Genomic DNA, 50,542 nt, shown 5'->3' on the forward strand with positions numbered 1-50,542 from the left:
ATCATTATGAAACTGATGCCACCCGCTAATTAAATTGGCCCACTTGCACAGCGCTTGATAATTTAAAATAGAAAATCAGCTCATAGTGTATAAATTCTGGCTTATTATTCTGCAGCAGCAAAAAATCAAATATTGTCATCGGGATGAAGAATTAATTATTTATATCAGAAGTTTTTTTTGCTAGCATTCCTGAAACGCATTCGCCCCCTTATCACTATTGTCAGATAACGTTCTGACGGTTGTGTAAAAACATTGTGCCTCATTCTTCTGTAGTTGGAGTTAATATGAAAAAATTTTATAGCTGTCTTCCTGTCTTTTTACTGATTGGCTGTGCCCAGGTGCCCCTCCCTTCCTCCGTGAGCAAACCGGTACAGCAACCTGGCGCTCAGAAAGAGCAACTGGCCAACGCAAATAGTATTGATGAGTGTCAGTCTCTTCCGTATGTGCCGTCAGACCTTGCGAAGAATAAATCATTATCAAACCAGAACGCTGATAATTCCGCATCAAAAAATAGCGCAATCAGCTCAAGCATTTTTTGCGAAAAATATAAACAAACCAAAGAACAGGCGCTCACCTTCTTCCAGGAACATCCACAATACATGCGTTCGAAAGAAGATGAAGAGCAACTCATGACCGAATTTAAAAAAGTTTTACTTGAACCCGGAAGTAAGAATTTAAGCATATATCAGACGTTACTTACTGCCCATGAAAGACTGCAAGCCTTATAAGGCCATATCACAGTTGGCTGAACTCATCATGATATAATTAAGACCATATTTTGCATTGCCACTTAATATCAATATAATTATTATAGCTATGGTCACTTTTACGGTTGGCCATTTGTCTCTTACGTTGCATTTATCAATCTGCTTTTTGATACAGCAGCACCTCGCTGCTGCTTTTTTTATTTGCGATAAAGAACTGCCTCCCAGACTCGGGAAAATAGCCGAAACTTATACTGACAAACTATCGTCTCGTATATCGCGGTAAACTGACATCCCCCTCTTGCCCCACATGTTGGCATTCTTACGATACCCTATCCACTTTTCGCGGATAACGTTCTTTTGATCTTACCCAGCAATAGTGGACACGCAACTAAGTGAGTAAACGCTCAAGCAAGAGGTGACTCACATGACAAAACCAGCATCAACCACCAAAAGCTACGCAAGTAGCACACGCCTGAATTTCGTCAGGAACCCCTGAAACTGGCGGAACGCATTGGGGTGGCCGCTGCCACCAGCGAGCTTAACCTGTATAAATCACAGATCTACAGCTGGCGAAACTCAGCTCTCTTCTTCTGAACGTGAGCAGGAGATGTCCGCCGCTTAGGGTTGTGTCCATACTACGCGGGTAGGATCAATCAACCAGTTACGGCAAAAAAGAGAATCATGAATATATTTAGCAAACTCCCTGATGATACGTAATCAGTGAGATTAAAATAATGCAATCGCGATAAACCGAAGTTAATCCCCTGTTTAAAGACAGTGAACGACCTTCTTGTCATGTCTGGATTATACCAGCCTCACTTGTACGCCTTGAAAGCGTACAGATATGTATTATAATTGTACATATTGTTCATAAACAGGAGGATAAAAACCATGCCTCAGATAGCTATAGAATCTAACGAAAGGCTGTCGTTGCGTGTATCGACGGATGCCAAAAAGTTGATAGTCCGCGCTGCGGCAATCCAGCAAACCAACCTGACGGATTTTGTGGTCAGTAACGTACTACCTGTCGCACAGAAGATTGTTGATGCCGCCGAACGGGTATATCTGACGGAACGTGATACTCAAATGATCATGGAAATTTTAGATAACCCGCCAGCGCCGAATGAAAAGCTTCTTGCCGCTGCTTTCGCCCTGCCGGACATGAAGAAATGATGTTTACAGACTGGCATGAGGCCGCGATAGGGAAAACCCACAATCGAATGAATTTTGATTGTGGGGATGCCGATCTGAACCAATTCCTGCAACGCCATGCACGACAAAATCATGAGAAAGGGACAACGAAAACCTATGTTGCGCTTGATAATTCGGATGTTACACGTATCCACGGCTTTTACTCAGTCAGTCCTGCATCACTGATATATGCACAGGTTCCCGGCGCAATCAGCAAAGGATTAGGGAGATACGATGTGCCAGTGTTTCGTCTGGGTCGTTTAGCCGTAGACAAATCTATGCAGGGGCAAGGGCTGGGAGCACAACTTTTGTTATCTGCCGGAAAGCGTTGCATACAGGCGGCTTTGCAGGTCGGTGGCGTAGCCCTGCTTATTGATGCCAAAAATAAACAGGTCTGCGACTGGTACAAAGGATTTGGCGCAGTACCATTAAACGATCAACCCCTTTCCTTGTTGCTGTCGTTTAAAACGCTTTATGCTGCTTTATCTGCATCTGGTAGGTTATGACAACATGAGGCTTTATTGAATAATTCAGAATCGGCCAACGATAAGGATACAGGACTCCCACCGGAGCACTCGTTATACGAGCCTGACGCTGGTCGGCATTGCCAACATTGCCAACAACGTCATCCGGTTCAGCGCTTTGGCCATCGCTTCACCCACCTGCGCGTCATAGTTCCGCAGGCTCAGATGACCGCCCAGCAAGGTTTTGATACGGAACATGACCGTTTCCGCTACTGAACGACGGTGATAGCCCACTTTCTTTTTCCAGACCTCATTGCTGCCGCTCAGATGTTGATTTTAAACTTTTGCTTTGCCATGGGGACCCGATGCTGAAACGACAGTAACGATCAGATCCGCCAATCTCTTGTAAGTTCGATTTATTCAACAAAGCCCCTTCGGGATAGAGCTTCCGCTGAGTGGGAAAGTATGCCTTTGCAATTAATCAGTAAAGTGTTGCGCGAGAAATAGTGCATCTTTCAAGCACATCGTCTACTTTAATTAACCGATTCATAAAATATATATTATCCGTTCATTTCTAGCTTGTAGGTTATTTTAATAACTGCGTATTTTAAACAATAAAAATTAATATCACCCTACTTCTTTGTTATAATACCAGCCTCCAAAATTGTGCTATAGGAACATCATGGAATTAATTCGTTATGCTGACATCAACAGCGATCTCTATCGCCACATTTGGGTCGTTGGTGATATTCATGGATGTTACTCCTTATTGTTAACCAGACTGGCTCAATTACATTTCTCTCCTGATACCGATCTCTTGATCTCCACTGGAGATAACATTGATCGAGGAAAAGAAAACCTTGAAACACTGAGACTGTTAAATACCTCATGGTTTATTTCTGTAGTGGGTAATCATGAAGCTATGGCGCTTGACGCTTTTGAAACACAGGATGGCAATTTCTGGTATGTAAACGGTGGTTACTGGTACGACTCGGTCACCGAAAAAGACAGGCAAGAAGCCACTGAACTATTACTAACTTTTAAGCAGCGTCCTCACATCATAGAGGTTGAAACGTCCTCAAAGAAGTACGTGATTGCCCATGCCGATTATCCAGATGACAGCTACGATTATGGGAAGCAAGTTGATATTGATAGCGTTCTATGGTCACGCGATCGTCTGCTTGGTTCGTTACAGGGGAATATCCATCCAATACGCGGTGCGGATACTTTTATCTTCGGCCATATGATTGTTGACTACACAACAACATTCGCCAATCAAATCTACATTGACACCGGTTCTTTCTGTTCAGGCAATCTGTCTTTTTTTAAAATAAAGTAATCTGGAAATAGAATTATATAATATTAACCCTCCCTGCATTATGGGCAATGACATAGCCTTCAATAAGTACCATTGCCCATTCGTAATAGCGTCTAAATTTCGCGTTTTTCTGCCCATTTCAGCATTAAGATCGCAGGCCAAAAAAACGAAGCCGTAATCAGACGCAGGTAGTTACCCGATCGCCTGAGACGAGTAAAGATCGCACATCTCAAGATACCTATCGGAAGAAAGCGCAATAACCGTGGTGGCGAAATGGATCGGCTTGCCTTCATGCAACACAATCTTGATTACAGTCTCGAGTTTGGAAGCATCCGTTTCCCTCTTAATTTTGTTGGGATTTCTCTTTGTTGCGAGCATGGTCTGAACTAATTGCCTGGCTACTTGCCTTGTTTCGTCAATATTTGGAAAATCGAACACATTTCCAACTTTTACTTTCAAGACAGAACTTGGCTTCCTACCCTCACTGACATTACGATCTGACGAGGCTACTCTTCGCTGGATTACGTAGATTTTTTTCGTCAAACTGGCTTTTACCCCGAAACCAGCAGGAGCTTCTCTGTGGTCATCGAAAACAATGTAGAGTTTTTGAGCTGGGTTAGCTTCGAAAACGATTTTTCCAGAGCGACTGAGTGCAGGCTTAACATTGATACTTAACTTGTTGATAATGAAAGGCTGGCTGAGAGTTGTTTTCAAAGTATCACCCCTGTTGTAGTCCAGGAATGATGAGAATGTAACCTGTCACATTTTAGGCTACAGGTGAGCTACAAATTTATGGGTTTATGTGAGTTTATAAGGGTTTTACCCGTGGCCACATGAGCACTTGAAAGAATAAAAAAACGAGTAAAATCAATATGAATGAGTCATTTGATAAGGACTTCTCCAACCACACCCCGATGATGCAGCAGTATCTCAAGCTGAAAGCCCAGCATCCGGAGATCCTGCTCTTTTATCGTATGGGAGACTTTTACGAGCTGTTTTATGACGACGCAAAGCGTGCGTCGCAGTTGCTCGATATTTCGCTGACCAAACGCGGCGCATCGGCTGGCGAACCTATCCCTATGGCGGGTATCCCGCACCACGCCGTAGAAAACTACCTCGCGAAACTGGTCAATCAGGGCGAATCCGTCGCTATTTGCGAACAGATTGGCGATCCGGCCACCAGCAAAGGTCCCGTTGAACGTAAGGTCGTGCGTATCGTTACGCCTGGCACTATCAGTGATGAAGCCCTGCTACAGGAGCGTCAGGATAACCTGCTGGCGGCTATCTGGCAGGATGGTAAAGGCTACGGTTACGCCACGCTGGATATCAGCTCCGGGCGCTTTCGTCTGAGCGAACCCGCCGACCGTGAAACGATGGCCGCAGAGCTGCAGCGCACCAATCCCGCCGAACTATTGTATGCCGAAGATTTTGCTGAAATGGCGTTAATAGAAGGACGTCGGGGTCTACGCCGTCGCCCGTTGTGGGAGTTTGAGATTGATACCGCCCGCCAGCAGTTAAATCTGCAATTCGGTACGCGGGATCTGGTTGGTTTCGGCGTCGAAAATGCCTCGCGTGGATTATGTGCGGCAGGCTGCCTGTTACAGTACGTAAAAGATACCCAGCGCACCTCCCTGCCGCATATTCGTTCCATTACGATGGAACGCCAGCAGGACAGCATCATTATGGATGCCGCGACCCGCCGCAATCTGGAAATTACCCAGAACCTGGCCGGCGGTGTCGAAAATACCCTCGCCGCGGTGCTTGACTGTACCGTGACGCCAATGGGTAGCCGAATGCTTAAACGCTGGCTGCATATGCCGGTACGAAATACCGACATATTGCGTGAACGCCAGCAGACCATCGGCGCCTTGCAGGACACCGTCAGCGAACTGCAACCGGTGCTGCGTCAGGTCGGCGATCTGGAGCGCATCCTTGCGCGTCTGGCGCTGCGCACCGCGCGTCCGCGCGATCTCGCCCGAATGCGTCACGCCTTCCAGCAACTGCCGGAATTGCACGCTCAGCTTGAAACCGTTGACAGCGCGCCGGTACAGGCGTTGCGTAAAAAAATGGGCGATTTCGCCGAGCTGCGCGACCTCCTGGAACGCGCCATTATTGACGCGCCGCCGGTACTGGTCCGCGACGGCGGCGTTATTGCACCCGGCTACCATGAAGAGCTGGACGAATGGCGCGCGCTGGCGGACGGCGCCACCGATTATCTCGATCGTCTGGAAATTCGCGAACGCGAGCGTACCGGGCTGGATACGCTGAAAGTCGGCTATAACGCGGTACATGGTTATTACATTCAGATTAGCCGTGGTCAAAGCCATCTGGCGCCCATCAATTATGTGCGTCGCCAGACGCTGAAAAATGCCGAACGCTACATTATTCCTGAGCTTAAAGAGTACGAAGATAAAGTTCTGACCTCGAAAGGCAAAGCGCTGGCGCTGGAAAAACAGCTATATGACGAATTGTTTGATCTGCTGTTGCCACATCTGGCCGATTTACAGCAGAGCGCCAACGCGCTGGCGGAACTGGATGTGCTGATTAACCTGGCCGAACGCGCCTGGACGCTGAATTACACCTGCCCAACATTTACCGATAAACCCGGTATCCGTATTACCGAAGGTCGCCACCCGGTGGTTGAACAGGTACTGAATGAGCCGTTTATCGCTAACCCGCTCAATCTGTCGCCGCAGCGCCGGATGTTGATCATTACCGGCCCCAATATGGGCGGTAAAAGTACCTATATGCGGCAAACGGCATTGATCGCCCTGCTGGCCTATATCGGCAGTTACGTTCCGGCGCAAAACGTGGAAATCGGCCCCATCGACCGTATTTTTACCCGCGTCGGCGCAGCGGACGACCTGGCCTCCGGGCGTTCGACCTTTATGGTGGAGATGACCGAAACCGCGAACATTCTGCATAATGCCACGGAAAACAGTCTGGTATTGATGGATGAAATCGGGCGCGGTACCTCCACGTATGACGGGCTGTCGTTGGCCTGGGCCTGCGCGGAGAATCTCGCGAATAAGATTAAAGCGTTAACGCTGTTCGCTACCCACTACTTCGAGCTGACCCAATTACCGGAGAAAATGGAAGGCGTGGCAAACGTCCACCTGGATGCGCTGGAACACGGCGATACTATCGCGTTTATGCACAGCGTGCAGGACGGCGCGGCAAGTAAGAGCTATGGCCTGGCGGTCGCGGCGCTTGCGGGCGTCCCTAAAGAAGTCATCAAACGCGCGCGCCAAAAACTCCGCGAGCTGGAAAGCATCTCGCCCAATGCGGCGGCAACGCAGGTGGACGGCACGCAAATGTCGTTGCTTGCCGCCCCGGAGGAGACATCGCCTGCCGTTGAAGCGCTGGAGAATCTCGATCCGGACTCCCTGACGCCACGCCAGGCGCTGGAGTGGATCTATCGGCTGAAAAGTCTGGTGTAAACGTGTCAGACCCGATAGCGCCGCGCTATCGGGTCTGCGCGCAGGAACAGGCTTTTCAGGCTGTGACTGTTGTTTCGTGTAAATGACGCCAGACTATCCGTCCTCTTTCGCTTTTTAAAATGACCGTCGACCAGCGTACCGTCTCAGCCTGGCCCGGCAGTTGCTGGCGCTCACGATAACGCAGCGCGGCGCCTTCCGGCCACTCCGCCACAAGGTCAATGTGCTCAACCACGATAACCAGCCCCGGGCGACACCCGCGCTGCGCCTGGAAAAAAGCGCCGAGCGCCGGATAATCCAGACAAACACCGCCTGGCGTTATCATCGTAAAATCAACAGCAAAACGCGCTATCAACGCCTCCAGGCTACCCACCCCCTTACTAAGCCAGTTCTCAATCGCCGCATGGGCGTGAATAATTTCTTCTTTATATGGATTCATGATCTTTCCTTTTTCAGGCACAGAAGCGCCTGTCTATTGTTTAGACAGACAGCGTAAATAAGGGGCAGCAGGGTGATACCGGCGGCGGCAATAAAGGTCCAGCGATAAGCAACCTCAAGCGACATAACGCGCTGGAGCGCATTTAATAGCAGCGTCAACAGCGTCGCGCCAAGGAAAAAGCTGATCTGACGATTAAGATTCCATAGCGCGCTGGCGTCAGGCATGTCCCGGCGAGCAATAGTCAGGAAAGCGCCACTCTGCGCGGTACTGCTGCACAAACTGCCGCCAGCGCCCATTAAGGCGAATATCATCATCAGTACACGGTGCGATGTCGCAGGCGTAACGTTAGTTAAAAGCAGTATCCCTGCGGCCTGAAGAAGACAGCCGACGATAATCAGCGGACGCGGCCCAAGCCGATTGAAGTAACGTCCGGTAAGCATAATGGCGACAAATGAAGCGATCGACCAGGGGATCATCAGCGACCCCGCCGCCGCAGGCGATAGCTGCGCGACGTTCTGTAGATAAAACATCCCGACCACGCTGATACCAATGAACATACCCGGCACACACAGATAGACGATCATGGCAAAACGCAGCAGCCTGTCCGTCAACAACGGCAGATGGAGCAATCTTGCTGACGCCATTGTCGTCGACGCGGCGTTCAGCCAACAATAAGCGAGCAATAAAGTGAGAACGGCCACCGGCAGCGTGGCAAAGAATATCCAGCGCCAGCCGCACGTTTCCACCAGCAGCCCACCAATCGCAGGCGAACATGCCGGCGCCAGTAGCGCCACCATCATGACAACCGATGACACGCCAGCGCGTTCATGCGGTTCAAACTGTTGCCAGGTTAACGCCTGACCAACCGGGATCAATAAGCCACCGCCCGCCCCCTGCACAATACGCCAGAAAACAAGGCTGTGTAAGGAATCGGCAAAACCTGCGGCAGCGGCGGCAACGCTAAACAGAATGAGCGAAAATATGATCAGCCGTCGTGCGCCGAGATAACGCGAAAGAAACGCGCTAAACGGAACGATCAGCGTTAATCCTGCGATATAACCGTTACTCACCCATGCCAGCGCCGATATGGACGTATGCAGATCCACGGACATCGCAGGAAAAGCCACGCTGGCAATAAACAGATTAATCAGATCAAGAAAGAAGCCGAGCAGGTAAACCACTGCCACTTTACTGCGGTACGTCATTATGCATCCTCCGTCAGAGGCGCTAATGTAGCCGTCCGGAGAAAGCCAGATAAGTCCGCGCTTCAACGATATACTGTCAAAATAATTTTGACAGTAAAGGAGCTCGCCATGCTCAATTTGCAGCGTATGTCGCTGTTTATCGCCGTGGTAGATAGCGGCAGCTTCACGGCGGCGGCGGCCGCATCGGGCCAAACAAAAGCGGTAGTGAGCTTTAATATTCGGCAGCTTGAAAAAGAGCTTGGCGTAACGTTACTGCTACGTTCCACCCGACGATTGACGCTCACAGACGCCGGCGTCCTCTTTTACCAAAAAGGCGTGAATTTACTCAACGCAGCGAAAAATTTGCAGGATGAAGTGCGTGCCAGCCATAGTGGGCTGGGCGGCGAGTTACGTATTACCACTACGCCCGAGTTTGGCGAACAGGTGATCATTCCGGTACTGGCGCAGTTTAGTCAGCGCCATCCCGATCTCCGTATTCGGCATATGTCCTCATCACATCATGCCGATTTAATTGCCGAGCGCTTTGATGTGGCGATTCGGCTTGGCTCGCTGGCCGACTCCCACTATCGCGCCGCGCTGATATCCCGCTTTACCATTCTGCCGGTCGCCGCGCCGCAGTGGCTCGCCCGCCACCCCGTGTCGTCACTGGAGTCGTTGGCCCAGGCGGAATGGATTATTCATGAGCGATTACCTACGCCGCTACGGTGGACAGTAACGAATAATCATGGCCAACACTCACGCCTGGAGATAAGCAAAGCCGGCAAAATTTCTGTCGACAGCGCGCGCTCGCTGATGGCCTTCGCTCTCGCGGGAAGCGGCGTCGCATTACTGCCGCAATGGTTAGTCAACACCGCACTGGAGGATGGAACGTTAATTCACCTGTTACCCGACTATCATTTTCCCCGTCAGGGCATTTATGCCGTTTATCCGGACGCCCGCCATGTATCGACAAAAGTACGCGCATTTATTGATTTTTTACGTTCGCAATGGGATTGCGGGGAGCACGCCCCATCATTGTAGCCAGCCCGGGAGCATTGCGCTCCCGGACGGATAATACCGTCTTAATCCTTAACTACCAGCTTGTCTTTGATCCCCTGCGCCTGCCAACGCACCCACAGCATAATTGCCGCCAGAACGACAATCGGCAGTAACGGATCGAGCCAACTGCCGCCGGAACCGAACAGCAGGTTAATCAGCGCCACGCCGGTGCCGCCAATCGCCCAGGCAATGGTCGTCGGTACAGACCAAACCACCATCTGCTGTTTGACATCAGAGACGCCCATCATGCGGTTAACCACCCAGAACAGGCTATCGTTGAAGTAGCCGAAGAACAGCGACCCCATCGTTGCGGCCTGAGCGGCAAGCAACATATTGATGCCGGGGATCTGCGCCAGGATCGGCGCGGAAATCGAGGCGGCAGTGATCATCGCCACCGTCCCCGATCCCTGAATCAGGCGTACCAGCGTCGCCACGATAAACGGGATCAGGATCGGCGAGATCGGCAGGTTGGCAACCTGCTCCGCCAGCTGTTGCCCCGCGCCGCTGTCGCGCAGGATCGCGCCCAACGCGCCGCCAGCGCCCGTGACCAGTAAGATAATCCCGGCGCTTTGCAAGCCCTCTTCCAGACGCTCTGCGGTGGTATGTTTATCCATGTGCGGCACCAGCGTATACACCGCCAGCAGAACGCTGATGGCCAACGCGATCACTGGACTTCCCACAAAGTTGATTGCCTGTACCACCGGATGCGTCGCCAGGCCGGACCATCCTTCTACAGTGGCGAGGGTGGAACAGATAGCCTTCAGGAAGATCAGCACGATCGGCACCACAATAGGCAGCAGAGAGAGCGTCAGGCTCGGTAGATCCTTTTGCTCTTTCTCTTTATTGTACTGCTCCAGCGCGGCATTGACTTCATCGGCGTTCAGCGTGCGCGGCACGAAATCAGGGTAGCGTTTATCCAGCCACTGCGCATAGAACACAATGCCGATCACACAGGGCACCGCCAGCGCCATCCCGGTCAATAACATTGCGCCGATGTCGACGTTAAAAATCCCGGCTACCCCCAGCGGGCCTGGCGTCGGAGGTACCGTATGGTGAGTGACCACCAGCCCGCCCGCCAGCGCGACGCCCAGCGTCAGTAGCGAACGTTTACCGCTTTTCGCCAGCGCTTTCGCCACCGGATAAAGAATGACAAAAGCGGAATCGACGAAAATGGGGATGCTGACAATATAACCCGTGATTGCCAGCGCCCACTCTTCACGGCGTTTCCCCAGCCATTTGATAAAGCTCCAGGCGATACGCTCCGCCGCGCCGGAAACCTCCAGCAAGCGCCCCATCATTACGCCGAGACCAATCACCAGGCCAATGCTGCCCAGCGTCGTACCGAATCCGCTGGTGATGACAGAGAGCGTTTTATCAATGCCCATTCCCCCCAACAGACCGGCGATACAGGCCGCCGCCAGCATCGCGATCAGCGCATGAACACGGGTGCGTAACACCAGCCATACCAGCACGAAAACGGCAACGATCAGGCCGATAATTGGGGTCGGTAAACTTGTCATGACCTCCCCTCCATATCATCTTGTCGAAAGCGTTCAATAATGTCATCGAAGCGTTTATCGGCGACAAAACCTAACGCCAGCGCACGCTGGTTATCGATACGTCCCGGCCAGGAGGCGACAATTTTCTCGACGCCTTCGTCGCGCTGATGCGTAACCCGATCGCGCGCCGCCTGGCCGCCCGCCTGACGCAACGTTTCCAGCATCTCGCCCACGGTTACGCTGATCCCCGGTAAGTTGATGCTGCTCGCCTCGCCAGGCGCGGGTAACGTTGCGGCCAGCGACAGGTTATGGATCACCGTCGCCGGGCTGGAAATCCACAGCCGCAAACTTTCCGACACCGGGCAGATGGTCGTCTCGCCCTGCAACGGTTCACGAATAATCGCGCTGACAAAAGAAGAAGCGGCGCGGTTTGGTTTACCCGGGCGAACACAGATCGTCGGCAAACGCAGCGCCAGCCCATCCACATAGCCTTTGCGGGTATAATCGTTGACCAACAGTTCACAGGCGGCCTTCTGCGCGCCATAAGATGAGCGCGGCGTGAGCGCGGTGGTATCGGTGACGCATTCCGGCAGCGTACCGCCATAAACGGCAAGCGAGCTGGAGAAGACAAAACGAATTTTCTGCGGTTGTCGACGACACGCCTCAAGTAACTGGCGGGTAAGATCCAGGTTAACTTTCCATCCCAGATCGAAATCGTCTTCCGCATGACTGCTGACAATCGCAGCGAGATGATAAACAACAGAGGTATTAGCGGTAATCACATTCTCCAGCACGCCCGGCTGGGTTAAGTCAGCTTCCAGGCAGCGTAAACGAGGGGAATCTGATAACCGTGCAGGCATTTTTAAATCAACAAGAAGCAGTTCGTTAAACGCCAGCGATGAGTTTAATAAGGCGCTTGCGAGTTTCTGGCCTAAAAAGCCGCCCCCGCCGGTAATGATAATCTGCATCCGGATGTCCTCTTTATTGTTGTGTAGGGTAGTTCAGGGTTAGCGCCAGGCGTTAAACCAGCCAAGCCCGTCCTGAGTGGTATTCCGTGGTTGGTATTCGCAGCCTATCCAGCCGCGATAACCTACGTCATCGAACAGCCGGAACAGCCACGGGTAGTTGATCTCGCCATCATCCGGTTCATGTCTGTCCGGTAGCGAGGCGATTTGTACATGGGCATAGCGGCCCGCGTACTCGCGAATCAGGTGACTCAAATTGCCATCCACTTTTTGCGCATGGAAAGTGTCGAGCTGGATGAACACATTCGGGCGGTCAACCTCTTCTGCGATGCCCAGCGCCTGATATTGGCTGGAAAAGAGGTAGCCGGGTTTAACGCCAGGACTCAGCGCTTCGATCAAAATACGTTTATCGTGGGCGGCAAACCGGTCGGCGGCATAACGCAAATTATCGATAAACGTGGCGCGATAACGTGCGCCATCAGCGCCATCCGGTACTACGCCCGCCATGATGTGAACCTGCTCACATTCCAGCGCCAGAGCGTATTCCAGAGCCAGATCGATATCGGCGCGCGCGTCGTGTTCGCGCCCCGGTAGCGCGGCACGTCCCCACTCGCCCGCCGCGGCATCGCCCGCCGAAGTATTAAACAGCGCCAGCGTCAGATCATGACGCGATAGCTGGGCTTTAATCTCGCTGGCGGCAAAGCCGTAGGGGAACAGAAACTCAACGGCCTGAAAACCGGCTTCGGCAGCGGCGGCAAAACGCTCGATAAACGGCACTTCGGTAAACATCATCGACAAATTGGCGGCAAAACGCGGCATCGGGTTATCTCCTTAACTGCGCAATTTCTTCGGTGGTTAAATAACGAATCGGGCGTTCGCCAAGGATAAAAATCAGCTTTGCCGTCTCTTCCAGCTCCTCGGTATTATTAGCGGCTTCCTGCAAATTCTCCCCGCACACGACCGGCCCATGATTAGCCAGTAAAAAGGCCTGATGCCGGGCCGCCAGCGCAGCCAAATCGCGGGCAATTCGGTCATCCCCCGGGCGATAGTAGGGAACCAGCGGAATATCCCCCATCCGCATCACCACATAGGGGGTAAACGGGCGAATCACATTTTGCGGGTCCAGTCCTTCGAGACAGGAAAGCGCCGTTGACCAGGTGCTGTGCAGATGAACCACGGCCTTGCAGCAAGGGTTATTGCGATACAACGCCAGATGAAAACGCACCTCTTTAGACGGTTTATCGCCGCTGATCCATTCGCCCTGCGGGTCCACTTTGGATAGCCGCTGCGGGTCGAGATTACCCAGACACGAACCGGTGGGCGTCGCCAGAATATTGCCGTCCGGCAGTAACAGCGAGAGGTTGCCTGCCGAGCCGGTAGCATAGCCGCGCTGGAAAAACGAGGCGGCTATCCTGACCATCTCTTCTCGCAAAGCGTGCTCTTCTTTTGCCAGTATCGTCATACCTGAAACTCCCTTTGAGCGCGGATGAAAAAGGATTCATCGCCAAAATTGCCTGACTTTAGCGCCAGCGAGACTGGCGCATGGAGCGCGTTGACCCACGGCACGCCGGGTGAAATGCACGGTCCGATGTGAAAACCGGTAATACCGAGGCTTTGCGTCACCACGCCCGAGGTTTCGCCGCCCGCCACAATAAACCGGGTGATACCGCCTTCCGCTAAGCGAGCGGCCAGCAGGGAAAAGAGCGCCTCTACCGCATGGCTGGCTTCGGTAGCGCCATATTGCTGCTGGATGGCGGCCAGCGCCTGCGTGGAGGCGGTGGCGCTAATCATTGGCGCCAGTTCGCTGTCCTGACTGAGCACCCACTGCGCCAGCGCTTCAGCGTAGGCCCCGCGCGTCTCGGATGACAGGCAGCGCGCCACGTCAACGTCGCGTGTGGGAGCATGTTGTCGATAGAAGGCCACCTGCTGATTCGTCATTTGCGAACAGGAACCGGAAAGCACCACCGCGCGACCGCTCAGCGGATAGCCTGCGGAACGGGCCTGAGACGCGCCGCGCTTCGCCCACTGACGCGCCAACCCCATTGCCAACCCGGAACCGCCGGTCACTAACGGGGCATCACGCAAAACCTCGCCCTGGATTTCCAGATGCCGCTCATTGAGCGCGTCAAGTACTGCGTAGCGATACCCTTCCTGCTGTAAACGCGACAGCGCCGCACGGGTCGCGGCAACGCCTTCATCAAGCGTCTGAGCCGGAATAACGCCGCAGCGTCCTTGCGCCTGCGCTTCCATCAGACGCGGCAGGTAGCTGTCGGTCATCGGATTGATAGGGTGGTGGCGCATACCGGACTCCGCCAGCAAGTTGTTCATGACAAACAGATAGCCCTGATAGACCGTGCGTCCGTTAACCGGCAGCGCGGGAGAAATCACGGTAAATGAGGTATCCAGCGCCACCATCAGCGCATCGGTGACCGGGCCGATATTGCCTTCGGCGGTACTATCGAAAGTCGAGCAATATTTGAAATAGACTTGCTGGCAGCCCTGTTTTTTCAGCCATACCAGCGCCGCCAGTGATTGTTTTATCGCCTCTTGCGCCGGGCATGAGCGGGTTTTCAGGCTGATAACCACCGCGTCGCATCCTTCCGGTTGCGTCCCGGTTGGGACATCATTGATCTGCACTGTCGGCATCCCGTTTTCGACCAGAAAACTGGCGATGTCGGTCGCGCCGGTAAAATCGTCGGCAATGACGCCAATTTTTAACATGACGGCTCCTCAGGCGTGACGCCAGGCAGAGTAATCCCCGAGAAAATTTTGATCACAGCGCTGTCATCCTCTTTGCCATAACCGGCGTTACTGGCGCTGGTGAACATATTTAACGCCGTAGAGGCCAGCGGTAAGGGGAAGCGCAGCGCTTTCGCCGTGTCGGCAACCAGCCCCAAATCTTTGACAAAAATGTCGACGGCCGAACGCGGGGTATAGTCGCCGTCAACGACATGCTGCATACGGTTTTCGAACATCCAGGAGTTTCCGGCGGCATGGGTCACGACGTCATACATCACGTCCAGAGGAATACCGGCCCGCGCGGCCAGCGCCATCGCTTCGGCCGCCGCCGCAATATGCACGCCAGCCAGCAGTTGATGAATGATTTTGACGGTTGAGCCTGCGCCCGGCGTATCGCTGATGCGATAAACGTTGCTGGCAACGGCGTCCAGCACAGGCTTCAGGCGGGTAAACGCCGCCTCGCTCCCGGAGGCCATCACCGTCATTTCGCCCTGCGCCGCTTTTACCGCGCCGCCGGAAACCGGCGCATCCAGCATGTTAAGATTCAATGCCGTCAACGCCACGGCGATCTCTTGCGCGTCGGCGCTTGAGATCGTGGACGAAACCATCACCGCGCTTCCGGGTTTCATCAGATGGGCGACGCCATCCTCACCGAATAACACCTGTCTGACCTGGGCGGCATTGACGACCAGAATGACTAACGCATCCACGACGCCGGCGAACTCCCTGGCGCTGGCGGCAGCCCCACAAGCCCCTTCAGCGAGAAGATTCGCGCACGCTTGCGGGTTAAGATCGGCCCCCCATGTGGAAAGCCCGGTGCGCAGGCATGAACGCGCAGCGCCCATTCCCATTGAGCCAAGCCCCACAATGCCGACATGAAAATCAGTTCCTGTTGTCATTATCACTCCATGTTAATTTACGTGATATTATGTTTTGTTATGTGAATATAGGCGTTTCTGTAAACAATTGCGGTGAGTTGTTTCACAAAAAATAACAAAATGTGTTATTTTTTGTGAAGGCAATCCTCATAGAACTTCACACGCTGTGACGAGAAATCGCGTAAAATCGCGACAGGACTAAAGAAAGGAGCAGACGTTGATACCTACTGAGCGTCGACAAATCATTCTTGATATGGTGGCGGAGAAAGGCATCGTCAGTATCGCTGAACTGACCGAGCGCATGCATGTATCCCACATGACTATCCGCCGTGATTTACAAAAACTGGAGCAGCAAGGCGCGGTAATCCAGGTCTCTGGCGGCGTGCAATCATCGACTCGCGTGGCGCACGAACCCTCGCATCAGATCAAAACCGAACTGGCGACGCCGCAGAAAGCGGCGATTGGCAAACTGGCCGCCAGCCTGGTACAGCCAGAAAGCTGTATCTACCTTGATGCAGGTACTACCACGCTGGCGATTGCCAGGCAGCTGGTTACGATGAATAAACTTACGGTGGTGACCAATGATTTCGTTATCGCCGATTACCTGATGGACAATAGCGATTGCACAATTATTCACACTGGCGGGGCGGTATGCCGGGAAAACCGGTCGTGCGTCGGTGAAGCCGCGGCGACGCTTTTGCGCGGGCTGATGATTGACCAGGCCTTTATTTCCGCCTCTTCCTGGAACGTGCGCGGTATTTCAACGCCGGCAGAAGATAAAGTCACGGTGAAACGGGCCGTCGCCAGCGCCAGCCGCCAAAAAATTCTGGTGTGCGACGCGACCAAATACGGCCAGGTCGCTACATGGCTGGCGTTACCGCTGGCGGAATTCAACCAAATCGTCACCGATGACGGCCTGCCGGAAAGCGCAATTCGGGCGCTGGCTAAAGTGGATATCTCACTGCTGATGGCCAAAAAATAGCGAGGCGGCGCAAGCCGCTTACGTCATCATCTTGCGTACCAGTTGCGTAAACTGTTCGCGTTCTTCAGCGCTCAGTCGCCCCAAAAACTCATCGTCAACGCGATCCCCCAGTGGTATCGCGGCGGCGAGCAACGTTTGGCCCTGAACGGTGAGATAGACAAAACGCCGACGTTTATCCAGCGGATCGTTTTCTCGCTTCACCAGCCCACGATTTTCCATCCGGCTTAACATCTCCGCCAGCGTCGCTTTAGTGCTGACCGCCGCTTCGGTCAGATCGACCTGTTCAATACCCGGATGTTCAGCAATAACGCGCATCACCGCATATTGAGGTTTGGTGAGCTCCGGTAGTTCATGCTGCCAGCGTGCGGTATGTTGCTGAAAAAGTTGGCGTAACAGATGAAACGCGGTGTTTCGTAACTCCATGAGCGCTCCGGATAAATTAACTTTTTCTATCATAACGACTTATGCACGGTTTTTTAATGACGAATGCTTTAGCTAAACGTGCGCAGGCGTCGGGAGCGATCTTGTCGCAAAGGCCGTGTGGGCGTATTTTGATCAAAATGTTCGTATACGAACGATATTTGAGGTAAGAAATGAGATTGATTGTGGGGATGACCGGTGCGACCGGCGCGCCGCTTGGCGTCGAGCTACTCCAGGCATTGCGGGCGATACCTGATGTTGAAACGCATCTGGTAATGTCAAAGTGGGCGAAAACCACTATTGAACTGGAGACGCCCTACACGCCCGCTGAGGTAGCCGCCCTGGCAGATTATTGTCATAGCCCGGCCGATCAGGCGGCGACCATTTCCTCCGGCTCATTTCGTACCGACGGCATGATTATTATCCCTTGCAGTATGAAAACACTGGCGGGGGTTCGCGCCGGCTATGCCGAGGGGCTGGTGGGACGCGCTGCCGATGTCGTGTTGAAAGAGGGTCGCAAGCTGGTGCTTGTGCCGCGGGAAATGCCGCTCAGCACGATTCATCTGGAAAACATGCTAGCGCTTTCTCGTATGGGGGTGGCGATAGTGCCGCCCATGCCCGCGTTCTACAACCTGCCGCAAACCGTTGACGATATTATCCAGCACATCGTAGCGCGCGTTCTCGACCAGTTTGGTCTGGAGCATACGCGCGCGCGTCGCTGGCAAGGACTGCGACAGGCAGCAAATTTTTCACAGGAGAATGGATAATGGCATTTGATGATTTGCGCAGTTTTTTACATGCGCTGGATCAGCAGGGACAACTGCTGAAAATCAGCGAGGAAGTGAATGCGGAGCCGGATCTCGCCGCCGCTGCCAACGCAACGGGACGCATCGGCGATGGCGCGCCCGCGCTGTGGTTTGACAATATTCGTGGTTTTACCGACGCCCGCGTGGCGATGAATACCATCGGTTCCTGGCAGAACCATGCCATCTCACTGGGTTTGCCGCCTAACACGCCGGTTAAAAAACAGATCGATGAATTTATTCGCCGCTGGGACAATTTTCCGGTAGCGCCGGAACGACGGGCGAATCCGGGCTGGGCGGAAAATACCGTCGACGGCGACGCAATCAACCTGTTTGATATCCTGCCGCTGTTTCGTCTGAACGACGGCGACGGCGGATTCTATCTGGATAAAGCCTGTGTGGTATCACGCGATCCGCTCGATCCCGATAACTTCGGCAAGCAGAATGTCGGCATCTACCGCATGGAAGTTAAAGGCAAGCGTAAGCTGGGTCTGCAACCAGTGCCGATGCATGATATCGCATTGCACCTGCACAAAGCCGAAGAGCGCGGGGAAGATCTGCCGATTGCGATCACGCTGGGTAACGATCCGATCATTACCCTGATGGGCGCAACGCCGCTGAAATACGATCAGTCAGAGTATGAAATGGCAGGCGCGCTGCGTGAAAGCCCCTATCCTATCGCCACCGCGCCGCTGACCGGTTTTGATGTACCGTGGGGATCTGAAGTCATTCTTGAAGGGGTCATCGAAAGCCGTAAACGTGAAATTGAAGGACCGTTCGGCGAATTTACCGGCCACTATTCCGGCGGTCGCAACATGACCGTGGTGCGTATCGATAAGGTCTCTTACCGCAGCAAACCCATTTTTGAATCGCTCTATTTAGGTATGCCGTGGACGGAAATCGACTACCTGATGGGGCCGGCGACCTGCGTACCACTGTATCAACAGTTGAAAGCCGAATTTCCGGAAGTGCAGGCGGTAAACGCCATGTACACCCACGGCCTGCTGGCCATCATCTCGACCAAAAAACGCTACGGCGGCTTTGCCCGTGCGGTGGGCCTGCGAGCGATGACGACGCCGCACGGTCTGGGATATGTGAAGATGGTGATCATGGTCGATGAAGATGTCGATCCATTCAATCTGCCACAGGTGATGTGGGCGTTGTCGTCGAAAGTGAATCCGGCAGGCGATCTGGTACAGCTACCGAATATGTCCGTCCTGGAGCTGGACCCAGGCTCAAGCCCGGCGGGGATTACCGACAAGCTGATCATTGACGCCACCACGCCGGTTGCGCCAGATAACCGTGGTCACTATAGCCAGCCGGTTGTTGATTTACCGGAAACTAAAGCCTGGGCTGAAAAGCTGACCGCCATGCTGGCCAACCGTAAATAAGGAGTAACCGATGATTTGTCCACGCTGTGCCGATGCACATATTGAACTCATGGCGACTTCGCCGGTAAAAGGAGTCTGGACGGTATATCAGTGTCAGCATTGTCTGTATACCTGGCGCGATACCGAACCGTTACGCCGTACCAGCCGCGAACACTATCCACAAGCGTTTCGCATGACGCAAAAAGATATTGATGACGCGCCAATGGTGCCGAGTATCCCGCCGCTGCTGGCAGAAGACAAACGGTAAAAAAAAGGCCAGTCTGTCGACTGGCTTTTTTTTGACAAGAGTACTTACTCGCGGAACAGCGCTTCGATATTCAGCCCCTGCGTCTGCAGAATTTCGCGCAGACGGCGCAGGCCTTCAACCTGAATCTGACGAACACGTTCACGCGTAAGACCGATTTCACGGCCTACATCTTCCAGTGTCGCAGCTTCATATCCCAGCAGACCGAAACGGCGCGCCAGCACTTCACGCTGTTTGGCGTTCAGTTCGAACAACCATTTGACGATGCTCTGTTTCATATCGTCATCTTGCGTGGTGTCTTCCGGACCGTTCTCTTTTTCATCGGCCAGGATGTCCAGCAACGCTTTTTCGGAATCACCGCCCAGCGGGGTGTCTACCGAGGTAATGCGCTCGTTGAGACGAAGCATACGGCTGACGTCATCAACCGGTTTATCCAGTTGCTCTGCAATTTCTTCCGCACTCGGTTCGTGGTCCAGTTTATGCGACAACTCACGTGCGGTGCGCAGGTAGACGTTCAGCTCTTTAACAATGTGAATCGGCAAGCGAATCGTACGGGTTTGGTTCATAATCGCCCGTTCGATTGTCTGGCGAATCCACCAGGTTGCGTATGTTGAGAAGCGGAACCCGCGTTCCGGGTCAAACTTCTCGACTGCACGGATAAGCCCCAGGTTGCCCTCTTCAATCAGGTCCAGCAACGCCAGTCCACGATTGCCATAACGGCGGGCAATTTTTACCACCAGACGCAGGTTACTCTCAATCATGCGACGGCGAGAAGCGACATCCCCACGCAGTGCGCGACGCGCAAAATAGACTTCTTCTTCGGCTGTTAACAGTGGTGAATACCCAATCTCACCAAGGTAAAGCTGAGTCGCGTCCAACACACGCTGTGTGGCCCCTTGCGATAACAGCTCTTCTTCAGCCAGGTCGTTATCACTGGGTTCCTCTTCACTCAAGGCTTTTTCGTCAAAAGCCTCTACTCCGTTCTCATCAAATTCCGCGTCTTCATTTAAATCATGAACTTTCAGCGTATTCTGACTCATAAGGTGGCTCCTACCCGTGATCCCTTGACGGAACTAGCAAGTCAAAGCCTGGTTCCGCCGCTTTATCGCTGCGGTAAATAACGCAGCGGGTTTACGGATTTCCCCTTGTAACGAATTTCAAAATGCAAGCGTGTAGAGCTGGTGCCGGTGCTACCCATAGTAGCGATTTTTTGCCCCGCCTTAACTTCCTGTTGTTCCCGGACCAGCATCGTATCATTATGGGCGTAGGCACTCAGGTAATCATCGTTATGTTTGATGATAATAAGATTACCGTAACCACGCAGCGCGTTACCGGCATATACGACGCGCCCATTAGCGGTTGCGACGATAGCCTGTCCCTTACTGCCTGCAATGTCGATCCCTTTATTGCCCCCTTCGGAAGCGCCAAAGTTTTCGATCACTTTGCCATCCGTCGGCCAGCGCCATGCGGAAATCGGCGCGCTGGTTGACGTACTGCTTGCATTTGGTTCGGTCGTGCTTACCGTTGGTGCCGTTACAGGCGCTGTGACAACCGTCCCAGCAGGCTTGTTATTTGGCAACATTTTGTTAGCACTTTGTTCACCTGAGCCCTCAGAATACGTAATTGTTGGTTGAGACGCAACTGCAACGGTGGAATTTTGTGCAGGCCTGGTCACAACTCCTTGCTGTGCTGCATCCGCCTGGGTGATCGCATTTCCGCCAGTAATTGGCGTACCGGATGCGTTACCAACTTGCAAAGTTTGCCCTACATTCAGGCTATACGGGGCAGAAATACTGTTTCTCTGGGCCAGATCGCGGAAATCGTTCCCGGTAATCCAGGCGATGTAAAAAAGCGTATCACCCTTTTTCACGGTGTAAGTACTGCCACCCGCATAACTACCTTTCGGAATATTCCCATACTGGCGATTGTATACAATTCGCCCATTTTCCATCTGCACGGGCTGTTCCGCGACCGGTTGAGTTTGCATGGGCTGCGTTACAGGACGCTGAACGGGTTGAATTTGCGGCGCTTGTTGCGGCGTTTGTTGCGTCGTCGTGCCCATTTTTGGCGGCGGTGTGATCAACATCCCGGAATTGGTATTTGATGACGAACCACTGTCCACAGACGTGACCGGCGCCGGAGGGTTTGACGAACTGGTACAACCTGCCAGCCATAGTGAAACCAGTGATAGTGCCGCAATGCGACTAACGGTGAATTTTGGGCTTCCCGCGCTCATTTATCCCCCAGGAAAAAATTTGGTTAACAACCAGTGACGTAAGAACCGTGCAACGCATTAAGTGAACACGGGAAAATGTGTTCACGATACGCTTAACCCACCGGGAATAACCAGGAAAACTCCAGGTATTCGTTTCGGCTTCATCAGGCGTAATAGTGGGTGTTTGCAGGGCAAACTAGGCCAGCTCTCCCTTGACTAACGGGACGAAGCGAACGGCCTCCACGGTATCGATAATAAATTCGCCGCCCCGGCGACGCACGCGTTTCAAAAACTGCTGCTCATCGCCCACGGGCAGAACAAGAATGCCGCCTTCATCCAACTGTGCCATGAGCGCGGTAGGAATTTCCGGCGGCGCGGCCGTCACAATGATAGCGTCAAACGGCGCACGCGCCTGCCAGCCTTGCCAGCCATCGCCATGACGGGTAGAAACATTATGTAAATCGAGCTGCTTCAGGCGGCGGCGCGCCTGCCATTGCAGCCCCTTAATCCGCTCAACGGAGCAAACGTGATGCACCAGATGCGCCAGAATCGCCGTCTGATAGCCGGAACCGGTGCCAATTTCCAGCACCCTGGATTGCGGCGTCAGTTCGAGCAGTTCCGTCATTCGCGCCACCATATAGGGCTGCGAAATCGTCTGACCCTGGCCTATCGGCAAAGCGATATTTTCCCAGGCCTTATGTTCAAACGCTTCATCAATAAATTTCTCGCGCGGCACTGCGGCAAGCGCATTAAGCACCAGCTCATCTCTGATGCCCTGCGCGCGCAATTGTTCAAGAAGAGCCTGTACACGTCCACTTACCATTGCGTGCCAACTCCCACGCTGTCTAACCAGTCTGAAACCACATCATGCGCGCTGTGCGCGGTTAAATCCACATGCAACGGCGTGACGGAGACGTAGCCTTCATCCACCGCCGCGAAATCGGTATCCGGCCCGGCATCGTATTTATCGCCCGGCGGGCCAATCCAGTACAATGTATTACCGCGCGGATCTTCCTGCGGGATCACTTTATCCGCTGGATGGCGGCTACCGCAGCGAGTCACGCGGATGCCTTTAACCTGCGCTAACGGTAGATCCGGGACATTCACGTTGAGAATACGCCCGGTACGCAACGGCTCCCGGCTTAACCCTCGCAAAAGCGCGCAAGTCACGGCTGCAGCCGTATCATAATGCTGATAGCCGTTAAGGGAGACCGCTAATGCCGGAAAGCCGAGATGACGACCTTCCATCGCCGCGGCGACAGTACCGGAATAGATCACATCATCGCCCAGATTCGGACCCGCGTTAATACCGGAAACGACAATATCCGGACGCGGACGCATTAAGGCATTAACGCCCAGATAGACGCAATCGGTCGGCGTCCCCATCTGTACGGCGATATCGCCATTATCAAAGGTAAAAGTACGAAGCGAAGATTCCAGCGTGAGGGAATTAGACGCGCCGCTGCGGTTACGATCCGGGGCTACGACCTGTACATCAGCAAACTCACGCAGCGCTTTCGCCAGCGTTTGTATACCGGGCGCGTGAACCCCGTCATCGTTACTCAGCAATATGCGCATAATCACCCATTGTGTTGATCAGTTCCCTTACTACGCTGGTGGCAAAACTGCCTGCGGGCAGCCAGAAACGTAACTCGACGGTCACGTCATCCCACCAGTTCCAGCTTAATTGTTGCGGATAAAGCAGCATCGCTCTGCGCGACGCCTCTACTTTTTCGCGCAGCAACAGCGATTGCAACACCGTTTCCTGGGCAATGGCATCTTGCTCAAACGCCAGCGCCGCACGCTGTGTTCCCCACTCTCCGCTGCCCGGCAACGACGCTGTAATCATCAGCTCTTTTTCGTCTACCCGGCGCTGCAATTCAGGCAGTTCTTCAGATGTCGCGACGAACCAGCTTCCACGCCCCGCTAATTGTAGCGCATCGCCGTCAACAACTTGATTAAAGTCTGGTTTCTTCAGCCGCTGGTGAACAATTTGATTAAACAACGCGCTACGTGCCGCCGACAACCAAAAACTGCGTTTATTGCGATCGCGCACCGGCGCGTTACTTTGCGCCCAGCGCAGCGCGCCCTGCAAGTTGCTGCCGCCAATGCCGAATCGCTGTGCGCCAAAATAGTTCGGCACGCCGCCATCGCGAATCGCCTGCAATCGTGTTTCGACATCGCGGCGATCGCTTATTTCACGCAACACCAGCGTAAAGGCATTGCCTTTCAGCGCGCCTAAACGCAGCTTACGCTTGTGACGCGCGTATTCCAGCACTTTACAACCTTCCAACTGAAAGGCGCTGAAATCGGGCATCTCTTTCCCCGGCACGCGCGCGCACAGCCACTGCTCGGTAACGGCGTGTTTATCTTTTTGCCCGGCAAAGCTCACTTCGCGAGCGTGAATTTTCAGGAATTTCGCCAGCGCGTCAGCGACAAAACGGGTATTGCAACCGTTTTTCAAAATACGCAGCAGAATGTGCTCACCTTCACCATCTGGCGTAAAACCTAAATCTTCAACCACCACAAAATCTTCCGGATTCGCTTTCAGCAAGCCGCTACCTTGTGGTTTTCCGTGCAGCCAGGTGAGATTGTCAAACTCTGTCATTTCGCCGCCTTCATCAGCAACGCGACCGCTTCGCAGGCAATGCCTTCTCCGCGTCCGGTAAATCCGAGCTTTTCCGTCGTCGTCGCCTTCACGTTAACGTCATCCATATGGCAGCCGAGATCTTCGGCGATAAAGACGCGCATTTGCGGAATATGCGGCAGCATTTTCGGCGCCTGCGCAATAATGGTGACATCCACATTGCCGAGGGTGTACCCCTTCGCCTGAATACGACGCCAGGCTTCACGCAGCAGTTCGCGGCTATCCGCTCCCTTAAATGCCGGATCGGTATCCGGGAAGAGCTTGCCGATATCGCCAAGCGCCGCCGCGCCCAGCAGCGCATCGGTCAGCGCATGTAACGCCACATCGCCATCGGAATGCGCCAATAGCCCTTTTTCATAAGGGATACGCACGCCGCCAATAATAATCGGCCCTTCTCCGCCAAACGCGTGTACGTCAAAACCGTGTCCAATTCGCATTATGCTTTCTCCTGGTGGATGGTTCGGGTCAGATAAAATTCCGCCAGCGCCAGATCTTCCGGACGGGTGACCTTGATGTTATCCGCGCGACCTTCTACCAGCGCCGGATGAAAACCACAATACTCCAGCGCTGACGCTTCGTCGGTGATGGTCGCGCCTTCATTCAGCGCACGCGTCAGACAATCGTGCAAGAGTTCGCGGGGGAAAAACTGCGGGGTGAGCGCGTGCCATAAATCGGCGCGCTCTACGGTATGGGCAATAGCGTTTTTCCCTGGTTCGCCGCGTTTCATGGTGTCGCGCACCGGACTGGCGAGGATACCGCCGACCCGGCTGTTTTCGCTGATGGTCAGCAACCGCGCAAGGTCATCCTGATGCAAACAGGGTCTTGCCGCGTCGTGCACCAGCACCCACTGCGCCTTTGCAACGGCCTGTAACCCGGCCAAAACGGAATCAGCGCGTTCGTTGCCGCCATCCACAACGGTGATTTGCGGATGATTCGCCAGCGGAAGTTGGGCAAAGCGATGATCGCCAGGGCTGATAGCAATAACAACACGTGTCACCCGAGGATGCGCCAGCAGCGCATGAACTGAGTGCTCCAGAATGGTTTTATTACCGATTGAGAGATACTGCTTAGGACATTCTGTTTGCATTCGGCGGCCAAATCCGGCCGCCGGCACCACGGCGCAAACGTCCAATAAAGTGGCTGCCATGTTAAATCCCTGGATGGTTTATCGATGAGTTTGCCCCGCCGTTGCCGCGCGTTTTGAGGCGTCAGGCACCAGACGATAGAAGGTTTCGCCAGGTTTCGTCATGCTAAGTTCATTGCGCGCGCGCTCCTCTATCGCTTCCTGGCCGCCATTGAGATCGTCAATTTCGGCAAAAAGCTGATCGTTACGCGCTTTAAGTTTGGCGTTTGTCGCCTGCTGCGCGACCACATCATCGTTGACGCGGCTATAGTCATGTATGCCGTTCTTACCGAACCACAGCGAGTACTGTAGCCAGACCAGTAAAGCCAGCAACAGCAGCGTTAGTTTACCCATCCTGCCCCCTGAAAAACGGCATCATCATCCCATAACGTCCTCTGTGACGCCACATTCAGGACGGGATTGCCGCGACAACGCCGGCAAATGTACCACATTTGCCGGATGTTACGTATACCCGAGTAAGGAGAACATAATCTCATTGTTGGTTACGGTTTGAATTATGACCGGAGGCGCAGTGATAACCCACCTACCCTAGTAGCCATATAAATAACACGCCGAACAGCGCACCTACCGCCAGTAGAGTAAACATAATGCTAAAAAGTATTTTGCCCTTTACCAGCAGATGCAACGCAATACCGATAATCACCGATACCGGCATTAACGCGAGGAAAAAGGGCCAGGTATAGAGGAAAAAAAACAGCGTGTTAGGGCCATAAAGCAGAAAAGGGATCCCCAACGCCAGCAGCCATGACACAAAGCCGACCACCGCCCCCGGAAATGCACTGGTGGCGTCATCGTCGACCATGAAGGCGTCTGACCTTGTGAAAGTAATGTTATGGCTATTACGCATATTAAATCCTGTAACCTTGACCATACCGGGCATACAAGCCCGGTGGTGTCTCAGGATCTGATAATATCGCGCCGTCTCAGCAGGTCTAATAATTGGGAAACCAAATTTGTTACTAATTGTTCACCATTAAGATGAACCTGGGGCGAGTCAGGCGCTTCGTAAATGGCATCGATACCGGTAAAGTTACGCAACTCGCCCACGCGCGCTTTTTTATACAACCCTTTAGGATCGCGCTGTTCACAGATAGCCAGCGGCGTATTGACATAAATCTCGATAAAACGATCGTGGCCGACGCGCTCTTTTACCCGTTGCCGCTCGGCGCGGTGCGGAGAAATAAATGCCGTCAAAACAATCAGACCGGCGTCCGCCATCAGACTGGCCACTTCGCCTACCCGCCGGATATTTTCCTGGCGATCGGCATCGCTAAAGCCTAAATCACGGCACAAACCGTGGCGCACATTATCGCCATCCAACAGGTAGGTACTGACGCCACGCTGATGTAACGCCTCTTCCAGCGCGCCGGCCACCGTTGATTTTCCCGAACCGGAGAGTCCGGTAAACCACAGCACCACGCCACGGTGACCGTGGAGCTGTTCACGGGCGGCGACAGTAACGGGATGAGAGTGCCAGACCACGTTCTCATCATGCAGCGCCATGTTTATCTCCCAGCAAATCGCGGGCGTCCCAGTGCGGAAAATGACGGCGTACCAGCGCATTCAGCTCCAGCTCAAACGCACTGTATTCCACGGGCGGCGTCGCTCCGCGTTCGTCCAGTACCCGCACCATGCCAGCGCCGACGGTGACGTTAGAAAGTCGGTCGATAAAAATCAGCCCGCCCGTCACCGGATTTTGCTGATAAATATCCAGCGCGAGCGGCTCATCGAATGTCATCTCCACCAGACCAATACCGTTTAACGGCAGGCTCTCGACGTCTCGTTGGGTCAGATTGTTGATATCAATCTGATAGCGAATAGCCTCGATACGCGCGCGGGTTTTCTTACCCGCAAGTTTAACGTCGTAGCTTTGGCCCGGCGCCAGCGGCTGTTCCGCCATCCATACCACATCGATCGCGGCGTGCCGTGCAGGTACCAGCGTCTCGTTTGCCGCCAGCAGCAGATCACCGCGGCTAATATCAATGTCGTCGTTGAGTACCAGGGTAATGGCTTCGCCCGCACAGGCTTCTTCTTTATCGCCATCAAAAGTGACGATACGCGCCACGCTGGATTCCACGCCGGACGGCAGCACTTTAATGCGCTCTCCGACTTTGACGCTACCAGACGCCAGAGTGCCGGCATACCCCCGAAAATCAAGATTCGGGCGATTGACGTATTGTACCGGAAAGCGCATCGGCTGCCGGTCTACCGCACGCTGTATGTCTACCGTTTCCAGGACTTCCAGCAGCGTCGGACCGCTGTACCAGCGCATGTTCGCGCTCTGCGCGGCGACATTATCCCCTTCCAGCGCCGAAAGCGGGACAAAGCGAATGTCCAGATCGCCCGGCAACTGTTCAGCAAAGGTCAGGTAATCTTCGCGAATACGGGCGAAGGTCTCTTCGCGGTAGTCAACGAGATCCATTTTGTTGATTGCCACCACCAGGTGTTTGATCCCCAACAGAGTGGAGATAAAGCTATGGCGACGCGTCTGATCCAGCACGCCTTTACGCGCGTCGATCAATAGGATCGCCAGATCGCAGGTGGACGCTCCGGTCGCCATATTACGGGTATATTGTTCATGGCCCGGCGTGTCGGCGATAATAAATTTTCGTTTTTCAGTGGAGAAATAGCGGTACGCGACGTCAATAGTAATGCCCTGCTCACGCTCGGCCTGCAGCCCATCTACCAGCAGCGCCAGATCGAGTTTTTCTCCCTGCGTGCCATGACGTTTACTGTCATTATGCAGAGAAGAGAGCTGATCTTCATAAATTTGCAGGGTATCGTGCAGCAAACGACCTATCAGCGTACTTTTACCGTCATCAACGCTGCCACAGGTTAAAAAACGCAGCAGGCTTTTGTGTTGTTGGGCCATCATCCAGGCTTCGACGCCGCCTTCATTGGCGATTTGTTGTGCAAGTATGGTGTTCATGGCGGCTCCTTAGAAATACCCCTGACGTTTTTTAAGCTCCATCGACCCCGCCTGATCGCGGTCAATCATCCTCCCCTGGCGCTCGCTGGTGGTAGAAACCAGCATCTCTTCGATAATTTCCGGCAGCGTTTGCGCGTGGGATTCCACCGCCCCGGTGAGCGGCCAACAGCCAAGTGTACGGAAGCGCACCATCCTTTTTTTGATGACTTCGCCAGGCTGGAGATCGATACGATCGTCATCCACCATTATCAACATGCCGTCACGTTCCAGAACCGGGCGTTCAGCAGCCAGGTACAGCGGCACGATGTCGATGTTTTCCAGCCAGATGTATTGCCAGATATCCTGCTCTGTCCAGTTGGAGAGTGGGAAGACGCGTATACTTTCGCCTTTATTAATCTGACCGTTATAGTTACGCCACAACTCTGGCCGCTGATTTTTCGGGTCCCAGCGATGGAAACGGTCACGAAAGGAGTAAATACGTTCTTTCGCGCGGGATTTTTCCTCATCGCGCCGTGCGCCGCCGAACGCGGCATCAAAACCGTACTTATTCAGCGCCTGCTTTAACCCTTCGGTTTTCATAATATCGGTGTGTTTAGCGCTACCGTGAACGAACGGATTGATGCCCATCGCCACGCCTTCCGGATTTTTATGTACCAGCAATTCGCAGCCGTATGCGTTGGCGGTACGATCGCGAAAGGCGTACATCTCACGGAATTTCCAACCGGTATCAACGTGCAATAGCGGGAACGGTAACGTACCCGGATAAAACGCCTTACGTGCCAGATGCAGCATGACGCTGGAGTCTTTACCAATGGAGTACAGCATGACCGGATTAGCGAATTCCGCTGCCACTTCACGGATAATGTGGATACTTTCCGCCTCCAGTTGCCGCAGGTGGGTGAGTCGTTTTTGATCCATAACCGTTCCTTTGCAATACCGTTTTTTGCTAAACATTTCGATTACACGACTATAGGGAGCGCAGGAGAGTGAATGAAATGACGAATTGGAATGAGTAGTTCCTCAAAGGAATAACGCGGCCCAAAAACCAATATCAAAAAATGCTTAACGTACCGGATTGCCAGCATTTAGGAGCAAATGAAATTGTATTAACACGATCGCGGTTTCATACTAGCCACGTAAAATTTTGTTCTGTATTTAAGGACTCATTATGTTTTCCGCAACGCGCCGCTTTGCCGTCATTCTGGCGCTCGGCGTAGGCTTTATCCTTCCTGCACAAGCAGCATCACCAGGGCCTGGTGAAATAGCGAATACTCAGGCGCGACATATCGCCACCTTTTTTCCCGGGAGAATGACGGGCTCCCCCGCCGAGATGTTATCTGCCGATTATTTACGCCAACAATTTACCCAGATGGGATACCAAAGCGATATTCGAACGTTTAATAGCCGATTTATTTATACCACGAAGGATAATCGCAAAAACTGGCATAACGTGACGGGCAGCACGGTCATCGCTGCCCATGAAGGGCGCGTGCCGCAACAGATCATCATTATGGCGCATCTGGATACGTACGCTCCGCAGAGCGACGCTGATGTTGATGCCAATCTGGGCGGTTTAACGTTACAGGGAATGGATGATAATGCCGCGGGATTAGGCGTTATGCTGGAACTGGCGGCGCGTCTGAAAGATATACCGACCCATTATGGGATTCGTTTTATCGCCACCAGCGGGGAAGAAGAGGGAAAGCTAGGCGCAGAAAATTTACTCAAACGAATGAGTGACGCTGAGAAGAAAAATACGCTGCTTGTCATTAATCTCGATAACCTGATTGTTGGCGACAAGCTCTATTTTAATAGCGGGAAAAATACGCCTGAAGCGGTGCGTACACTGACCCGCGATCGGGCATTAGCGATTGCGCGCCGTTATGGTATCGCCGCCAACACCAATCCGGGACGCAATCCATCCTACCCCAAAGGAACGGGTTGCTGTAACGATGCGGAGGTTTTCGATAAAGCGGGAATATCGGTGCTTTCTGTTGAGGCGACGAACTGGAATCTGGGTAAAAAAGACGGATACCAGCAACGCGTGAAAAATGCCTCCTTCCCGAACGGCAATAGCTGGCACGACGTACGGCTTGATAATCAACAGCATATTGACAAGGCGCTGCCAGGGCGGATTGAGCGCCGTAGCCGCGATGTAGTGCGGATAATGCTGCCGTTGGTAAAAGAGCTGGCGAAGGCGGAAAAAACGTCCTGATATGCTGGGGAAACGTGTTTATCCCCGCTGGCGCGGGGAACACTAGGGAACCTGGCTAAAGTGTCTGAAGGCTACCGGTTTATCCCCGCTGGCGCGGGGAACACATAATTTTCGTAAGAATTGCCAGAATATGACACGGTTTATCCCCGCTGGCGCGGGGAACACAGCGTTACGCCGAGTTCGATCAGACTGGTTTCCGGTTTATCCCCGCTGGCGCGGGGAACACTGTGTCACCAGCGCATCGTAGGCGCGGATCACCGGTTTATCCCCGCTGGCGCGGGGAACACACATAATTGCATCCCCGGAACCTGTAGTATTACGGTTTATCCCCGCTGGCGCGGGGAACACTACTGATAGACTCGCGGACTTGATCAAGCTGGCGGTTTATCCCCGCTGGCGCGGGGAACACGGCTTCCTCTAGCGTTGTAACACTACAGCCAACGGTTTATCCCCGCTGGCGCGGGGAACACACCAGGTTAACCGGACTAAAGTTATTGCTGCTCGGTTTATCCCCGCTGGCGCGGGGAACACGGCAGGCGGGACAGGATATAAAAGACAATTTCCGGTTTATCCCCGCTGGCGCGGGGAACACTTCGTAAATGTTGCCCTTCAAATCTGATACACCGGTTTATCCCCGCTGGCGCGGGGAACACACGCTGCGCGATCTGCATAGCAACGCGGAACGCGGTTTATCCCCGCTGGCGCGGGGAACACTTCTCGGCGCGGCGCAATATCCCGGCGCACGCCGGTTTATCCCCGCTGGCGCGGGGAACACCTTTTTAATTTTGTATTCAGTAGTGCGCACCCCGGTTTATCCCCGCTGGCGCGGGGAACACGCGGTTTTCCATCTTCTTGACTTCTACAACGGCGGTTTATCCCCGCTGGCGCGGGGAACACCTGTCGTACCGGTAGGCCTCGTTGCGCCAGCGCGGTTTATCCCCGCTGGCGCGGGGAACACGGACGGCTTCACTGTTGGCACTGACATTTCTCCGGTTTATCCCCGCTGGCGCGGGGAACACGGAAATGCGGGTTTCGTGTCGTCTTGGATTTGCGGTTTATCCCCGCTGGCGCGGGGAACACGAGGGAGCAATGGGCGTGCCAGTCCAGATCGCGGGTTTATCCCCGCTGGCGCGGGGAACACATACTTAGAAGAGTTATGGGCATAAATGCGTACGGTTTATCCCCGCTGGCGCGGGGAACACGTCAAACATATATAAAGCGTTTCGATATAGTTCGGTTTATCCCCGCTGGCGCGGGGAACACGATACCTCCTGATAAATCATTTGTGGGTAATACGGTTTATCCCCGCTGGCGCGGGGAACACGAAATGATGGTGTAATTTTCAACGGTACAATAAGGTTTATCCCCGCTGGCGCGGGGAACACCATAACAAACCCCGGTACTGTTGCACCTGCAACGGTTTATCCCCGCTGGCGCGGGGAACACCCTATTAATGAGGTTTTAGATAAATGTAAAAGCGGTTTATCCCCGCTGGCGCGGGGAACACACCGGACAAATCTTTTTCTTCCTGTTCCTGTTCGGTTTATCCCCGCTGGCGCGGGGAACACCATAATTTCATTATATACTGTCTCTTCTGATACGGTTTATCCCCGCTGGCGCGGGGAACACTCTAAATCTACCCAATTGAATTTAAATACTTTTTTAGCGCACAAAAAACCCACCAACTTTTCCTAATTTTTAAAGATCTCTAACTTATTGATTTTCAACAGGTAGAAACGACACCAATCGCAGTCCATCAAGATCTACCGGAATACGTCGATTTACACCAAAAGTCTGAAACTCAAAACCTGATTCTGTATTTGTCGCCCACGCCATAACAACATTTCCCTCATCTGCCAGAACGGAAACCTGTTGCCATATCATCTCGCGGATCTTTGCGGAAACATCACCAACATACACACCAGCTCGAATTTCCAGTAACCAGACGGCCAGCCTCCCCCGCAGACGAGGAGGAACATTTTCGGTAACGACAACCAGCATACTCATCGTTAGGTACTCCGATGACCGGAATCACCCAACGCAACAGGAAGAGGGATCGCTATGGGTTGTGAATCTTCAGGAGGTAACGGCGGTTGAATTTCCCCTGCCGCGAGAACATCTTCAATAAGAGGAATCAATTTCGCCAATGTTTTTCCACTGCGGAAGATATCCCGGCAGGCAATACGGACACCACGATCAGGCTCGGCAGGATTACGTCGCGCAATTTCAAATGCTTTCGGTACAACGGTCTCAAATTTAATGATATCGGCAATATCATAGACAAAAGAAAGCGGCTTGCCGGTGTGCACAAATCCAATCGCGGGCGCATATCCGGCAGCCAGTATTGCCGCCTCCGTTACGCCATAGAGGCAGGAGGTTGCCGAACTGATACACTGATTAATGACATCGCCTTTCTCCCAGTCTTTCGGATCGTAGCGACGTCCCTGCCATTTCACGCCATACTGCTTAGCAAGTAGTGCATAGATTGCCCGCACACGGCTCCCCTCAATACCACGCAATTGATCTACAGAACGACGGCTCGGCGCGGGTTCGCCAAAACGTAATTCAAACATTTTACGCACGACCTTCAGCCGCAAATCTTCATCCAGTGCAAGTTTCGCCTGATAAAGCAATTTGTCGGAACGGGCACCACCAGGCTGCCCCGAAGCGTAAACGCGTACGCCCGCTTCCCCCACCCACACCAGTAACGTACCCACCGTTGCCGCAAGTCGCACGGCGGCATGGGAAACCCGCGTCCCCGGTTCCAGCATGATGCAGGCCACCGATCCAACAGGAATATGGGTACGTACACCCGTTTTATCGATAAGCACAAACGCACCGTCGATCACATCTATTTGTCCGTACTGGAGAAATATCATCGAAACACGGTCTTTCAACGGGATGGGATTCAGCGGCAGCCAGCTCATCAGCGTTTCCTTTTTACCATCAGCATTCCGCAGCCCAGCGCTTTACTTTTACCTAATCCGGAAAATAAAGCCTGTTTAAACAGTGCTGCATCGGTGATACAGAGCGCACCGCTAAAATCAACGCTACTGAAAGTGATCGGTTTTTGCTGGTCTTTACGGACAAAACGATGCTGCTGATACGCTTGCACGCATCCACAATGCGCCTGCAATTCACTGTACTCGTCACCAGCCCACATAGCGAAATCATCAGGTTCCGGTGCAATCAGCCGGAAACCATGCTGCTGCCCTTGTTGTTCCAGCCACGCCTGCGCGGCCTGCTGTTGAAGCTCCCACCACCGTTCTTTCTCCACACCATTCGCCTTCGCCTGATGTTTCGCGTTCATCATCACGTCACTGCGCTTACCGTTGCGGGTTATCACCGGGTTAGCTCGTAGTTGAAAATCAAGCTCAAGACCATTTGTCAGTTGCGGATTAAATGGTTTGGTTTCAATAAGAAACAGGGAGTGCTGCAATAACGGCGGTATTGCCGAGAGCATAAAAAAGCCGCCATGCGCCTCTTCGCGAAACAGAAACTGACGCAATTCCTGTTCCGGAAAGAGCTGCCATAACCACTGGTGGCCGGCATAAGGCCTGGCTGAATTCCACTTTGCCAACATCTCCGGTCGCAAATTATTAAACCGGAGTTGAATACGAGAAAGATACATTATGTTCTCTCCTGCAACGGCCCATTGAAGCGGGTGTAGCCGCCAAACTGCCAGCGTTGGCGGCTAACTGGCTGGTTATTGCTATGCTGCTTTTGTTGCCAGACCAGACTCTCCTCATCAGGATCATCCCAATAACAAATACCCTCACGCAGGGTAAATCCACTTAATTCCGCTGCGGAAATCTCCTCCACAGCATGGGTGAATACCTCTTTTAAGGTGCCGGTCATTAAACGCGCCGCTAACGGTAACGCCAGCGGGCAGGATTTTCTCCCCAGATAGAGCGGAAAATGCGGTGTCAGCAGCGCCTCTCGCAATTTGCTAAGCGAATGTGGTGCATCAGGCGTGGCACTTATTGCCACATGCCAGTAGCCGTCGCAGCGATACTCTCGCTGCGAGATAAGCGTTCCCACTTCATCCGGCGCGAGAGTCAGTTCATCCCGGCGCGTGTAATAACGATATTTTTTGTTTTCTCGCGGCGCGCTAACCGTGTGATAATCCCGCAACCAGCGATCTTGTGAAGCCAACGCGTGCACCGCCAGATGATAGTGCCGGTTAAAGTTATTCAGCCGCGCTTCTTCGTCGCGACGAATTCCTAACGCTGCGGCAAGCAGACCCAATAGCGCAGAGCGCGTGGGAACCGTAGCTGAGTGGCGAATCTCGCCAGACGCTTCTTCCCCCCACGACGCCAGCGGCGCATAGAGCTGAAAAACCAGATATTCCTTCATTATTCATCCTTACTGGCTAACAAAGGCCAGTAATTCCGCCAGAGATCCCGTACCTTCCTGAACGTTCAACTCGCGATAATCGTCTGCACAGTTTCCGTATACGCTATCGAAGCTGGCGCGCTGCTGTTTTAAACGGGTTATTGCCGCAGGAATTTGATCGGTATCGCGTACCGGCTGGAAAAATGCCGCCGCCAGAGAACGCGGTTGTTTTTGCCCGACTTCGGCCAACGCATAGGTGGCATAGGCACGAGAAGCGAAGCTGTTTTGTTTACCGGTTGGCGAGACGGTTAACGCTGTTTCAGTGAGTGCCGCGATAGTACGCTTCGCCAGTTCTTCGTTACCACCCAGGTTTTCCACCAGCAGATCGCGGCTGATACAGACATAGGTATAGAAAAGCGCCGAGGCAAAACCCTGCTCGCCCATATGCCCGGAACCTGCGTCTTCCTCTTTATTATTCAGATCGTCAACGGCGGTGAAAAAATCAGACTCAACGGTCACGGCACTTACGCCCAACGCATGGGATACCTGACAAGCAGCCTCGACGTTGAACTCAGGCGATGACGCCAGCATACGGCCAAACAGCGCCATATCTACGCTACGCTGCTCTTTGCGCAACAACTCCACTTCTTCATCGTTAGGTTCGCGTTTGTCGGCAATTAGCGTATCAACCAGTTGCTTAATCAAACTAATTTCATGGTTACTGACGTGAACGATCTGCTCAATTTCGAGATTTTTTTCCGGTTTCGCATCTTTATCACTTTTAAGCTTGCCAAATTGCTTAGCGATTAACTCAGACGAACTCTTAGTAATTTTTTCTTCAATTCCGGCATCTTTCATCGGACGATAAACATAATCCACGCCAATTCGACGAGTACGCTTACCCATAAAACCATCCATTGCCGCTTCAAAAGTTTCCGACACCCGCCAGGCACGCTTCAGACTTTGCGACGATACGCGTAAACGCTCAACTCCTCCCATAAACGCAGTCTTCGGTCTGCCAGACTCATCACGATTCAGGTTAGCGGGCGCATAAGCAGTCAATAAATGCAGTTGAATAAAAGTTGTCATTATCAAATCCTTCTAAAAATGATTATTTGCCACGCGACGTGGAAAGATATTCGTTCGCCCAACGGATGCGATTTCGTTCAAAGGGGTTACGGAATTCCGGCTGATGGTTTTCGCGTCGTTGCCACTCTTCCATCCACAGGAAAATGCCATCGGCAAGTGAAAGAACATTCACCCCCTCCGTACCGCGAATCTTCACTGCCTGAATCAACAACTGGCAAAATGTTTCCGGGTCGGACGCTTTTTGCAAACGTTCAAAACGCAGACCAGAAACGCACGACGTGGAACCTTTAAGCTTTTCCCCTAATTGTGCAGCGAAACTAATATTCGCCTTATGGCTCTTAATATGCACAGCGACGCTGACAAACAGCGCCAGAGCCATCTCATCAAGAGGTTGCAGTCGCATATGTTTAAGCAGAGCCTGGCGGAGAGCGTCATGCCCTTCACATATCATTACGCCATATGGCGGCGCCATTCTTTTCAACTCAGCCCGCCAAGCGCGACCGTTGACTCGTTTACCATCCTTGCGCTCGTAACGCTCAGACAGCGTAGCAAACCAGTCAAGTAGCGCCTTCTGCGCATCGGGGTGGAGAATTCTGCATAACACTGCTGTATTGCTATTCAGCATATTTGGCTTCCTTCTGTTATTCGACCAGCGCCAACACATCCTTGCGCGCTTTATGTTTACGATAGCTGCTGGCTAAATCCTGTCGGGCCGTCAGCTGGCGCTGCAGGATATCGTCCGGGCAGTCGGGGTTGGTCAGGGCATCACGGTCAAAAACGTGAAATAGATAGTGTGCTAATTCCGCCTCCCACTGACTTACTGCGTGACGAGTCTGTGTATCCTGCCGAAGCGGATCGACAGCCAGCGCCTCTTGCAACGTCCGAAAAGCGGGTTCGGTTTCCTGCCAGAAGGCGATATCCACCATACTAAAATCCATTTTGGCTTCTTTCGGACAATCGAATTTGGCGCACTTTAACGCGTTCCGTAACAGCGACAGCGACTCACTAGCCAGCACCAGCACAATGTTAAGCACAGCGAGAAATTGCTCTTCGTGCGAAACGCTAATGATCGGAATACGGTGCTGATACCAGCAGCGGACCTTGGCCTTATCCATATCCCAGGCAAAGCACCACAGGCTCATTTTGTTCCGCTGACCAGCGGCACGAACGACCTTTGCAGGCTGCATTTTGTTGAACTTATCCTCACGATTGAGCATCAGCCCCAACCAGTCTTTATAACTTAACCCGCCCGGCTGCCCTTTAAACGCCAGCCAGGGTGCGGATGGATCTTTCAATGCCTGCCGATATGGGGAGAAAGGATGTAGCCAACTGTCGTACTGAACGCCATAATTTTTACTACGCATTTGCAGTAGCAGTGATTCGTGATGCTCCCCGCACAAATCGCAGATACCTGCCACAGTGTGGGTGAAATCCAGTTCTATGCGCCGCGGCATCCCCCAGTAGGCTTGCAAGGGGTGCGCATTATCCGGTGTGACCACATTCCCCGCTTTTTCGCTGGTTTTCGTCGGCGCAAGCCAGGGAAAAATGAGTGGATGCTGTGTAACATTCGGCGGCTCTTCCTGCGGCAAAACGTTAAGCCAAAGTTTTTTCCATAGTGGATATTTATCTTCTTCCTGCAGTACCACCAGCGTAGTCAGCGGACCACCGCCGCGCATCCCTACCCGGTAACCCGCCCCGCCGGCAGGTGAATTGGTTTGAATCGCAAATAGCGCTATCGCCGCGCAGTGAGGACATATTTGTTCTACGTTGCCACGTTTTACAAAATGATCTTTATTGAGCTTGAGCGCATTCCCGCCCGGCGCATCCACCAGCAGCCCGGCAATAGAACCATATTCACTATCGAGAGGATCAAAACTTTGCAGGAAGGAAGGTTTTTGCTCGCCGAACTGTAGAGCCAGAGAAATCGTATTTAACGCCTTCTCCCATTGTTCGAATTCGATACTTTCATGCCAGATATCTGCCCATTCTTCTTTATCTTCCGGCGCGACGGTACATTGTAAAATACCAATCAGCATTTGCCATGCCGCCCCCTGAAAATCAGCCCGAGGATAGGCAAGATCCTGAATGCGGTTATCCAGAAGATCGCGTAATGATATTCTCGTTTTTTCGCCGTTTGAGAATATGACGGGAAGCCATTTCTCTTTGGTTAAATCCATACCTTTACTCCTGCAGGGCTATTTATTAAGCCAATTTGGAATATTAACTACCTATAGGTAGGTTCCGTCCTGAGGTATCTCTTAAATACTGTCATCGGAGTTATACTACATTTTATCGAAGACGAAAATATAAATAAAAAGTAGATGCAGTCTTAAATCAGACTATGTATTTTTTATAGTTATCTGTTATCTTTAATACGTTCCCTAAAATTATGGGATAAACCGTAGATACAGTCTTAATAGCGCAGCGTTCCCCGCGCCAGCGGGGATAACCTAATCCAGACAAAAAAACTGGCCAATTTCCCGTATCCCAATTTATTATCGATTTCATTGTAATCCCCCTGTTACAGGAAAAAGATGACACAGATAGAATATCTGGACTACCTCTGCTATTGGGGGAAAACAGATAAATCAACAAAAAACATAACCTATAATTATCATTTACTGACATACCATTGTCTGGACGTTGCTGCATGCGGGAAACACATAATAAAAAACAATATATTCAATTCATGTAATATATTAAAGGAATGTAATATCTCAGGTACAAATGCAGAAAACTGGATAATCTGGTTTCTTGCCAGCCACGATATCGGAAAATTCGCCAGAGGATTTCAAAAATACGCCGAATTCCCAGACTCTCCCTTAGTCTCTCCCATTAGCGGTGTTTCCGCATTTGAGAGACATGATTCCTTAGGCTTCTATTTATGGGGTAAATTATTTGAAGCGTGGAGTTCAGGCAGTAATGAAATTATCGCAGGTATTGAACCAGAAAATCGCGCCAGGTTTGAAAGCGCTTTAAATAGCTGGATGCTTATTAGCACCGGGCACCATGGCATCCCGCCGGACACCATGAAAAACAGAAGCTCGCTGGCATTCACCGATGAAGACATTGTCGCAGCAACGCATTATCTGGAAGCATTAAGTGAATTATTTCCTTTCACTCTACCTCAGGAGTGGAAAACCAAAGCAGGGAGAAAATGTTTAAAACAGCACAGTTGGTTTTTCGCTGGGCTTGTCACCCTTGCCGACTGGATGGGCTCGGATGAAAGCCAGTTTCCACTGCTCAGCAGCGCCATGCCATTGAAAGATTATTGGCCTCTCGCTTGTGAAAAAGCCCAACAGGCCATCCTCCGAATGCCGCCGTTATCTCAGCACAGCCATTATCAAGATCACCGGGCATTATTTCCGTTCATTCAGACGCTCACCCCTCTTCAGCAACGGGCAAGCGAACTGGATATTTCAGCACCCGGTGCACAGCTGGTTGTCCTGGAAGACGTTACCGGAGCAGGCAAAACAGAGGCCGCGCTGATTCTGACTCACCGTTTAATGTCAGCCAATAAAGGCCACGGTCTCTACGTTGGGTTGCCGACAATGGCCACCGCAAACGCCATGTATCAGCGCCTGGCATCGGCTTATCATGCGCTATTTACCGATGAGTCCAGGCCATCGCTCATCCTGGCACACGGTGGGCGAGAAATGTCGGACTCTTTCCGACAATCCATCTGGCAGCCAACAGAAAATCTAGCTGAAGATTATGCCCGTGATGATGGCAACGCGACTACTGAGTGCCATACCTGGTTTGCAGATTCACGCAAAAAAGCGCTGCTGGCGGAAGTCGGCGTAGGTACGCTGGATCAACTCTTAATGGCGGTGATGCCTTTTCGCCATCAATCGCTCCGATTGCTAGGGATGCGCGACAAAATCCTGCTGCTGGATGAAGTGCACGCCTATGATGGTTATATGGTTAAATTGCTGGAAGGTTTATTGCGCTTCCATGCCGCCCAGGGCGGTAGCGCTATTATTCTGAGCGCCACTCTTCCCGCCGCTTTACGGGAAAAATTACTTAATGCGTTTAGCGATGGCGCGGGATTTATGAGCGCTGGTGGTAGCGATAACGCGGGTTATCCATGGTTAAGCCACCTCACTTCCTCCGGTCTGTTAGAGCAACCACTGGCCACACGTCCCGAAGTCCAAAGGACTGTAGCCGTGAATTGGATACAGCAGCGCCAGGAAGCACTGGACATTATTTATCGCGTTGTGGCAACCGGACAGTGCATTTGTTGGATCCGCAACACGGTTGATGATGCGCTGGATACTTACCAGCAGTTGCTACACGAGGGAATCGTTCCAGAGCAGGATCTTTTGCTTTTCCACAGCCGTTTTGCTTTTATCGATCGTATTGCTATTGAAAATAAAACGTTAAACTGGTTTGGTAACAATGCCCCCGTTTCTGAACGACGTGGTAAGGTATTAATCGCCACACAAGTCGTTGAACAAAGTCTCGATCTGGACTTTGACTGGATGATCACCGATCTGGCGCCGATTGATTTATTGATCCAGCGCGCCGGTCGCCTGCAACGCCATATCCGCGATGCCCATGGGCAACGAAAATCTACGCTTCCGGATGAACGCCAGCCACCAATATTGCATATTCTGGCCCCTCACTGGCAGGAGCAGGCAGAAGAGGGCTGGTTGGGGCAAGAGCTAAAAGGTACCGGCTTTGTTTACGCCGATCATGCCTGCCTGTGGCGTACCCAGGCGCTGCTGCGTCAACATGGTGAGATCCGTATGCCGGATAATGCCAGAGCACTCGTTGACGGCGTATACGAGCAGAAAATTGCTGCGCCAGCAGGCTTGCAGACGATCTCTGACGTTGTCTTTGGCAAAGTCCTTAGCCAACGTTCAGTGGCTGCACAAAATTTATTACGTTACGATCTCGGTTACGATCGGGAAGCCAGCGACTTTTTATGGGATAAAGATAGAGAATTTTCTACCCGTCTGGGTGAAGAGAGTGTTGATGTTTATCTCGCCAGAAAAGACATTGATGGACAGCTACGCCCTTTAGTTGATGAAATAGATTTCTGCTGGGAAAAAAGTCGCTTATCCGTCCGAAAATCATGGTGGCAAAAAAATTCTGGTACATTCCAATGTCCAGATGAGGAAACATTAGCCTGTTTCAGAAAACGCCACCATCGCCCTTCCGGACAGGTTGTGCTGGTATCTGATGCCGGAGAAGCTAGCTATTATAGTAAACGTTTTGGATTGGTTGGATAACGGGTATTATTCTAACTCCGTTGTATAGAGAAGTTATTACATTAGATTCACCAAAATCTTTGTAGCTTCTCTATCTACATCCATTTCCATGAATACCTTTAATTAATTAAATTTAACTACTTCATTTCATCATACTTTATCTCTCAGCATCAACACCATTCATGATAAACCAAAATTTAAAAAAACGACCATTTGCGGCTAATCATCTACCTTTTGTCTGAATTATCGTCACCACAAAGGATTACCAACCATAAATGTGCTGTATTAATAATGTCGTTCAAATTCTCTCCTGGAGTAAACTTTATCTGTTTAATAAAAAAGAGAGAATTGAACGATATATTTTACTCCGGATATTGAATAATATAAATTTGAAGGAAGATATTATGCCAGTCACTTTAAGCTTCGGTAATCATCAAAATTATACGCTTAATGAAAGTCGGCTTGCTCATCTGTTAAGCGCAGATAAAGAAAAAGCAATCCATATGGGGGGCTGGGATAAAGTCCAGGATCATTTTAGAGCGGAAAAAAAGGACCATGCGCTGGAAGTGTTACACTCCATCATTCACGGTCAGGGCCGTGGTGAACCTGGAGAGATGGAAGTTAACGTAGAGGATATAAATAAAATTTACGCCTTTAAACGGCTACAACATCTGGCCTGCCCGGCTCATCAGGATCTGTTTACTATCAAGATGGATGCCTCTCAGACACAATTTTTACTTATGGTCGGCGACACGGTGATCAGCCAAAGCAATATTAAGAACATCCTCAATATATCAGATGATGCAGTGATAGAATCTATGAGTAGAGAGGAGAGACAGTTATTTTTACAAATATGCGAGGTGATTGGTGCGAAGATGACCTGGCACCCGGAATTACTTCAGGAGTCGATTTCTACTCTACGAAAAGAAGTGACGGGCAATGCACAAATCAAAGCGGCGGTTTATGAGATGATGCGTCCCGCAGAGGCTCCAGACCACCCGCTTGTCGAATGGCAGGACTTACTTACTGCAGATGAAAAATCGATGCTGGCCTGTATTAATGCCGGTAACTTTGAGCCTACAACTCAGTTTTGCAAAATAGGTTATCAGGAGGTACAAGGTGAAGTCGCTTTTAGCATGATGCATCCGTGCATCTCCTATTTACTACATAGCTATTCACCGTTTGCAGAGTTTAAACCAACAAACTCTGGTTTTTTAAAAAAACTTAATCAGGATTATAACGACTATCATGCAAAAAAAATGTTTATTGATGTAATTCTTGAAAAACTATATCTAACCCATGAACGCTCTTTGCATATTGGTAAAGATGGGTGCAGTCGCAATATATTACTGGTATAAAGATAGTCAGTAATATACCCTTCATACTTCAAGTTGCTTATGTGTTGGCTACGGATTACTCGGCCCATCCATGGGCCTCGCCCTGACGGGCCGTCGCACGCGACGTTCAAATCTGCTCCCGGCAGATTTGTCGTTCACCCCAGTCACATAGTTATCTATGCTCCTGGGGACTCACTCCCTTGCCGCCTTTAAGCAGCTCGAATTATTTTGGGTATATAACCAATTTAAAATCCGGCTGCCTGCCGGATTTTTCATAGCAGCAAGTGTAATCATACCGCGTAAGGACATTTACCCTTCATGCAGCCCGCACTCACGTTTCAGTCCAAAGAAGCGTGTCTCTTCTTCCGCCATACCAGGCTCCCATTTGCGGGTGGTGTGCGTATCGCCCACCGACAGATAGCCCTGATCCCACAGCGGGTGATATTTCAGTCCCTGTTTTTGCAGATACTGGTAAACCGTGCGATTATCCCAGTCGATAATCGGTAGCACTTTAAAAATACCGCGCTGGATAGCGAGAACAGGTAAATGCGCGCGGCTGCCGGACTGCTCGCGACGCAGACCCGCAAACCACGTCTGCGCTTTCAGCTCTTTTAGCGCCCGGTTCATCGGCTCGACTTTGTTGATGTCATTGTATTTCTCAATACCTTCTACGCCCTGCTCCCACAGTTTGCCGTAGCGCGCTTCCTGCCATGCCGGACTTTCGCCCGCGCGGTAAACTTTCAGGTTGAGTTTGAGTTTGTCCGTTAACTCATCAATAAACTGATAGGTTTCCGGGAACAAATAGCCGGTATCGGTGAGGATCACCGGGATATCCGGGCGAACCTGATTTACCAGATGCAGGCTCACTGCCGCCTGGATACCAAAACTTGATGACAGTACATATTCACCAGGCAGATTTTCCAGCGCCCAGGCCACGCGTTCTTCGGCAGTTAGCGTTTCCAGTTGGGCGTTGGTTTCCGCCAACGCCAGTACGCGATCGACTTTTGGCAGTTCATTCAATGCGTTGAGATCGAGTTGGGACATAAGTTCCTCACTGTTTGCCTTGCCTGATGGCGCTGTGCTTATCAGGCCTACGCAGACGCCATCCGGTAATTCAGGTTATTCCCAGAAATCACGCGCGGGATCGAGCACCGGGCGAATGAGGCCCGCACGCACCGTAAAGTCGCCGAAGCCTTCACTCGCTTCGCGCTCTTTCGCCCAGCGCCCAATCAGTTCATCCAGCGAGGCCAGAATATCCGGCTCGGTGATGTTTTCTTGATACATCCGTGGGATACGTGTCCCAATACGGTTGCCGCCAAGATGCAGGTTGTAGCGACCCGGCGCTTTACCTACTAAGCCAATTTCCGCCAGCATCGCGCGGCCACAGCCGTTCGGGCAGCCGGTCACGCGCATCACGATATGCTCATCAGGAATGCCGTATTTTTCCAGAATCGCTTCCACTTTGTCCGTGAACGACGGCAGGAAACGCTCGGCTTCCGCCATTGCCAGCGGGCAGGTTGGGAACGATACACAGGCCATTGCGTTTTCACGCTGCGCGCTCACCGCATTCATCAACCCGTGGTCGCGCGCCAGCGTCTCGATCTTCGCTTTCTGGCTTTCCGGCACGCTGGCAATAATCAGGTTCTGGTTAGCGGTGATACGGAACTCGCCCTGATGAATCTTCGCGATCTCCAGCAGGCCGGTTTTCAGCGGGCGCCCCGGATAATCCAGGATACGACCGTTTTCGATAAACAGCGTCAGGTGCCAGTTGTTGTCGATCCCTTTCACCCAACCGATACGATCGCCGCGACCGGTAAACTCATACGGGCGGATCGGCTCAAATTTGATCCCCGCACGACGCTCGACTTCCGCTTTAAACGTCTCCAGTCCCACGCGCTCAAGGGTGTATTTGGTTTTGGCATTTTTCCTGTCGGTACGGTTACCCCAGTCGCGCTGCGTCGTCACTACCGCTTCGGCCACCGCCAGGGTGTGCTCCAGCGGCAGATAGCCAAACTCGCTGGCCGTACGAGCGTAGGTTTTCTTATTACCATGCTCAATAGACAGACCGCCGCCCACCAGCAGGTTAAAGCCGACCAGCTTGCCGTTCTCGGCAATCGCCACAAAGTTCATGTCGTTGGCGTGCAGATCGATATCGTTTTGCGGCGGGATCACCACCGTGGTTTTAAATTTACGCGGCAGATAGGTCTGACCGAGGATCGGCTCTTCATCGGTGGTCGCCACCTTCTCCTGATCGAGCCAGATCTCGGCATACGCACGGGTGCGCGGCAGCAGATGTTCGGAGATCTTCTTCGCCCATTCGTAGGCTTCCGCGTGCAACTGCGACTCGTACGGGTTAGAGGTACACAGCACGTTACGGTTCATATCGTTGGCGGTCGCCAGCGCGTCCAGCCCCACCGAATGCAGCATCTGGTGCACCGGCTTGACGTTCTTCTTCAGAATGCCGTGGAACTGGAAGGTCTGACGGTTGGTCAGACGGATACTGCCATAAATCGTGTTATCCGCCGCGAATTTATCGATCGCTTGCCATTGCGTCGTAGTAATCACCCCGCCCGGCAGGCGGCAGCGCAGCAGCATCGCATGACGTGGCTCCAGCTTCTGCGCCGCACGCTCGGCGCGAATATCGCGGTCATCCTGCTGATACATGCCATGAAAGCGGATCAGCAGGAAGTTGTCGCCTTTAAAACCGCCGGTGAGACCGTCGTTCAGATCTTCCGCAATGGTGCCGCGCAGATAGTTGCTTTCCAGCTTCATGCGCTCGGCATCGGACAGTTTACCTTCGACCACCAGTGGGCCTGGATGTTTTTCGCTCATTAGTAGACATCTCGCTGATAACGGCGCTCTACGCGCAGCTCACTTAAATATTCATCTGCCGATTCGAGGTCCATGCCGCCGAATTCAGCGATCACTTCCAGCAATGCTTTTTCGACATCTGCGGCCATGCGTCTGGCGTCGCCACAGACATAAATATGCGCGCCATCATTGATCCAGCGCCACAGCTCGGCGCCCTGTTCACGCAGCTTGTCTTGTACGTAAATTTTTTCTTTTTGATCGCGTGACCAGGCGAGATCGATACGGCTTAACAGTCCCTCTTTCACGTAGCGCTGCCACTCCACCTGATAGAGGAAATCTTCGGTAAAGTGCGGGTTGCCGAAGAACAGCCAGTTCTTGCCTTCCGCCCCTTCCGCCGCACGCTGTTGCATAAAGGCGCGGAACGGCGCGATGCCGGTGCCGGGGCCAATCATAATGACCGGCGTCTGCGGGTTAGCAGGCAGGCGGAAGTTATCGTTATGCTCAATAAAGACGCGAACTTCGCCCTCTTCTTCCACGCGGTCAGCGAGGAAGCTGGAAGCGCCGCCGGCGCGGGCGCGGCCTTCAATGTCATAACGAACCACGCCGACGGTGACGTGTGCTTCGCTTTCGACTTCCGCCTGCGCGGAGGCGATGGAGTACAGACGCGGCGTCAGCGGGCGCAGCAGGTCGATTAGCGCCTGAGCATCCAGCTGCGCCGGAGAGAAACGCACCATATCAACGATCGGCGTGGTCGCGGCGTAATGCTGGAGCTGCGCTTTGTCACCCACTAATGGCAACAGCGACTCACTGCGCGTCAGGGTCGCGTAGTTCTCAATAATGTTGGCGGTATTCACCGTCAGCTCGAAGTGCCACTCCAGCGCTTCGGCGAGCGGCAGGGTTTTACCGTCAACCGTCACCGGCTCATCGCCCTTCAGCCACAGCAACTCAACCAGCTCCTTCACCAGAGCCGGATCGTTCTGATACCAGACGCCCAGCGCATCGCCCGGCTGGTAACGCAGACCGGAGTCGCCTAAATCAATCTCAATATGGCGCACATCTTTTTCCGAGTTGCGACCGGTGATTTTCTGATTCACGGAGAGGGTCGCGATCAGCGGCGCGTCTTTAGTATAGGGGCTGGTGTGGATGTCGTTTACCGCGCCAGTAGCGACGGATTGCGAAGGTGCCGCGACAGGTGCGCGAGACTTCAGAACATCAACCACGCGGGCGCGCCATTCGCTGGCAGCTGCCTGATATTCAACGTCAGCATCGACACGGTCGAGCAGACGTTCACCGCCCAGTTCCGCCAGTTTGCTGTCGAAATCTTTTCCGGACTGGCAGAAAAATTCATAAGAGGTGTCGCCGAGGCTAAACACGGCAAAAGCGGTGTTTTCCAGTTTCGGCGCTTTTTTCGAGAATAGGAATTTATGCAGCGCGACGGCCTCTTCCGGCGGCTCGCCTTCTCCCTGGGTGGACGTCACTATCACCAGTAGTTTTTCACTGGCAATCTGTTTGAATTTGTAGTCGCCGGCGTTCACCAGTGTCACATTAAGGTTGGCCGCCAGCAGATCATCACGCAGCGCTTCCGCCACACGACGCGCATTGCCGGTTTGCGAAGCGGAGATAAGCGTAACTCCCGGCATCTTCCCCTCAGGAGCAGGCGTGACGGCAACAGCGCCTGAGCGCGGGTTCAGTACGCCCCAAAAATAGCCGGAGACCCAGGCAAGCTGTTCAGGAGTAAGGTCGGTTGTCGCGGCCTGAAGGCGCGCCAGTTGCTCCGGATTAAGCGGAAGCAACCCAGTCAGTGGAGCCGGTGTCGTCATGCGTCGTTATGTTCCAGTAAGCAAAGCGGATCTATACACAAAATCATTCAAGTTCGCTGTAGCCCAGACTGTAAGCTGATCGCGCTCCAGGAGCGTACATAAATACGTGACTGGGGCGAGTAAACGCAGTCAACACAGATGCGGCTTGAAAGATGAAATGTATAAGCGATAAATCCCAAACTGAGGATAAGGTTAACGGTGAGAGGAATAACAATTAAAGAAGGGTTGGAAATAACAAATAACCAAATGAACTAACCTGTTTTAGTTATCGTTATTAACGCCAAAATCGATTTCATAATTGATTGATAATTATTAAATTTTCTGGAAATTCTTAAATTAATTGCCCGTCACAAGGCGGAGAATGGTTTTAGTTAATGATAAAAAATGCGCTTTCCGGTACCCTACGGCGGTTTTTTTATTGCCTGAGAGTTCATCATGTCCACCACGTTGTATAAAGATTTCACCTTTGAAGCCGCTCACCGCCTGCCTCACGTGCCTGAAGGGCATAAGTGCGGCCGCCTGCACGGACACTCGTTTATGGTGCGTCTCGAAATTACCGGTGAAGTCGATCCGCATACCGGTTGGATTATGGATTTCGCGGATCTCAAAGCGGCGTTTAAACCTACTTACGATCGTCTTGATCACTACTATCTGAATGATATTCCAGGGCTGTCCAATCCCACCAGCGAAGTGCTGGCAAAATGGATTTGGGATCAGGTTAAGCCCGTCGTGCCGCTCCTGAGCGCCGTGATGGTGAAAGAGACCTGTACAGCCGGCTGCGTCTATCGCGGCGAATAAGGTTTATTAACGCGTGGGCTGGATGGCAGATTGATTCCAACCCATCCACACGACGTTTTATCAGTGAAAACATTGTCCAGCGCGCGGTGTTAAAAGCGCAGCATATCACCGGTTGCAGGTGCGGTTATTTCCGGTAGCCACAACCGCCCCCAGGCCCCTGTACAGTGACAACCGCATAGTTTTTCAGGTTTTTGTTCTTGCAGAAAGCGCCTGACTCGCCACAGCGTGAACGGTGATGCGCAGCGGAGATGAAATCCGCCGACAAGCGCGTAAATCCGCTTTATACCGGTAATGTTCTGACAGTGCCGGACAATATTTGCGATCCCCCGATGCCCGCATCCCGTAATGATGACTAATCCTTTTGCCGATTGGTAAATCAGTACACCCTCATCCAAAATAGAGTCCGGCTCCGCATCGTGGCCGCCAAAAATGCCGTAGGCTTCAGGCGCGACCACCGGTATTTCCCCTGACCAGATAAAGTTTTCGCCAATCGGCAGGGGGTCACGCGTGTACATCATTCGGTAGCGTGAATAGTCCACCTCACACGACAATTTTTTTATTTTTCGGGTAATACCGAGAAAAGTCATTGCCGCATAACGTTCGCGCGCAATATCGGGATGGCAGATGATTCGACTGTTATCAGGAAGCCACGGCACGCCGCCGCAATGATCGTAATGACCATGCGAAAGCACCACAGCAGACACATCGGACAGATCGATCCCCATCGCCAACGCGTTTTGCATAAAACTGCCATCAGGGCCGGTATCGAACAAGATCGACGTAGACTCATCCTCGACCAACAGGCTTAATCCTGGCCGGGCCTTCAACGATTTATCCGCTCCAGCTCCCTTATGATTTTCGAGCAATACCCTGATCCTTAACGCCATGGCCTTCTCCTGTATAAAAGCCTCCCCGGGAAAACGCGGCCTTTTTACTTTACAGGTTTGTAGCAACCATTACTGGTACACAGATTATGATTATGCAACGGCTATCCTTGTTGGCGCGGGGAACACTACATCATCGGCTCAATGCGTAATTCTAAAATCGGTTTATCCCCGCTGGCGCGGGGAACACTTGCCGACCAGATCAATGACAACGCTAACCTTCGGTTTATCCCCGCTGGCGCGGGGAACACGCGTAGGCGGGCCGATAACACTCAACGTAACCCCGGTTTATCCCCGCTGGCGCGGGGAACACCAACACATAAATTTTCTTCGAAAAAATAGCCGCGGTTTATCCCCGCTGGCGCGGGGAACACTGCCTCCTGATTGCCACTGTGGAAATTCACGGCGGTTTATCCCCGCTGGCGCGGGGAACACGTGGGCGCGATAAACATTAGCATCAGCCATATCGGTTTATCCCCGCTGGCGCGGGGAACACTCCTGGGCTTTAGGCGCTCCCCCGGTCAAAAACGGTTTATCCCCGCTGGCGCGGGGAACACGCGCGCCTTGCGCCCCAAATCCTCGGTGAACGGCGGTTTATCCCCGCTGGCGCGGGGAACACGCGAGCAGTAACTGGATAATGCTGACCCCGGACGGTTTATCCCCGCTGGCGCGGGGAACACTGCCTTAGAGCCTTTTCTCTTTCTCTTGAGATCGGTTTATCCCCGCTGGCGCGGGGAACACCTCCATCATTGCGGCCTGCAATTCGGCATAGTCGGTTTATCCCCGCTGGCGCGGGGAACACAATGCCGGGGGCTTAACTTCAGGTGCAAGCACCGGTTTATCCCCGCTGGCGCGGGGAACACGGCCCAACTTGGTATTGATGAAAACATGCTGCAGGTTTATCCCCGCTGGCGCGGGGAACACCAATGCTTGGGCGTTAGCGCTACGCGGTGAGGCGGTTTATCCCCGCTGGCGCGGGGAACACTTTATCTATAGTGCCGTCTTTGTGCCTTTCATCGGTTTATCCCCGCTGGCGCGGGGAACACTTCTGTTATAGTTTGTGTATCGACTAAAGTCGCGGTTTATCCCCGCTGGCGCGGGGAACACTTAGAAGTACCTAACGCGCCAAATATATCATACGGTTTATCCCCGCTGGCGCGGGGAACACATCTTCTAAAGTCTGTAATTTTGCTGATAATACGGTTTATCCCCGCTGGCGCGGGGAACACTGACCATCGCTCACTTTCATAACCTATATTAACGGTTTATCCCCGCTGGCGCGGGGAACACTAACTCCTAAACATTTATTTCATCTGAGTTATCGGTTTATCCCCGCTGGCGCGGGGAACACGTGGGCGCGATAAACATTAGCATCAGCCATATCG

General features: G+C 52.5%; 48 protein-coding genes, 2 pseudogenes and 2 CRISPR repeat arrays. Of the genes and pseudogenes, 16 read left to right on the top strand and 34 right to left on the bottom strand.

The window, feature by feature from the left end:
- The first annotated feature begins 284 nt into the window (after positions 1-284).
- From invH to ACLD11_RS07310, 4 genes and pseudogenes are all read left to right on the top strand, one after another.
- Positions 285-728 (top strand): SPI-1 type III secretion system invasion lipoprotein InvH, encoded by a 444-nt coding sequence (invH, locus tag ACLD11_RS07295; RefSeq protein ID WP_000715100.1) that lies wholly within the window; start codon positions 285-287, stop codon positions 726-728.
- 403 nt (positions 729-1,131) lie between these two features.
- A pseudogene (locus ACLD11_RS07300) lies at positions 1,132-1,320 on the top strand (IS3 family transposase); the annotation flags it as partial.
- A gap of 269 nt (positions 1,321-1,589) precedes the next feature.
- Complete coding sequence (locus ACLD11_RS07305; protein WP_000855694.1) at positions 1,590-1,880, top strand: DUF1778 domain-containing protein; 291 nt, start codon at positions 1,590-1,592, stop codon at positions 1,878-1,880.
- Complete coding sequence (locus tag ACLD11_RS07310; protein ID WP_000971655.1) at positions 1,877-2,404, top strand: GNAT family N-acetyltransferase; 528 nt, start codon at positions 1,877-1,879, stop codon at positions 2,402-2,404. The genes ACLD11_RS07305 and ACLD11_RS07310 overlap by 4 nt, the downstream gene beginning before the upstream one ends.
- A 72-nt stretch (positions 2,405-2,476) precedes the next feature.
- Here ACLD11_RS07310 and ACLD11_RS07315 read toward each other — a convergent pair.
- A pseudogene (locus ACLD11_RS07315) lies at positions 2,477-2,695 on the bottom strand (IS5/IS1182 family transposase); the annotation flags it as partial.
- A gap of 349 nt (positions 2,696-3,044) precedes the next feature.
- On the opposite strand from ACLD11_RS07315, the gene pphB reads away from it, so the two are divergent.
- A complete protein-coding gene (pphB, locus tag ACLD11_RS07320) occupies positions 3,045-3,701 on the top strand; it encodes a protein-serine/threonine phosphatase (protein WP_000420449.1) in 657 nt (218 codons plus the stop codon).
- Positions 3,702-3,872: 171 nt separating this feature from the next.
- Here the strand turns inward: pphB and ACLD11_RS07325 are convergent, their stop codons facing one another.
- A complete protein-coding gene (locus tag ACLD11_RS07325) occupies positions 3,873-4,394 on the bottom strand; it encodes a cytoplasmic protein (RefSeq protein ID WP_411011717.1) in 522 nt (173 codons plus the stop codon).
- Between the two features lie 158 nt (positions 4,395-4,552).
- On the opposite strand from ACLD11_RS07325, the gene mutS reads away from it, so the two are divergent.
- The gene (gene mutS, locus ACLD11_RS07330) at positions 4,553-7,120 is read left to right on the top strand and encodes a DNA mismatch repair protein MutS (RefSeq protein ID WP_023195210.1); all 2,568 of its coding nucleotides are present in this window, start codon (positions 4,553-4,555) and stop codon (positions 7,118-7,120) included.
- Positions 7,121-7,175: 55 nt separating this feature from the next.
- Here the strand turns inward: mutS and ACLD11_RS07335 are convergent, their stop codons facing one another.
- Positions 7,176-7,556, bottom strand: coding sequence for a DUF4440 domain-containing protein (locus tag ACLD11_RS07335; RefSeq protein WP_411011716.1), 381 nt, complete (start codon positions 7,554-7,556; stop codon positions 7,176-7,178).
- Positions 7,553-8,761, bottom strand: coding sequence for an MFS transporter (locus ACLD11_RS07340; protein ID WP_000222391.1), 1,209 nt, complete (start codon positions 8,759-8,761; stop codon positions 7,553-7,555). Before ACLD11_RS07340 ends, ACLD11_RS07335 begins: the two co-directional genes overlap by 4 nt.
- 87 nt (positions 8,762-8,848) lie before the next feature.
- Between ACLD11_RS07340 and ACLD11_RS07345 the strand changes: the two genes are divergently transcribed.
- Positions 8,849-9,781 (top strand): LysR substrate-binding domain-containing protein, encoded by a 933-nt coding sequence (locus tag ACLD11_RS07345; RefSeq protein WP_411011715.1) that lies wholly within the window; start codon positions 8,849-8,851, stop codon positions 9,779-9,781.
- 41 nt (positions 9,782-9,822) lie between these two features.
- Here ACLD11_RS07345 and ACLD11_RS07350 read toward each other — a convergent pair whose 3' ends face one another.
- Genes ACLD11_RS07350 through ltnD form a run of 6 tightly spaced genes read right to left on the bottom strand, consistent with a single transcriptional unit; the run spans position 9,823 to position 15,901 of the window.
- Complete coding sequence (locus ACLD11_RS07350) at positions 9,823-11,319, bottom strand: GntP family permease (protein WP_079972858.1); 1,497 nt, start codon at positions 11,317-11,319, stop codon at positions 9,823-9,825.
- On the bottom strand, positions 11,316-12,266 hold the full coding sequence (denD, locus tag ACLD11_RS07355) for a D-erythronate dehydrogenase (RefSeq protein ID WP_001165727.1): 951 nt from the start codon (positions 12,264-12,266) through the stop codon (positions 11,316-11,318). The genes ACLD11_RS07350 and denD overlap by 4 nt, the downstream gene beginning before the upstream one ends.
- A 39-nt stretch (positions 12,267-12,305) precedes the next feature.
- Positions 12,306-13,082 carry an HPr family phosphocarrier protein gene (locus ACLD11_RS07360; RefSeq protein WP_079944910.1) on the bottom strand — a complete coding sequence of 259 codons (777 nt, stop codon included), beginning with the start codon at positions 13,080-13,082 and terminating at the stop codon, positions 12,306-12,308.
- Between the two features lie 4 nt (positions 13,083-13,086).
- Positions 13,087-13,725: an aldolase gene (locus ACLD11_RS07365; RefSeq protein ID WP_392480676.1), complete on the bottom strand. Its 639-nt coding sequence runs from the start codon at positions 13,723-13,725 to the stop codon at positions 13,087-13,089.
- Positions 13,722-14,984, bottom strand: a complete 1,263-nt coding sequence (gene otnK, locus ACLD11_RS07370) for a 3-oxo-tetronate kinase (protein ID WP_411014730.1) — start codon at positions 14,982-14,984, stop codon at positions 13,722-13,724. Before otnK ends, ACLD11_RS07365 begins: the two co-directional genes overlap by 4 nt.
- Positions 14,978-15,901, bottom strand: a complete 924-nt coding sequence (gene ltnD / locus ACLD11_RS07375) for an L-threonate dehydrogenase (RefSeq protein WP_411014731.1) — start codon at positions 15,899-15,901, stop codon at positions 14,978-14,980. The genes otnK and ltnD overlap by 7 nt, the downstream gene beginning before the upstream one ends.
- 196 nt (positions 15,902-16,097) lie before the next feature.
- Here ltnD and ygbI point away from each other — a divergent pair, with 196 nt between their 5' ends.
- Positions 16,098-16,862, top strand: a complete 765-nt coding sequence (ygbI, locus tag ACLD11_RS07380; protein WP_411011713.1) for a DNA-binding transcriptional repressor YgbI — start codon at positions 16,098-16,100, stop codon at positions 16,860-16,862.
- Between the two features lie 18 nt (positions 16,863-16,880).
- Here the strand turns inward: ygbI and ACLD11_RS07385 are convergent, their stop codons facing one another.
- Entirely contained in the window at positions 16,881-17,285 is a 405-nt protein-coding gene (locus ACLD11_RS07385) for a MarR family winged helix-turn-helix transcriptional regulator (protein WP_000423338.1), read from the bottom strand.
- Between the two features lie 170 nt (positions 17,286-17,455).
- Here ACLD11_RS07385 and ACLD11_RS07390 point away from each other — a divergent pair, with 170 nt between their 5' ends.
- The 3 genes from ACLD11_RS07390 to ACLD11_RS07400 are packed head-to-tail and all read left to right on the top strand — an operon-like array spanning position 17,456 to position 19,723.
- The gene (locus ACLD11_RS07390) at positions 17,456-18,049 is read left to right on the top strand and encodes a non-oxidative hydroxyarylic acid decarboxylases subunit B (protein ID WP_001237180.1); all 594 of its coding nucleotides are present in this window, start codon (positions 17,456-17,458) and stop codon (positions 18,047-18,049) included.
- Positions 18,049-19,476, top strand: a complete 1,428-nt coding sequence (locus tag ACLD11_RS07395) for a non-oxidative hydroxyarylic acid decarboxylases subunit C (protein WP_000863168.1) — start codon at positions 18,049-18,051, stop codon at positions 19,474-19,476. Before ACLD11_RS07390 ends, ACLD11_RS07395 begins: the two co-directional genes overlap by 1 nt.
- Positions 19,477-19,486: 10 nt before the next feature.
- Complete coding sequence (locus tag ACLD11_RS07400; protein ID WP_000562964.1) at positions 19,487-19,723, top strand: non-oxidative hydroxyarylic acid decarboxylases subunit D; 237 nt, start codon at positions 19,487-19,489, stop codon at positions 19,721-19,723.
- Positions 19,724-19,767: 44 nt separating this feature from the next.
- Here ACLD11_RS07400 and rpoS read toward each other — a convergent pair whose 3' ends face one another.
- Positions 19,768-20,760: an RNA polymerase sigma factor RpoS gene (gene rpoS, locus ACLD11_RS07405; protein ID WP_000081498.1), complete on the bottom strand. Its 993-nt coding sequence runs from the start codon at positions 20,758-20,760 to the stop codon at positions 19,768-19,770.
- 62 nt (positions 20,761-20,822) lie between these two features.
- Complete coding sequence (gene nlpD / locus ACLD11_RS07410) at positions 20,823-21,905, bottom strand: murein hydrolase activator NlpD (protein ID WP_411011745.1); 1,083 nt, start codon at positions 21,903-21,905, stop codon at positions 20,823-20,825.
- On the opposite strand from nlpD, the gene ACLD11_RS07415 reads away from it, so the two are divergent.
- Entirely contained in the window at positions 21,835-21,993 is a 159-nt protein-coding gene (locus ACLD11_RS07415; protein WP_223148970.1) for a peptidase, read from the top strand. The two genes, nlpD and ACLD11_RS07415, sit on opposite strands and share 71 nt — an antisense overlap.
- A 138-nt stretch (positions 21,994-22,131) precedes the next feature.
- Here ACLD11_RS07415 and ACLD11_RS07420 read toward each other — a convergent pair whose 3' ends face one another.
- The 10 genes from ACLD11_RS07420 to cysD all read right to left on the bottom strand — a co-directional run bounded on the left by ACLD11_RS07420 (position 22,132) and on the right by cysD (position 29,573).
- Entirely contained in the window at positions 22,132-22,758 is a 627-nt protein-coding gene (locus tag ACLD11_RS07420; RefSeq protein ID WP_000253542.1) for a protein-L-isoaspartate(D-aspartate) O-methyltransferase, read from the bottom strand.
- On the bottom strand, positions 22,752-23,513 hold the full coding sequence (gene surE, locus ACLD11_RS07425; protein WP_001221538.1) for a 5'/3'-nucleotidase SurE: 762 nt from the start codon (positions 23,511-23,513) through the stop codon (positions 22,752-22,754). The genes ACLD11_RS07420 and surE overlap by 7 nt, the downstream gene beginning before the upstream one ends.
- Positions 23,494-24,543 carry a tRNA pseudouridine(13) synthase TruD gene (gene truD / locus ACLD11_RS07430; protein ID WP_000134246.1) on the bottom strand — a complete coding sequence of 350 codons (1,050 nt, stop codon included), beginning with the start codon at positions 24,541-24,543 and terminating at the stop codon, positions 23,494-23,496. Before truD ends, surE begins: the two co-directional genes overlap by 20 nt.
- The gene (ispF, locus tag ACLD11_RS07435; protein ID WP_001219244.1) at positions 24,540-25,019 is read right to left on the bottom strand and encodes a 2-C-methyl-D-erythritol 2,4-cyclodiphosphate synthase; all 480 of its coding nucleotides are present in this window, start codon (positions 25,017-25,019) and stop codon (positions 24,540-24,542) included. Before ispF ends, truD begins: the two co-directional genes overlap by 4 nt.
- On the bottom strand, positions 25,019-25,729 hold the full coding sequence (gene ispD, locus ACLD11_RS07440) for a 2-C-methyl-D-erythritol 4-phosphate cytidylyltransferase (protein WP_000741653.1): 711 nt from the start codon (positions 25,727-25,729) through the stop codon (positions 25,019-25,021). Before ispD ends, ispF begins: the two co-directional genes overlap by 1 nt.
- An 18-nt stretch (positions 25,730-25,747) precedes the next feature.
- Positions 25,748-26,059, bottom strand: a complete 312-nt coding sequence (ftsB, locus tag ACLD11_RS07445; protein WP_000517480.1) for a cell division protein FtsB — start codon at positions 26,057-26,059, stop codon at positions 25,748-25,750.
- Between the two features lie 190 nt (positions 26,060-26,249).
- Entirely contained in the window at positions 26,250-26,573 is a 324-nt protein-coding gene (locus ACLD11_RS07450) for a DUF3561 family protein (RefSeq protein ID WP_183058656.1), read from the bottom strand.
- Between the two features lie 50 nt (positions 26,574-26,623).
- The gene (gene cysC / locus ACLD11_RS07455; RefSeq protein ID WP_183058658.1) at positions 26,624-27,229 is read right to left on the bottom strand and encodes an adenylyl-sulfate kinase; all 606 of its coding nucleotides are present in this window, start codon (positions 27,227-27,229) and stop codon (positions 26,624-26,626) included.
- Positions 27,216-28,655, bottom strand: a complete 1,440-nt coding sequence (cysN, locus tag ACLD11_RS07460; protein WP_411014732.1) for a sulfate adenylyltransferase subunit CysN — start codon at positions 28,653-28,655, stop codon at positions 27,216-27,218. The genes cysC and cysN overlap by 14 nt, the downstream gene beginning before the upstream one ends.
- A 9-nt stretch (positions 28,656-28,664) precedes the next feature.
- Positions 28,665-29,573, bottom strand: coding sequence for a sulfate adenylyltransferase subunit CysD (gene cysD / locus ACLD11_RS07465; protein ID WP_079792987.1), 909 nt, complete (start codon positions 29,571-29,573; stop codon positions 28,665-28,667).
- A 250-nt stretch (positions 29,574-29,823) separates the two neighbouring features.
- Between cysD and ACLD11_RS07470 the strand changes: the two genes are divergently transcribed.
- The gene (locus ACLD11_RS07470; RefSeq protein WP_000490481.1) at positions 29,824-30,870 is read left to right on the top strand and encodes an aminopeptidase; all 1,047 of its coding nucleotides are present in this window, start codon (positions 29,824-29,826) and stop codon (positions 30,868-30,870) included.
- Between the two features lie 14 nt (positions 30,871-30,884).
- Positions 30,885-32,499: a CRISPR direct-repeat array (repeat unit 29 nt; unit sequence CGGTTTATCCCCGCTGGCGCGGGGAACAC).
- A gap of 84 nt (positions 32,500-32,583) precedes the next feature.
- Here the strand turns inward: ACLD11_RS07470 and cas2e are convergent.
- The 7 genes from cas2e to casA are packed head-to-tail and all read right to left on the bottom strand — an operon-like array spanning position 32,584 to position 38,471.
- Positions 32,584-32,877, bottom strand: coding sequence for a type I-E CRISPR-associated endoribonuclease Cas2e (gene cas2e, locus ACLD11_RS07475; RefSeq protein WP_000062282.1), 294 nt, complete (start codon positions 32,875-32,877; stop codon positions 32,584-32,586).
- 2 nt (positions 32,878-32,879) lie between these two features.
- The gene (gene cas1e / locus ACLD11_RS07480; protein ID WP_411014733.1) at positions 32,880-33,797 is read right to left on the bottom strand and encodes a type I-E CRISPR-associated endonuclease Cas1e; all 918 of its coding nucleotides are present in this window, start codon (positions 33,795-33,797) and stop codon (positions 32,880-32,882) included.
- Positions 33,797-34,501 (bottom strand): type I-E CRISPR-associated protein Cas6/Cse3/CasE, encoded by a 705-nt coding sequence (gene cas6e, locus ACLD11_RS07485; RefSeq protein ID WP_079962083.1) that lies wholly within the window; start codon positions 34,499-34,501, stop codon positions 33,797-33,799. Before cas6e ends, cas1e begins: the two co-directional genes overlap by 1 nt.
- The gene (gene cas5e / locus ACLD11_RS07490) at positions 34,501-35,226 is read right to left on the bottom strand and encodes a type I-E CRISPR-associated protein Cas5/CasD (RefSeq protein ID WP_079962081.1); all 726 of its coding nucleotides are present in this window, start codon (positions 35,224-35,226) and stop codon (positions 34,501-34,503) included. The genes cas6e and cas5e overlap by 1 nt, the downstream gene beginning before the upstream one ends.
- A gap of 9 nt (positions 35,227-35,235) precedes the next feature.
- Entirely contained in the window at positions 35,236-36,294 is a 1,059-nt protein-coding gene (cas7e, locus tag ACLD11_RS07495) for a type I-E CRISPR-associated protein Cas7/Cse4/CasC (protein ID WP_411014734.1), read from the bottom strand.
- Positions 36,295-36,316: 22 nt separating this feature from the next.
- A complete protein-coding gene (gene casB / locus ACLD11_RS07500) occupies positions 36,317-36,919 on the bottom strand; it encodes a type I-E CRISPR-associated protein Cse2/CasB (protein ID WP_000935106.1) in 603 nt (200 codons plus the stop codon).
- 16 nt (positions 36,920-36,935) lie between these two features.
- Positions 36,936-38,471: a type I-E CRISPR-associated protein Cse1/CasA gene (gene casA / locus ACLD11_RS07505; protein ID WP_411014735.1), complete on the bottom strand. Its 1,536-nt coding sequence runs from the start codon at positions 38,469-38,471 to the stop codon at positions 36,936-36,938.
- A gap of 357 nt (positions 38,472-38,828) precedes the next feature.
- Between casA and cas3 the strand changes: the two genes are divergently transcribed.
- The gene (gene cas3 / locus ACLD11_RS07510) at positions 38,829-41,528 is read left to right on the top strand and encodes a CRISPR-associated helicase Cas3' (protein ID WP_411014736.1); all 2,700 of its coding nucleotides are present in this window, start codon (positions 38,829-38,831) and stop codon (positions 41,526-41,528) included.
- Positions 41,529-41,911: 383 nt separating this feature from the next.
- Positions 41,912-42,865, top strand: coding sequence for an SPI-1 type III secretion system effector SopD (gene sopD, locus ACLD11_RS07515; RefSeq protein WP_411014737.1), 954 nt, complete (start codon positions 41,912-41,914; stop codon positions 42,863-42,865).
- Positions 42,866-43,153: 288 nt separating this feature from the next.
- Here sopD and cysH read toward each other — a convergent pair whose 3' ends face one another.
- From cysH to cysJ, 3 genes are all read right to left on the bottom strand, one after another.
- Positions 43,154-43,888 (bottom strand): phosphoadenosine phosphosulfate reductase, encoded by a 735-nt coding sequence (gene cysH / locus ACLD11_RS07520; RefSeq protein ID WP_411014738.1) that lies wholly within the window; start codon positions 43,886-43,888, stop codon positions 43,154-43,156.
- Between the two features lie 75 nt (positions 43,889-43,963).
- Complete coding sequence (gene cysI / locus ACLD11_RS07525) at positions 43,964-45,676, bottom strand: assimilatory sulfite reductase (NADPH) hemoprotein subunit (RefSeq protein ID WP_411014739.1); 1,713 nt, start codon at positions 45,674-45,676, stop codon at positions 43,964-43,966.
- Complete coding sequence (gene cysJ, locus ACLD11_RS07530; protein WP_411014740.1) at positions 45,676-47,475, bottom strand: NADPH-dependent assimilatory sulfite reductase flavoprotein subunit; 1,800 nt, start codon at positions 47,473-47,475, stop codon at positions 45,676-45,678. The genes cysI and cysJ overlap by 1 nt, the downstream gene beginning before the upstream one ends.
- Before the next feature lie 435 nt (positions 47,476-47,910).
- Between cysJ and queD the strand changes: the two genes are divergently transcribed.
- On the top strand, positions 47,911-48,273 hold the full coding sequence (gene queD, locus ACLD11_RS07535) for a 6-carboxytetrahydropterin synthase QueD (protein ID WP_000108313.1): 363 nt from the start codon (positions 47,911-47,913) through the stop codon (positions 48,271-48,273).
- Between the two features lie 89 nt (positions 48,274-48,362).
- Here the strand turns inward: queD and ACLD11_RS07540 are convergent, their stop codons facing one another.
- Positions 48,363-49,160, bottom strand: a complete 798-nt coding sequence (locus tag ACLD11_RS07540) for an MBL fold metallo-hydrolase (protein ID WP_411014741.1) — start codon at positions 49,158-49,160, stop codon at positions 48,363-48,365.
- A 158-nt stretch (positions 49,161-49,318) separates the two neighbouring features.
- A CRISPR array of direct repeats spans positions 49,319-50,508; the repeat unit is 29 nt; unit sequence CGGTTTATCCCCGCTGGCGCGGGGAACAC.
- Positions 50,509-50,542: the final 34 nt, after the last annotated feature.

This window comes from Salmonella sp. 741265116_PST, from assembly GCF_046567715.1.
Lineage (GTDB): Bacteria > Pseudomonadota > Gammaproteobacteria > Enterobacterales > Enterobacteriaceae > Salmonella > Salmonella enterica.

Excerpts from the sequence above, each read along its gene's own strand:
- invH (WP_000715100.1), top strand. The coding sequence starts at position 285 with ATGAAAAAATTTTATAGCTGTCTTCCTGTCTTTTTACTGATTGGCTGT.
- ACLD11_RS07310 (WP_000971655.1), top strand. The coding sequence starts at position 1,877 with ATGATGTTTACAGACTGGCATGAGGCCGCGATAGGGAAAACCCACAAT.
- pphB (WP_000420449.1), top strand. The coding sequence starts at position 3,045 with ATGGAATTAATTCGTTATGCTGACATCAACAGCGATCTCTATCGCCAC.
- mutS (WP_023195210.1), top strand. The coding sequence starts at position 4,553 with ATGAATGAGTCATTTGATAAGGACTTCTCCAACCACACCCCGATGATG.
- ACLD11_RS07335 (WP_411011716.1), bottom strand. The coding sequence starts at position 7,556 with ATGAATCCATATAAAGAAGAAATTATTCACGCCCATGCGGCGATTGAG.
- ACLD11_RS07340 (WP_000222391.1), bottom strand. The coding sequence starts at position 8,761 with ATGACGTACCGCAGTAAAGTGGCAGTGGTTTACCTGCTCGGCTTCTTT.
- ACLD11_RS07350 (WP_079972858.1), bottom strand. The coding sequence starts at position 11,319 with ATGACAAGTTTACCGACCCCAATTATCGGCCTGATCGTTGCCGTTTTC.
- denD (WP_001165727.1), bottom strand. The coding sequence starts at position 12,266 with ATGCAGATTATCATTACCGGCGGGGGCGGCTTTTTAGGCCAGAAACTC.
- ACLD11_RS07360 (WP_079944910.1), bottom strand. The coding sequence starts at position 13,082 with ATGCCGCGTTTTGCCGCCAATTTGTCGATGATGTTTACCGAAGTGCCG.
- ACLD11_RS07365 (WP_392480676.1), bottom strand. The coding sequence starts at position 13,725 with ATGACGATACTGGCAAAAGAAGAGCACGCTTTGCGAGAAGAGATGGTC.
- otnK (WP_411014730.1), bottom strand. The coding sequence starts at position 14,984 with ATGTTAAAAATTGGCGTCATTGCCGACGATTTTACCGGCGCGACCGAC.
- ltnD (WP_411014731.1), bottom strand. The coding sequence starts at position 15,901 with ATGACAACAGGAACTGATTTTCATGTCGGCATTGTGGGGCTTGGCTCA.
- ACLD11_RS07385 (WP_000423338.1), bottom strand. The coding sequence starts at position 17,285 with ATGGAGTTACGAAACACCGCGTTTCATCTGTTACGCCAACTTTTTCAG.
- ACLD11_RS07390 (WP_001237180.1), top strand. The coding sequence starts at position 17,456 with ATGAGATTGATTGTGGGGATGACCGGTGCGACCGGCGCGCCGCTTGGC.
- ACLD11_RS07395 (WP_000863168.1), top strand. The coding sequence starts at position 18,049 with ATGGCATTTGATGATTTGCGCAGTTTTTTACATGCGCTGGATCAGCAG.
- ACLD11_RS07400 (WP_000562964.1), top strand. The coding sequence starts at position 19,487 with ATGATTTGTCCACGCTGTGCCGATGCACATATTGAACTCATGGCGACT.
- rpoS (WP_000081498.1), bottom strand. The coding sequence starts at position 20,760 with ATGAGTCAGAATACGCTGAAAGTTCATGATTTAAATGAAGACGCGGAA.
- ACLD11_RS07420 (WP_000253542.1), bottom strand. The coding sequence starts at position 22,758 with ATGGTAAGTGGACGTGTACAGGCTCTTCTTGAACAATTGCGCGCGCAG.
- surE (WP_001221538.1), bottom strand. The coding sequence starts at position 23,513 with ATGCGCATATTGCTGAGTAACGATGACGGGGTTCACGCGCCCGGTATA.
- truD (WP_000134246.1), bottom strand. The coding sequence starts at position 24,543 with ATGACAGAGTTTGACAATCTCACCTGGCTGCACGGAAAACCACAAGGT.
- ispF (WP_001219244.1), bottom strand. The coding sequence starts at position 25,019 with ATGCGAATTGGACACGGTTTTGACGTACACGCGTTTGGCGGAGAAGGG.
- ispD (WP_000741653.1), bottom strand. The coding sequence starts at position 25,729 with ATGGCAGCCACTTTATTGGACGTTTGCGCCGTGGTGCCGGCGGCCGGA.
- ftsB (WP_000517480.1), bottom strand. The coding sequence starts at position 26,059 with ATGGGTAAACTAACGCTGCTGTTGCTGGCTTTACTGGTCTGGCTACAG.
- ACLD11_RS07450 (WP_183058656.1), bottom strand. The coding sequence starts at position 26,573 with ATGCGTAATAGCCATAACATTACTTTCACAAGGTCAGACGCCTTCATG.
- cysC (WP_183058658.1), bottom strand. The coding sequence starts at position 27,229 with ATGGCGCTGCATGATGAGAACGTGGTCTGGCACTCTCATCCCGTTACT.
- cysN (WP_411014732.1), bottom strand. The coding sequence starts at position 28,655 with ATGAACACCATACTTGCACAACAAATCGCCAATGAAGGCGGCGTCGAA.
- cysD (WP_079792987.1), bottom strand. The coding sequence starts at position 29,573 with ATGGATCAAAAACGACTCACCCACCTGCGGCAACTGGAGGCGGAAAGT.
- ACLD11_RS07470 (WP_000490481.1), top strand. The coding sequence starts at position 29,824 with ATGTTTTCCGCAACGCGCCGCTTTGCCGTCATTCTGGCGCTCGGCGTA.
- cas2e (WP_000062282.1), bottom strand. The coding sequence starts at position 32,877 with ATGAGTATGCTGGTTGTCGTTACCGAAAATGTTCCTCCTCGTCTGCGG.
- cas1e (WP_411014733.1), bottom strand. The coding sequence starts at position 33,797 with ATGAGCTGGCTGCCGCTGAATCCCATCCCGTTGAAAGACCGTGTTTCG.
- cas6e (WP_079962083.1), bottom strand. The coding sequence starts at position 34,501 with ATGTATCTTTCTCGTATTCAACTCCGGTTTAATAATTTGCGACCGGAG.
- cas5e (WP_079962081.1), bottom strand. The coding sequence starts at position 35,226 with ATGAAGGAATATCTGGTTTTTCAGCTCTATGCGCCGCTGGCGTCGTGG.
- cas7e (WP_411014734.1), bottom strand. The coding sequence starts at position 36,294 with ATGACAACTTTTATTCAACTGCATTTATTGACTGCTTATGCGCCCGCT.
- casB (WP_000935106.1), bottom strand. The coding sequence starts at position 36,919 with ATGCTGAATAGCAATACAGCAGTGTTATGCAGAATTCTCCACCCCGAT.
- casA (WP_411014735.1), bottom strand. The coding sequence starts at position 38,471 with ATGGATTTAACCAAAGAGAAATGGCTTCCCGTCATATTCTCAAACGGC.
- cas3 (WP_411014736.1), top strand. The coding sequence starts at position 38,829 with ATGACACAGATAGAATATCTGGACTACCTCTGCTATTGGGGGAAAACA.
- sopD (WP_411014737.1), top strand. The coding sequence starts at position 41,912 with ATGCCAGTCACTTTAAGCTTCGGTAATCATCAAAATTATACGCTTAAT.
- cysH (WP_411014738.1), bottom strand. The coding sequence starts at position 43,888 with ATGTCCCAACTCGATCTCAACGCATTGAATGAACTGCCAAAAGTCGAT.
- cysI (WP_411014739.1), bottom strand. The coding sequence starts at position 45,676 with ATGAGCGAAAAACATCCAGGCCCACTGGTGGTCGAAGGTAAACTGTCC.
- cysJ (WP_411014740.1), bottom strand. The coding sequence starts at position 47,475 with ATGACGACACCGGCTCCACTGACTGGGTTGCTTCCGCTTAATCCGGAG.
- queD (WP_000108313.1), top strand. The coding sequence starts at position 47,911 with ATGTCCACCACGTTGTATAAAGATTTCACCTTTGAAGCCGCTCACCGC.
- ACLD11_RS07540 (WP_411014741.1), bottom strand. The coding sequence starts at position 49,160 with ATGGCGTTAAGGATCAGGGTATTGCTCGAAAATCATAAGGGAGCTGGA.